This is a genomic window from Bariatricus sp. SGI.161, assembly GCF_050313695.1.
Taxonomy (GTDB): Bacteria; Bacillota; Clostridia; order Lachnospirales; family Lachnospiraceae; genus JAFBIX01.
In genome coordinates, this window is record NZ_JBNPLX010000021.1 from 1 (window position 1) to 57,671 (window position 57,671).

Genomic DNA, 57,671 nt, shown 5'->3' on the forward strand with positions numbered 1-57,671 from the left:
TATTCCTCCACGTCAAATCATTTCACACTCTGATTATATCAACAAAATCATATTTCTACCATAGCGAGGTTTTTTCATTTCCATGTTGTATAAGGGGCTCTCTTTTCCCATATAAGTGAGAGGTTCTTTTTCTAAGAGCAAGATCCACCCGTGTTTAACAGTAATGCCATTTTGGCAACTGTTCCACTTACGGGTTTTCATCTTGATGGGGATTCCGGTCTTCGTTCCACTACGGTCCGCGCTAAACGCAGGTCCACCGGACCTGCAGCGCCCCATGCCCTCGTTTTCGACATCACAGATGTCTTCTGGCTTCCACTGAAAAAGTGGTCGCAGCAACATAGGCACAAATGGAAGGGACAGCCATTTATAACTATGTTGACATCACTATGTGATGAATCATTTCGATGGAAAGGAGGAATATGCAGAGAACAAATAAAAGGAAAGATGTTACACATCCACATTTTGTAGCTGTAAGACTTACTGATGCAGAGATGGCTCTTTTAGATCAAGGGACATCCATGCTTGGCATCTCCAGATCGGAGTATTTGAGAAAATTACTTTTTGAAAAGGAAATTACAAACAGGATCGAAGTTGTAGCTGACATGGATGAACTAAGACATTTGGTCAATGAATATGGAAAAATCGGATCGAACCTCAATCAGATTGCAAGATATTTTAACACTGGCGGGGAAATTTCTGCGGAAATGAAAGATGAAATCCGGCAGTGTATCTCTGATCTGTTTTCCTTAAGAAAAGAAGTATTACGAATGGCAGGTGAATTGCATGGCCATCATCAAACACATTAAAAGCAGAAATGCGAATTATTCCGATGCACTGGAATATCTGCTTTTTCAGCACAATGAAAAAACAGGAAAACCGCTTCTGGATGATTCCGGTAGAAAAGTGTTGAGAGAAGAATTCTATATGGACGGACTGCTTTGCGACCCAATGTCTTTTGACAAAGAGTGTGAGAAGACAAATACATTTTTTCACAAAAATCAAAAAAGAGGGGATATCAAAAGCCACCATTACATCATCAGTTTTGACCCTGCTGACGCAACAGAATGTGGACTCACTGGTGAAAAGGCACAGGCACTATGTCTGGATTTTGCCAGAAAATACTTTCCTGGTTATCAGGCACTGGTCGTCACTCATACGGATGGGCATAATGGCTCCGGTAACATTCATACCCATATTGTCATTAACAGTGTTCGAAAATATGCAGTTGACCGGCAGGATTACATGGGCAAGCCCCATGAGCATGAAGCCGGATTTAAGCACCGGTCCACAACAAGATTTCTGAATCATTTGAAGAAGGAAGTCATGGAGATGTGTGACCGTGAAGGACTTCATCAGGTGGATCTCCTCTCTCCGGCACCTGCAAAAATAACAATCTCTGCAGAATCTCTGGGAGCCAACTATGGAAAAGCATATCTGGAACAGCAATTCCAGAACCATTCAGTCAGCAAAGTTCGTCCACATGAAAGTTCTCACAGGACGGAAAATGTTGCAAATCTCGATTATCATGCAGATCCATTGATTTATATTCAGGATCATTTGATTTAGTCAATATGGCAGTCGGAAATGTAATCCGTCTGCCTGACAAGATATCGATTTTCTATAGAAAATTTTTGGAAATCCATAAAAAAGTAGTGATTTTTGATAATTTTTGATATACTATAATTAGCTATGGACGAAAGGAGGACGAATTATGCCAACAGTAAATGTGAATATACAACCGGCGATTATTAGTTGGGCACTTAGCCAGACCAGCGAAGAAAAGTTGGGCACAAAACTTGTAGAAAATATTAAGCATTGGCTTGATGGCACGAAGAGTCCGACTTTTAATCAGATAGAAGATTTTAGCAAAAAATCTCATATTCCGTTAGGTTATTTCTTTTTACAGACACCACCAGTTGAGCAGATTAGTTTATTGGAATACAGAACACTTGATAGTATAGAATTGACAAATCCGAGCCGAAATTTGATAGATACTATTCATGAAATGGAAGCTGTTCAGGAGTGGATGGTTAATTATCGTAAAGAATGGAATTACGATACTATTAGTGTTATTGGAAGCTTAAAGGGGATTACGGATATAAGTGTAATCGCAGATACAATTCGTAAGGATCTTGGGCTTAATGTTGAATGGTATAAGGATTGTGGAAATCCTTCTGAAGCATTCAATAAGGTAAGAGGACTTCTGGAAGAATGCGGAATTGTTGTAATGATGAATGGCATTGTTGGTAAAAATACCCATCGTGCATTGGATGTAAATGAATTTAGAGCATTTGCAATGGTAAATGAATGGGCTCCACTGATATTTATAAATGGTGCTGATTCTGCAGGTGGAAGATTGTTTTCTTTGTTCCATGAAGTTGTACATCTTTGGATTGGAGAAAACGATTTGTACAATGACAGAAGATATTCTGCAAACGGAATAAAACCTATTGAAGTTACTTGTAATGCAGTTGCGGGAGAATTAATGGTACCAAAAACAGTGTTTCTTGAAAAATGGAATAACAATACAAATGATGATACACATGAAAAGATTAAGGAACTTGCCAGAATGTTCCGTTGCAGCGGTAGTGTCATTGCTCGCAGAGCTTTAGACAATAAGAAGATTGATCAGAATGTATATAATAAGGTGATAGCAGATGCTATTGAAGCGTACATTCAGGCAAAACAGGAAAAGAGTTCTGGTGGAGATTATTATAGAGTTGCTCGCAGTAAATTGGACGGCGTTTTCGTACGTGCGATATGCGAAAGTGTAAATAGTGGTAGAACTTCTTTTACAGAAGCTTACCGATTAACGAATACTACCAGCAAAACATTTTCTGAAGTTGCAAGCGGACTTGGAGGTGTTTTATGGTAAATTCATCAGAAAAATTCTTGATTGATGCGAATACATTGATGACAGCGTCAAGATTCTTCTACGCTTATGATCTGGTTCCTTCATTCTGGGAAACTTTCGAAGATGAGATAAAAGCTGGTAATATTGTTTTACTTGATATGGTAAAAGCTGAGATTGATAAAGGGGAAGATGAATTAAAGCAGTGGTATCTGAAAGAGAAGATGATTTTGAAATCTGTAATCATGTTGATCCGGAAATCATCCCTAAATTTGCGGAAGTAATGCAGTATATTCAGGAATGTGGTTTTTACAATGAAAAAGGATTGAATGATTGGGCCAGAAATGAGGTTGCAGATCCATGGCTTATTGCGGCGGCAGCAGCTAAAGGATATAAGCTGATTACTTTTGAACAGTCCGCAGGCTCATTGAATGTTAAAAATAAAAGTGGACGTGTAAAGATACCAGATGTTGCGAAACATTTTGATGTAGAGGTACATAATTTATACCATATGATGCGTCAACTCAAGATAACAATTTAATAACAGGTAAATGTGACACCCAGGTAGTTAAAAGACTGCTTGGGTGTATTTTTTTGCTCTTTTTTATAATTCTTTCGTTTTAATCTCAAAAACTGTCTTTGGGGAGTATAGGGAAATTCTGCCCTACTACTTTGTGGAGATGGGTGATGACAGTGGATGGAATGAAGAGCGTTGATGTTCGAAGAGCAGTGGGGTCAGGTAATCGAAGATTTTTGATATGGCATTTTCTGCTAATCATTACCGCTTTTTTTCAACACTCCCTGTAGGAATCGAACCTGCAATTAGCCCTTAGGAGAGCTCTGTAGTTCTTCAGACTTTTTGATCTCTGATTTTTTCTTTTCTGCCTGTCTTTTCTCAATGATTTTTCCGTATCGGAGATGGCTTTCTGCACCAGTTTGTTATCATGGTATCCTGGGATAGAGTTGATGATATCTTTTTGTAAGGTTCTGCCCACATACAGATCAAACATCCCTTCATAATCACTGCCATCTTTTCCCCTTTCCATCAAAATAAACATAAGAAAAAGGCCATTTATCGTCTTCACAGTAAATGACCTTCCCTAAGAATCCTATTTTCAATTAAATCATTTTATTTTCACAATCCTGTAATTCATGAAAAATATTATCTACAATAATCGAGGATTATCACATGTCTTCAAACTTCCTGCAACACTTTTTTTAACCATAAGCAAATATCTGATGTATTGATTTAGGTCTTCTTCGGCATCTGCTGTTACTACTACTTTATATTCCATACTTTTCCCTCATATCAGCAATAACCACATCCGCAGATCTATAGTTACCCTTTGATGCAGATACTCTTGATTTCTCCAGTTTCTCCAACATCATTTCTTCAGACATGGTAGCATACGGATTATGCTCCACCCGTTTTATTTCAAATGGAAAACCATTATTTGCAACAGCCTGTGTCAAAAACATCCGGATTGCAGAAGTAGTATCTGTGCCAAGATCTTTAAACAACTGATCTGACTTTCTCTTTAACTCATCATCAACACGTACTTGTATTGTACTAGCCATTCATTATTCCCCCATTTCTTTTTTATTATTATAATGCATAATCATTTCTAGTTCAATTCATTTGTATTGATTTTGCAACCGTTTCTACTCCATCCCCTTGGCCGGTGCGCTGAGCAACGCTGCCATCTCCGGATTCGACAATACCTTTGCCAGCAGTTCTGCCTCCACTGTAGCAGGAAGCGCCGGAAGTCAACAGCTATTTTGTCTTGGTGTATGACCGCCTCATTCAATTGTCATCTCCAACCAAATAAACACACAAAAGCCATGAGGCAAAGTTTTTACAAACTCTGTTTCACGGCTTTTTCTTCTCTATTTATTCAATTAAAACAAATTTTTTCCTAGTAAAGCTTCGCTCCTGCCGGAATCTTGTTATCTACCATAAGCAGATTCAATCCTTCTTTTCCGTTTTCTTCGTGTACTGCTGAAATCAGCATACCGCAAGAATCGATGCCCATCATCTTTCTCGGTGGCAGGTTTACGATAGCGATACATGTCTTTCCTACCAGTTCTTCCGGCTCGTAATACTCATGAATTCCGCTTAAGATTGTGCGATCTTCACCTGTTCCATCATCCAAAGTAAACTGCAGAAGTTTCTTGCTCTTCGGAACTGCCACACAGTCTTTTACTTTTACGGCACGGAAATCTGATTTGCTAAATGTATCAAAGTCAACAGCTTCCTCAAACAGTGGCTCGATGGTTACGTTGGAGAAATCAATGACTTCTGCAGTCTTTGTCTCTTCCTTTTTACTTTCTGCTACAACCACTTTTTTAGTCTCAGCTCCGCCGATGGTCTTCATGGTCGGGAACAACAATACATCTCTGATTGCCTCTGCCCCTGTCAGCAGCATACACATTCTGTCGATTCCGAATCCGATTCCACCTGTCGGCGGCATACCGATTTCCAGTGCATTCAGGAAATCTTCGTCGGTGGTGTTGGCTTCATCGTTACCCTGAGCAAGCTGTTCTTCCTGATCTTTGAAACGTTCTCTCTGATCGATCGGGTCATTTAACTCGGAGTATGCATTTGCCATTTCCCATCCGTTCATGAAGAATTCGAAACGTTCTACATAGTTCGGATCTTCCGGTTTCTTCTTGGTCAGCGGAGAGATCTCGATCGGGTGATCCATAACGAATGTCGGCTGGATCAGGTGTTCTTCTGCGAATTCTTCGAAGAAGAGGCTTAAGATATCGCCCTTTTTATGTCTTTCTTCGTATTCTACATGATGCTCGTCTGCGAGTGCTCTTGCCTGCTCCAATGTCTCTACTTCGTTCCAGTCAACGCCTGCATATTTCTTAACTGCATCAACCATGGTAATTCTTTCGAATGGCTGTCCGAGGTCGATCTCGATGCCTTTATATACGATCTTGGTAGTGCCAAGAACTTCCTGTGCTACATGGCGGTACAGATTCTCGGTCAGATCCATCATTCCGTTGTAATCCGTATATGCCTGATATAATTCCATCAGTGTGAATTCCGGGTTGTGTCTGGTATCCAGACCTTCGTTACGGAATACTCGTCCAATCTCGTAGACTCTCTCAAGTCCGCCGACGATCAGACGCTTCAGGTATAATTCAAGGGAAATACGCAGCTTGAAGTCTTCGCTCAATGCGTTAAAATGTGTCTCGAACGGTCTTGCAGCTGCTCCTCCGGCATTGCTTACCAGCATTGGAGTCTCTACTTCCAGGAATCCCTGTCCGTCCAGATATCTTCGGATGGAGCTTACGATCTTGGAACGTTTGATAAATGTATCGCGGACTTCCGGATTCATGATCAAGTCTACATATCTCTGGCGGTAACGGATATCTGTGTTGGTCAATCCGTGGAACTTCTCCGGAAGAATCTGAAGACTCTTGGATAAAAGTTTTACAGCAGATGCGTGGATAGAGATCTCTCCGGTCTTGGTCTTGAAGACTTCACCTTCCAGACCTACGATATCGCCGATATCCATCTTCTTAAAGTCTTTGTATTCTTCTTCTCCGATACTGTCTCTTGCTACATAAGACTGGATATTACCACTCTGGTCAAGGATATTACAGAAAGAGGCCTTTCCCATAACACGTTTCTGCATGATACGTCCTGCCAGGGATACATGCTTTCCTTCCATTTCCTCGAAATTTTCCTTGATGTCCATTGCATGGCAGGTTACATCGTATTTGGTAATTACAAACGGATCCTTTCCATTTGCCTGAAGATCTGCCAGTTTTTCACGGCGAACCTTTCTTAATTGATTGATATCTGGTTCCTGTACTTTTTTCTGCTGATCAGCCACGTTTTCCTCTCCTTCCTTATTTTAAAATTCAGACTCCCCGGCATGAGGAGTCTGAAACGATCCATCTCAGTGAACTATAATGAACGGCTAATGTGTAATACTTCGTACTCCATTACACCTGCCTGGGTCTCAACTTCTACGGTATCTCCTACTTTACATCCGATCAGTGCCTGGCCTACCGGTGATTCATTGGAGATCTTTCCCTCCAGACTGTTTGCCTCTGTAGAACCTACCAGTTTGAATTCCATTTCCTCATCAAATGTCTTATCGAATACTTTTACAGTACATCCAACGTTAATTTTATCAAAGTCTACTTCATCTTCTACTACGACTTCAGCATTCTTAAGGATTCCTTCCAGTTCTTCGATTCGTGCTTCTATATCACGCTGCTCATCCTTTGCTGCATCGTATTCTGCATTCTCAGACAAGTCGCCCTGTTCTCTGGCCTCTTTGATCTTGCCGGCAACCTCTTTACGCTTTACGACTTTCAGATTCTCCAGTTCATCTTCCAGCGCTTTTAAACCAGCATAAGTAAGTAATCTTTTCTTTGCTTCCATTGTGTTTCATTTCCTTTCTTTCTTAATACTTTTGTCCCGGTAATTTATTGCTAAAAGTTGTTCTTAACTTTATCGTTCGCGTCTGACATCCATGTTGTTCTTTTGTAAAATAAAGAGACTTTCACAATTCCATTATTATACATAAACGCCCCGTCAATGTCAACATATTTTATCGTAGGTTTATAAATGGATTCTGGCATTGATTAAGTATATGTTAAAGGATGTTTTTTTATTAGCAAATATCTATTTTATTCTTTCGTTTAAAAGCGATTCGAGCTCTGCGTAGGATTCTACTTTGTTGATATCATCCCGCAGTTTGGCAGAACCTTCCATCCCTTTGGTATACCAGGCAACGTGCTTTCGCATTTCCCGGATACCCAGGTATTCTCCCTTGAATTCCAACTGAAGTCTTGCATGTCTTAACATGGTCTCTTTGATCTGTTCTTTGGAAGGTCTTGGCGGCAGCTTTCCTGTTCTGTCATATTCCAGAAGTTCGTGAAAGATCCACGGATTGCCCTGGGCGCCTCTTCCGATCATCACGCCGTCACATCCGGTCCTTTCTCGCATCTCCAGCGCCTTTTCCCCAGAGGTCACATCTCCGTTTCCGATGACAGGAATCGAGACCGCTTCCTTGACCTGGCGGATGATCTCCCAGTCCGCCTTGCCGGAATAATATTGCTCTCTGGTTCTTCCGTGGACAGCCACTGCTGCCCCTCCGGCTTCCTCGATGATCTTCGCGATCTCCACCGCATTAATACAAGTGTCGTCAAAGCCCTTGCGAATCTTTACGGTGACCGGCTTCTGAATTGCCCTCGCCGTCTGGTATACAATCTCATATACCAGTTTCGGGTTCTTCATAAGCGCCGATCCCTCCCCATTCTTGACCACCTTCGGAACCGGGCAGCCCATGTTGATATCGAGAATCTGGAACGGAAGCTCCTCAATCCGCTTCGCCTGCTCGCTGATAATCTTCGGGTCAGAGCCGAATAACTGCAGCGACACCGGATACTCCTTGGGATGAATCGCAAGCAAAGCCTTCGTATTCTTATTCTTATACTGCAGTGCCTTGGCACTGATCATCTCCATACACAAAAGTCCCGCTCCCTGCTCCTTACAAAGCAGCCGGAACGGTAAGTCAGTCACCCCCGCCATCGGAGCAAGGATGTACGGATTGTCAATTTTTACGTTTCTAATGTTCATTTGGGTACACCACATTTTACAATTGGGGACGTAGTACTTTTCAATTTTACTACGTCCCCTTTTTACTCTTTTTTACTTTTTATTCTTCTCATATATGATTCTTAAGCCTTTTAATGTGAGCTGTGAATCGTAGATATTGATGATATCTGTCTCGGCTGCGATCATCTTGCCGAGGCCTCCGCTTGCGATGACTTTGGCATCGAGGTAGCCGGATTCTTCTTTGATCTTTCTGACGATGTATTCGGTCTGTCCGATCTGGCCGAAGACGATACCGGCCTGCATGCTGGATATGGTCTCTTTGGCGATGATGGAATCTGGTTTTTTGATTTCGATTGCCGGGAGCATGGCTGCCTGTCCGGTCAGTGCCTGGGCGGAGATGCGGATACCTGGCGCAATCACGGCGCCTTCGAATGTGCCGTTTGGTCCGACGATGTCGTAGGTTGTTGCGGTTCCGAAGTCGATGACGATGACAGGGCCGCCGTGCAGGGTATATGCTGCCACTGCATCGACGATGCGGTCTGCACCGATCTGTTTCGGGTTCTCGGTAACGATTCGGATACCGGTCTTGATGCCGGCGGACACAACCATTGGCTTGATGCCGAAGTATTTGATCATTGCACTTCCGAGGGAGTGCATGATATCCGGCACTACAGATGCCACAATAGCGGCATTGATCTCTGAACTTTTAATTCCCTGCCGTTCAATCAGTTCTTTTAATGTGATTCCGTATTCATCGGAAGTTCTTGGGAGCTTAGTCATCATCCGAAAGGTTCCAAGCAGATTTTCTCCATCGAATACTCCCAATGTAATGTTGGTATTCCCTACATCTATTACTAACAGCATGTTCTTTTTCCTCCTGCATCTATTACTAACAGCATGTTCTTTTTCTTTCTAAACTGCTGCAAACAGCATGTTCTCTTTCCTCCTACACTTCTTCGCCTAAAAAGAATACTTTATAGTACATCTGCAGAGCTTCCAGCAAGTCTTTCTTCTCTCTCTGGCGCTGCTTGATCTTGAGCTGGCTTCCGATATCGTCGAACATTGGATCGCCTTCTTCGGACGTTACTTCGAAGCACAGTTCTCCGTTTTCTTCATAGACCAGTGTCAGAATTCCACCCACATCGTGGACGTAGAGAACGCACATGATCTTTAATTCATCTTTGACTGTATCCGGCAGCTGGTCAAAATCCGGATTCAGATAATATTTTTCTTCATACGAATTGGCGCCGCAGAGCACCACTTTTTCATCATACATATCCATATACTCCTCTGACAGACACTTCTCCTGCATAGATGACTTTTTCCTGCCCGTCGGGTAATCTTACGAGCAGTTCTCCTGTCTCGTTGATGCCCAGCGCGTGGGCCTCGTATTCATTACCAGGCTCCAGTACTTTTACATCCTGATCTTTGTTCACAAGCAGGGAATTGTACTGTTCTTTTACTCCTGACAGATCTTCTGTCTGGAGAAATGTCTCATAGCATTTTTCAAATTGTTCCATTATGGCGGCAATCAGTTCGGAGCGCTTCACATTCTGTCCCATCTCAAGCTTCAATGAAGTCGCTGTATTCTGGATGTCTTGCGGAAATGTCTCCTGATTCACGTTGATTCCGACTCCGATGACCACATGGTTGATGTAATCAATCTCCGTGCTCATCTCCGTCAGGATTCCGCAGATCTTCTTACCATTTCTCACAATATCATTGGGCCACTTAATACCTGTATCCAGACCCGTTACCTGACGGATTCCTTCTGCCACCGCAATGGCCATCAGAAGTGTAAGCTGTGGGGCTTTCATCGGGGATAACCTTGGATACAATAATATCGTCATGTAGATGCTGCTTCCTGCCGGTGATTCCCAGGCTCTTCCCCGGCGGCCTTTCCCTGCAATCTGTCGGTCAGCCACAAATAACGTACCGTGTTCTGCCCCTTTTTCACCGGCATCCTTGGCCCGATTGTTGGTCGAATCCGTCTCATCGTAATAGACGGTATGTCTTCCGGCCCATTCTGTCTTCATCAGACTGTCGATCTCAGCCTGCGACATGACATCCGGGCTGTCAATCAGTCGGTATCCTTTATTACGCACCGCTTCGATCTGATAGCCTTCTTTTTTTAACTGTTCCATCACCTTCCACACAGCTGTACGTGATACGTGGAAATCATCGCATAACTGCTGGCCGGATATATAGTTGTTACTTTCTTTCAGTAAGCGTAAGATCTCCGCTTTCATCTATCTCTCTCCTAATGTTGCTGTCATGACTGCTTTGATGGTATGCATACGGTTCTCTGCTTCATCAAATACCTTGGATTGTTCGGATTCAAATACTTCGTCCGTAACTTCCATGTCATCGATGCCGAAGCGGTCATGGATTTCCTTTCCAATCTTGGTCTTCAGATCATGGAACGCTGGCAGACAGTGCAGGAAGATTGCTTTTTCTCCGGCATTTTTCATAACTTCGGCAGTCACCTTATACGGAGTCAGCTCTCGGATTCGTTCTTCCCATACTTCATCCGGCTCACCCATAGATACCCATACGTCAGTATAGATTACATCCGCATCTTTTGTACCGGCTTCAACGTCTTCAGTAAGGGTGATAGTAGCTCCGCTTTCTTTCGCATAACCTTTACAAGTCTCTACCAGTTCTTCATTTGGGAAATAATTCTTTGTGGTACATGCAACAAAATGCATTCCCATCTTGGCACAGGCAATCATCAGGGAATTACCCATATTATATCTTGCATCGCCCATGTATACCAGCTTGATTCCTTCCAGATGTCCAAAATGCTCTCGGATGGTCAGAAGGTCTGCCAGCATCTGTGTCGGGTGGTATTCATTGGTCAGTCCATTCCATACCGGAACGCCTGCATACTTGGCAAGTTCTTCAACGATTTCCTGCCCATATCCACGATACTCTATTCCGTCATACATTCTTCCCAATACACGTGCAGTATCCTCAATGCTTTCCTTTTTGCCGATCTGTGATCCGCTCGGGTCAAGATAAGTAGTTCCCATTCCCATATCATGAGCCGCCACTTCGAAAGAGCAACGGGTTCTGGTACTGGTCTTCTCAAAGATCAATGCCACATTCATGCCTCTGTATTTATCAACGGGTATTCCATTCTTCTTCTTTTCCTTCAAATCTGCTGCCAGATCAAGCAGATATGTAATCTCTTCCGGAGTGTAGTCCTTTAATGTCAAAAAATTTCTTCCCTTTAAGTTCATCTTCATTTCCTTTCTCAGCTGCATTAGTACATGTACGAACCTTGGAAGGTTCAATTGATCGTTTCGTGTTTCATATTTCTTATATACAATATCATATAATTCGTCTACTGTGTATATCTGATATTTCGGAATCCGCAATAATTTTGCTGCAGCCTCCAACATTCCCATGAATAATTCCTGATCCGAGAATCCAAGCGGCAGTTTGAGCACAAATGCAATCTCCGCCTTTTCAATCTCCCGAATCTCCTTCATGAGTTCTTCATAATACGCCTCGTCATGGGTCTGCTCCAGATAATACATAAATCCCTCCAGGCCATACACCATCCGCTTCGCATCGTAATAGCCAATCATAAGATTCTGTCGGCTCCGTTTTCCCGAGAATTCTATAATACTTCCCAATTTTACACGTGGTGCGATCTCATATTTTACGCCATCATCCGGCATTTTGACCCGCGGTTCACGGCCCGGTCCATAGATACGCACTTCGATGATATCTTTATACCCTCGCTTCACCAGCGAACCCAGCGGCACATTATTGACGACTCCGCCGTCGATATACTTCTTCCCGTGGATTCGTTCGTTCTTAAACCCGATAAGATAAGCGCTTGCTAACAGAAAGTCTTCCAGCATTCCTTCAGGAATCTCTTCCATCTCCAGATCCAGTTCGCGAAATTCTGACAATGAAAATGTCAACAGGCAGAATTCCTTGCCGCTTCTGCGGATGGCTTCTTCATTGATCGTCTCATGAATCAGCTGCCGCAGAGGAGTAATATCAACACCTCCGTCTTTCAGCAACATCTTTAACTCATTTAAGAATTCTCGAAGTGACATCTCCTTTTGAAGCAAGCGTTCCATCCAAGCGTCATCAATATCCATAACGGTGGAAAATGTCATCTGCTTCCAGATATCTTCTGCTTTCTCAACATCTCCCATGCAAACGAGGGCGCCATTTAATGCGCCCACGGATGTTCCTGCCACTGCATTGATCTTAACACCTGCTTCTGTGAGAGCTTTCCATGCGCCAATCTGATACGCACCTCTCGCACCGCCGCCGTCAAATACAAGGCCATATTCTTTTGATGTGTCAATGATGGGTCTCAGAATCCATCACATCCTTTCCTATCTACTCGTCTTTTGCTCCGACTTCTGCCAGAGACTTTACAAGACCTGCAATTCCCTGAATCTCAGATGGAATGATGATCTTGGTTGCTTTTCCATCTGCCGCCTTCTCAAATGCTTCCAGGCTCTTCATCGTAAGGACTGCCTCATCGGCTCCGGCATCTTTCAGGAAACGAATTCCATCTGCATTGGCCTGCTGTACCTTCAGAATAGCCTCAGCCTCGCCTTCTGCCTGGCGGATCATAGCTTCCTTCTGAGCCTCCGCACGCAGGATTGCAGCCTGCTTCTCAGCCTCTGCATCCAGGATCGCGGATTCCTTATGTCCTTCTGCCACCAGAATCGTAGATTTCTTCTCGCCTTCTGCACGCAGGATTGCTTCACGACGTTCACGCTCTGCCTTCATCTGCTTCTCCATCGCATCTTGAATGGCTGCAGGTGGAATGATATTTTTCAGTTCGACACGATTTACCTTAATTCCCCATGGATCCGTTGCCACGTCAAGGGATGCACGCATCTTAGTATTGATTGTCTCCCTGGAAGTCAGCGTCTGATCCAGCTCCAGATCACCGATGATATTTCGGAGCGTGGTTGCTGTCAGATTCTCAATCGCCATGATTGGATTGGCAACTCCATAGCAGAACATCTTTGGATCCGTAATCTGGTAAAATACGACTGTATCGATCCGCATGGTAACATTATCCTTGGTGATCACCGGCTGCGGTGCAAAGTCAACGACCTGCTCTTTCAGATCTACCTTTCGTGCCACCCGGTCAATGATCGGTACTTTAAAATGAAGTCCGGTCCCCCAGGTTGCCTGATAAGCTCCCAGTCTCTCCACAACCAGCGCCTGTGCCTGTCTTACAATCTTGACACAGGATATCAACAGTATTACTACAATAACCAATAAAATAATTCCTAAAATTCTCCCTATCATTTTTTCTCCTCTCTGGCTCTTACAATTAATTTTACGCCTTGAATCCCATCTACAACAACAACTGTATTTTTAGCAATCTTGCCGTCTGGCTCATCGGTCTTGGCAGACCATTCCTGACCTCGGATCTCTACCCGCCCGACAGCCTGCATCGTATCAATGTCTTCCAATACCAATGCCTGCTGTCCAATCAGACTCTCTGCATTTGTCTTCTGCCTTTCCTGATTAAAATACTTTAACGCGATCGGTCTCGTCATCACCAACAGTACAATAGATACTGCGAGAAATACAACAATCTGAACTGTGGTTCCGAATCCCATCAGACCTGCACAGAATGCGATCAACGCACCTCCGGCAAACCAGATCGTAGTCAATCCCATCGTAACGATTTCAATAATCAGCAGAACAACAAATATCGCCAGCCAATAAATTGTCTGCATGAACTTTCGCCTCTTTTCTTAAATGATAGTATTCCTTGCCTTATATATTACTATACTTTTCCCCTAAGCGCAATTCTCTATCCCTCATGTCGGCGTCTCTGACGTCCCGCTTCAAACATCAGGACGGATGCCGCGATTGCAGCATTCAACGATTCTACCTGACCTTCCATAGGTATCTTAATATAAATATCTGCCAATTCTGCAGTCTCCTGTGACAGACCATTTCCTTCATTCCCAATCAAAAATGCACATGGTCTTCCATAATCTTCTTCGTCATAATCATGTCTTCCATCCAGATGTGCCGCGTAGACACCGATGCCTGCTTCTTTCAGACTCCCGATCGCCGCCTTCAGGTCTTCCACATAGCAGAACGGCATACGGTAAATGGAACCCATGGTCGAGCGTATGGTCTTGGGATTATAGATGTCCACGCATTCCCGGTCCATCACAATTCCCGTCACGCCAGCTCCCTCTGCCGTTCGAAGGATGGTGCCAAGATTCCCCGGATCCTGAAGGTGTTCCAATACCATGATCATCGGACATTGGCCGGCGATTACTTTTTCCAATGGATATTCCATTTGCCGGACCACACAGAGAACTCCCTGCGGAGTCTTCGTATCGGATGCATAAGCATATACCGTATCCGACAATTCTTCCGGGCGGATTCCAGTACCTTTCAGCACCGCTTCTACCGTATCTTTTTCCTTCTTATAAAAGGATTCTGACACGTAGACTTCTTCCAGCTGATCTGTCGGCACTTCACGGAACATACGGATTCCTTCTACCAGAAATACCCGTTCTTCATCTCTTGCTTTCTTTTTCTTCTTCAGATTCACCAGACGCTTGACTCTGGCATTTGAAGTACTTGTAATCATATGATTTCCTCCACTCTTTCGTGTCAGATATTTTCCAGATCCTTATTCGCACCCACTAATATCATGACCATTCCATCTTCCAGCGCTTTCTCGGGATTCGGATTCACTTCTACGTCTTCTCCCACCTTAATTCCAACTACATTGATTCCATACTTTCGTCTGACATCCAGATCCTGCAGAGACTTTCCGATCCAGCCACGTGGAATCACCGTCTCTACCAGGCTATAATCTGGTGACAGCGCAATCCAGTCAGCAAAATTTGCAGACATTAGATTCTTCGCAAGGCGGACTCCCATTTCCTTTTCCGGAAATATAATCGCATCTGCACCGATTTTCTTTAAAACAGTCGCATGAAGATCATTTTTCGCTTTGGAAATAACGTATGGCACGCCTATTTCTTTACAGACTAGTGTTGCCATAATACTGGCTTCCATGTTATCCGCAACTGCGACTACTACTCCATCCAGATTCTTCGTGCCCAGCGACCGGACAACATCTGGATCTCCAAAATCCGCTTTCATCGCGTAGGATACAGAATTGGCAATATCTTCTATCCTCTCCATATCGTCATCCACTACGATGACTTCACATCCAAGTCCCTGCAGAGCAATCGCCACGCTCTCACCAAAGCTTCCCAGGCCAAATACTGCGTATTGTTTCTTCATTTTTCTACCCCCATTTATGAGTCTGTTTCCGACATTATCCTACCATAATCCGCTCTGGTGGAAGTTCCCGAATTCTGTCCCGCGGATTCGGTTTTCCAGCAAAGAGCAACGCCAGTGTCATCGGTCCCAACCTTCCTATATACATCATCATCATAATTACAACCTGGCTTGCCCGTGACAGATGCGGTGTCAGATCAGCCGTCAATCCTACCGTTCCGATTGCAGATGCCGTCTCATACATGATATTTAAAAATGGCACTTCATCCGGTTCTATGATCGTAATCACGGTCGTACCTGTAAGAAATACCGTAAATGCAAGCATTACAATCGTAAATCCCATCCGGAAATTCTCTTTTGAAATCTTACGACCAAAGCACTCGGTATCATTTCCCCCACGAATCAATGTAATGCAGGAAAGCACCAACATCGTAATCGTCGTAGTCTTCACACCACCCGCAGTTCCCATCGGCGACCCTCCGATGAACATCAAGATAATACTGATGAATCTCGTCTCCTCGTGTAATTTAGCCTGTGGTATCGTAAAGAATCCAGCAGTCCTCGTCGTTACCGACTGAAACAGCGATGCCATCACCTTCTGCCCCAGCCTCAGATTGCCAAGAGTCTCCGGATTATGATATTCCAATGCAAATGTAAGTACCGCTCCAATTCCCAGCAAGACCAATGTCGTCACAATTGCAAGCTTCGAGTGAAGCTTAAGCCTTGTAAACCACCATTTTCTTGGAACTTCACGACGATAGATTTTCCGTCCGTTATCAATCACATCATACCAGACAATGAATCCAATACCGCCCAGGACAATCAATGACATTGTCGTAATATTCATCAATGGATTCGTCACATATCCTGCAAGACTAGAATCCCCCAGAATGTCAATACCCGCATTACAAAATGCAGAGACAGAATGAAAAATTGCATAGCCGATTCCCTTGATCAGATGATACTCCGGGACAAACTGAAATGCATACAACACTGCGCCGACACCTTCCACAAAAAAAGTACCGATCAATATCTTCTTCACCATTCCAACGATGCCGCCAAGTGATGTCATATTATAAGTTTCCTGCAGCACAACCCGCTCTTTCACGGTAATCCTCCTCTTCAAAATCAGGAAAAAAGCAGTCGCACAGGCAATCACCCCAAGTCCGCCGATCTGAATCAATACCAGAAGAATTACCTTCCCAAACACAGTAAACTGCGTTGCCGGAGTCACCGTCACAAGCCCCGTCACACAGACGGCTGTTGTAGCCGTAAATAATGCATCCATAAAAGATATCGGCTCCTGATTACTGACAGGCAGCCACAAAAGAAATGCACCGATCAATATCACAAGAAGAAATCCCGCAACCAAAATTCCCATGGTATTCCATCGGATGCTTCGCTTTTTCTGCTTCATGAATCTATCCTCTTTTTTCTTTCTAATGTACCTATGATATCACAATTATATTTATTCTGGGGAATACTGTCAAATGAATTAGGGACAGGGTAAATGGAATTGGGGACAGGGAGAATTTAGTTTGGGACGGGGGAAATCTCAATTTCCCCCGTCCCAAACTATACCTTGAAGCGATATCCCACGCCCCAGATGGTCTCAATATACTGCGGATTGGAAGTGTCCATCTCTACTTTTTCGCGAATCTTCTTGATATGCACGGTCACGGTCGCGATGTCTCCGATGGATTCCATATCCCATATCTCACGGAACAATTCTTCTTTTGTGTATACATGATTCGGATGGCTGGCCAGGAATGTCAGAAGATCGAATTCTTTTGTGGTAAATGTCTTCTCTTCTCCGTTGATCCAGACTCTTCTTGCTGTTGTATCAATCTTAAGTCCTCGAATCTCGATCACTTTATTAGCTTCTTTGGCACTTCCTGTCAGTCGGTCATATCTGGCAAGATGGGCTTTGACTCGCGCCACCAGCTCGCTTGGGCTGAATGGCTTTGTCATATAATCATCGGCTCCCAGTCCAAGACCACGGATCTTGTCAATATCGTCTTTTTTGGCAGATACCATTATAATGGGTGTATTTTTTACATCTCTGATCTGTCGGCAGATATCGAAGCCATCTATTCCCGGAAGCATCAGGTCCAAAATAAACATATCATAATCTTCATTCAATGCTTTTTTCAACCCCGTCTCACCATCATTGGCTACTTCTACCTGAAATCCACTCAGTTCCAGATAGTCTCGTTCCAGTTCTGCAATCGCCTCTTCATCTTCTACGATTAATATTTTACTCATATATCGGTACCTCCTGATATTTTCTAAGGACAAAATACATCGTTGTTCCAGTCTCTTCTCTGCTCGTCGCCCATATCTTGCCGCCATGTTCTTCTATAATCTTCTTTACAATAGAAAGCCCTATTCCGCTTCCACCCTTGGAAGAATTGCGTGAAGCATCTGTACGGTAGAACCGGTCAAAGATATTGGGCAGATCTTTTGCCGCAATTCCCTTACCGTTATCTTCGATCTCAACCTGTACAAAATCTCCCACGTCTTTGACTCGAAGATTAATCTTCGCCTTCGGCTTATCCATATATTTTAACGAATTATTTACAATATTATGCACGACCCGCTTGATCTGTTCCGCATCCGCAATGACCTTGACTCCCGGTTCTACATAATTGAAATAACCAAATTCCACATTCCTGGATTCTAATTCCAGTGAAAGGTCTTCCGCACAATCTTCAAAATATGCATCTACCGAAAGAGTATTAAAATTATACGGGATTCGGTTGGTATCAATCTTTGTATAGAATGTCAGCTCATTGATTAACGTATCCATCTCACTGGCTTTATTGTAAATGGTTCGGATATAGCGCTCCATTTTCTCCGGTGTGTCCGCAACGCCGTCCATAATCCCTTCTGCATAGCCCTTGATTGCCGTCACCGGTGTCTTCAGATCATGGGAAATGTTGCTGAGCAATTCCTTATTGTCTTTATCGAATTTTACTTTTTCTTCGGCCGTATCCCGCAGTTTCTTCCGCATCTCTTCCAGATCCTGGCATAGATCACCTAACTCGTCATCTGCCTCCGGTCTCAGTTCAAAGTCGAGATTGCCTTCTTTGATATTCTTCGCTGCCGCCTGCATCTTCCCCAAGGGCTGCATCACTGCACGATATATCCAGATAATCAGAAGTGCTGCCGTTAAAACTAACGTAATAATTACGATCAATATCACTTCCATGAAGAAATGCTCTACCTCCGGAATCATATTTCCCATATCAGTGACGATAAATGCACTGCCTTCCTTCTCATCTGGATACATAAAATCTACTTGTTTTACCAATGCATGGGCATCTCCACCCAAGTATAAGCCATTTTCCGATTCTGTATCTGCCTCTCCATAATCAGGAAGTTCTGAGATCACCGGCTCAGCCTCTTCCATATCTGTTCCTACGTAAATGATTGTATTTTCCTTGCGAACCAGAAGATAAGCTTTTTTCTTCTCCAACTTCTGATTAAATCCTTCCAGACATGTGGCATCCTCCATATTCTCTGGGTTCTTCGATGCCATCTCGTTCAATTCATGCCAGGACTTTTCGGTTAGTCTGGCCAACACTTGTGCTGAGTTCGACAGGCTTGCAACCGTTGTCCCAGATATCTCATACGTCTTTTCTATCGTGCTGATCTGATAACGCCCTAACAGACACACCATAGAAACCGTCAAAAAAATCGGTATTAAAATCACTGTCAAAAAAGCGATGATCAATCTTGTCTTTAGCTTCATACACATGACCTCCAAGGAAAGTATAGCATGAAAAAGGGCGCTTCACATCAAAGCGCCCATAAACTTTTATAAAATTTTTATAAATACTTTTTCAATTCTTCTACCTTGTCAAGTTTCTCCCATGGAAGATCAATATCTGTACGTCCAAAATGTCCATAAGCCGCTGTCTGCTTATAGATTGGTCTTCTCAGATCCAGCATCTTGATAATTCCAGCCGGACGAAGATCGAAGTTCTCGCGGATCATTTCTACCATCTTCTCTTCGCTGATCTTTCCAGTGCCAAATGTATCTACCATAATAGAGGTCGGATGTGCAACACCAATTGCATAAGAGAGCTGAATCTCACATTTCTTTGCAAGACCTGCTGCCACGATGTTCTTCGCAACATAACGTGCTGCATACGCTGCGGAACGGTCTACTTTGGTGCAGTCCTTACCGGAAAATGCCCCGCCGCCATGACGTGCCATACCGCCATAGGTATCTACGATAATCTTACGTCCGGTAAGACCGCTGTCTCCGTGTGGTCCACCGATAACGAAACGGCCAGTCGGGTTAATGAAAAACTTCGTATTCTCATCCGTCATTCCTTCTGGAATTACTGCATCAAAAACATATTTCTTAATATCTTCATGAATCTGCTCCTGTGTCACATCCGGGTCATGCTGAGTAGACAGAACCACCGCATCCAGGCGAGTTGGAATTCCCTCTTCATCATATTCTACCGTCACCTGTGTCTTGCCATCCGGTCTCAGATACGGAAGAGTACCGTTCTTTCTTACTTCTGTAAGTCTTCGTGACAACTTGTGTGCCAGCGCAATTGGATACGGCATAAGTTCTGGCGTCTCATCAGAAGCATAACCAAACATCATTCCCTGATCTCCAGCTCCAATGGCATCCAGTTCCTCTTCTGACATCTTATTTTCCTTCGCTTCCAAAGCCTTATCAACACCCATTGCAATATCGGATGACTGCTCATCAATCGCTGTGATCACGCCACAAGTGTCCGCATCAAATCCAAATTTACCTCTGGTGTACCCAATCTCTCTTACCGTATCTCTGACAATCTTCTGAATGTCTACATATGCTTTCGTTGTAATCTCACCCATGACAAGGACCAGGCCTGTAGTGGTGCTCGTCTCACAAGCCACACGACTCATCGGATCCTGCTCCATCAGCGCGTCCAGAATCGCATCAGATATCTGGTCACACATCTTATCCGGATGACCTTCTGTTACAGATTCGGATGTAAATAAATGTTTCTCCATCTTTTTCTCTCCTTTTCTACCAAAGGGATGACTCCCTTTCGCGCACTTTCTCTTTTTGCCTTTACGAAAAAAGCAGCCCGCATAAGCGGACTGTTTTATATTCTCATAAACCAATCCTCTTATTGTTCGATTACTCGCTCAGGTTGGCACCTTCCATACACTTGGGGTTGCCGCAGCTTCTCAGATCCTTTGTATCTCCACTGCTCTGAATAAGAGAAAGTTTGCATTATTATATTGTTAATGTGTACGAGTAAGACTTTACACGCTTTTCCCACACTTGTCAATATGGGGACGGGGGTTTTTTCATTTTCCTCCGTCCCAAATTAAAATATCCCTGTCCCTTTTTAAAATAACCCTGTCCCCACCAGACCAATCAGGCATGCTACGCCTGCAATAATAAATGACAGGCTTTGTCCTGCTGCATCCAATAGATAGGAGCATAATATAGAAACAATTCCATATCCGAGCATGACCGCCCCAAAATTCATACCTTGGTATTTCATTCCAAATTTCTCAGACACTAGCACCGGGAATACGCTCACCACACCTCCGTATACCATACACACGAGTGATATCAGCAACACAAAAAGGCCGCCTCTTGCTACTGTGATTCCAAGAACAGATATCATCGCTACAGCGTACATAATTCGAATTACGATCTTACAACCAGCTTTATCAGACAACCAAGGAGCCTCAAATCTTCCGACGATATTTGCAAATGAAGCAATCATTACGCCTGTGAGTGCCTGTGCGTTTGTCAGTCCCCGCTCCATCCCCAGTGATTTCATCAGTGGATTCACAAGCACATATGCAGGGATTGCCAAGGCCATCACGATACTGATCACATAATAGGTTCTGGTCCGCATCATCTCTTTTGTTGTATATTGTCTTTGGCTTTCTGGCCTGCCCTGAAGATTATTATGTTCGCTGCCAGAAGACTGTATCATCAATTCCGGAGGCGCTTCTTCTATAAAAAATGCGCCCAGACATAATACCGCATAGATAACAGTTACCATCAGCATAGAAAAATGATATCCGTGTGTTGCTAACGTAAAATCACATAAAGGATTCATCAGTACACCAGATATTCCAACTACTCCTACCGTAATTCCCGTCACCAGCCCCCGCTTGTCCGGGAACCATGCCTGCGGTACTGCCACCAGGAGGCTAAATGCACATCCTGAGCCCAATCCTCCCAGAACACCATAGCCAACAGAGATCATCCACGGCATATCGTAAGGTGCTATTCCTGCAAGGAAAAATCCGACACACATGACAAAACTGCCTACCAGAATTGTCCTTTTTGCGCCCAATCTATGCTGTAGATAGCCTCCGATCATATTTCCCACCGCAAATATTCCAATGATAATCGTGAACGGCTGGCTGGATGCTGCCACCGACAGGTCGTATTCTCTTTGCACATAAGGCTGGAACACCGTCCATATGTACGGATTACCATGCACAAAATTCACAATAGATGCAATTGCAAGAATCGCATATCTGTTTTGAATCTTTTTCATCTATTTTCTCCAATATTTTACAAAATATTAAAAAGGGACAGGGTAATTTGAAAAAGGGACACGGAAAAATGAATTGGGGACGGAGTAAAATGAAAAAACCCCCGTCCCCAAATATTAGCCGACTTTCAATTTGAACTTTTGAATTTCTTTTTCTGAAGCAACTTTTTCAATAATTCCACCGATTCCGCGGATTTTTTCTTCGAATCTTTCATATCCGCGTTGGATATACACGATATCATCTACGATTGTGATGCCATCGGTCGCAAGGCCTGCGATACAAAGTGCCGCTCCTGCGCGAAGGTCTGGTGCGCTGACTCTTGCACCGGAGAACTTCTCTACACCTTCTATTGTAGCGGAATTTCCTTCTACTTTCACATTCGCTCCCATTCTTGCAAGCTCGTCAAGATATTTGAAACGGTTTTCGAAAATGCTTTCTGTAATGATACTTGTCCCTTTGCACAGAGCTAAGGTTACACCGATCTGTGGCTGCATGTCTGTCGGGAATCCTGGATATGGCAGCGTCTTTACATGTGTGCTGGTCAGATCTCCTTTGGATACCACGCGGACTGCATCGTCAAATTCTTCTACTTCGCAGCCGATCTCAATTAACTTTGCAATGGTAGCTTCCAGATGCTTTGGAATTACATTCAATACTGTAACATCTCCCCTGGTTGCTGCTGCTGCGAACATAAATGTTCCTGCCTCAATCTGATCCGGAATTACGGAATATTCAGTACTATGCAGGCGCTGTACGCCACGGATCTTGATAACATCCGTTCCTGCACCTCTGATGTTGGCGCCCATACTGTTCAGGAAATTGGCAACATCAACAACATGAGGCTCTTTGGCAACATTTTCCAAAATAGTGGTTCCCTCTGCCATGGTAGCCGCCATCATTACATTAATGGTGGCACCAACACTTACTACGTCAAAATATATATGCTTGCCTACCAGACGTTCTGCCTCAGCAACAATCTTGCCATGTTCAATCTCTACCTCAGCGCCTAATGCACGGAATCCTTTCAAATGCTGATCGATCGGTCTGCTTCCGATATTACAGCCTCCTGGAAGAGCAACCTCGGCACGTTTATACTTTCCAAGCAATGCCCCCAGCATGTAGTAGGATGCACGAATCTTCTTAATATAATCATATTCTATGTCAACATTCTGGATGCTTTTTCCGTTGATCTTGACCGCATGACGATCTACTCTATGAACGTTCGCTCCAATACCTGCGATCGCATCCAACAGTACATTAATATCATTTACATCTGGCAAATTATCAATATATACCGTCTCATCTGTCATAATTGCTGCAGCAAGAATAGCCAGAGCAGCATTCTTTGCTCCGCCAATCTCAACTTCTCCGACAAGCGGATGCCCGCCCTTAATAATATACTGTTCCATATTACACCTCAAAACTATTATCTATTACTTACTCTCAAGCTTCTCTATCTGAATCATTGTCATTGATTATTTTTGCACTCTTTTTCGCAGTGCCATTCGGTAACCTTCGGTTCCCTCATCACGGGCTCTCGCCCTATAAAAATAATCCCTGACAATTGCTTCTGCTTGCAGAATCATTGTCATTGATTATTTTTGCACTCTTTTTCGCAGTGCCATTCGGTAACCTTCGGTTCCCTCATCACGGGCTTTCGCCCTATAAAAATAATCCCTGACAATTGCTTCTGCTTGCAGAAGCATTATCATTGATTATTTTTGCACTCTTTTTCGCAGTGCCATTCGGTAACCTTCGGTTCCCTCATCACGGGCTCTCGCCCTATAAAAATAATCCCTGACAATTGCTTCTGCTTGCAGAATCATTGTCATTGATTATTTTTGCACTGCTCAATACTCACGTGGACATTATACCATAGAATTGGGATTTGTAAAATAATTTTTACAAATATGTAATTTATCCGTAATATTTTCCAATTTTTTACAGGATTTTCAGCGTTTTTAACACTTCTTCAATTGTCTCTTCCAGATTTAATCCATCTTCTGAAACTGTGACATCCGCATATTTCTCAAATAAGCGAACTCTTTCATCATAGAGATCCTTCAATGTCTGGCCTTCTTTTAATACAACACCCCTGCCTTTTGCATTTTTCAGTCTCTTATTTATTGTCTCAAAGGACACTTGTAAATATACGACCGTTCCGATTTTTTTATAGTGTTCCATTGCATTTTCACAATATACCACACTTCCTCCCGGTGAGATCACGGTATTCTCCACATCAACTCCTGCATTTACCCGGTCTTCTATTTCAAGGAAACCATGAATTCCTTTTTCTTCAATGATTTCGCGTAATAATCTTCCTTCTTCTTCCTGAATTAATATATCTGTATCAACGAATTTGTATCCAAGTCGTTTTGCCACAACAACACCAACCGTACTTTTTCCGACCGCCGGCATTCCAATCAGAATAACATTATTCATTCCTATTGCTCCTTCTTCTGTATTTTCACCTATTTTAGCATAAGTTTTTTCTTTCGTCCACTTTTCAAAAATTCTAAAAAAATCGCCTCCGATAGCTTCTGTGCTCACACCGTCTCCTGCATAATTCTTGATATAACATCACTTCAATCAGATCATCCAGCCATCTCCCGGGATCCTTTTCGCCTTCCCTCGCCCGGTCTCCTACCCTTCTGCACATCATCCTTAACTGAAGCCGATCAGGATATTCATCATACATCATACTTCCATCATACTCCATACGGTCACACTCTTCTTCAATGAACGGAACCAACCGCTTCGCAGTGTTCGGGTACAGGCTTTTCATATAGTCGTAATCCCTTCGGTTCATTCTGTCATCGTCAAAAAGCATCGGCGTCTGATACGCCATATAGAAAGGCATTCTCTGATCCATATACACACCTCGATAGAATAAATATCTACATTATTTTATGCAAATGGTTGCATTGTTGCCACAGATATGTATAATAGTATTTGTTTGATATTTTTTAAAAAAAAGTATAGTATTAGCTAACAGGAGGTGAAGAGTTTGGATATAGGGAAGAAGCTCAAGGAATTGCGTCTGCAAAATGATCTTACTCTGGGTGACTTGGCTTCACGCAGTGAGCTTACAAAGGGATTCTTGTCTCAGGTCGAGCGCAATCTGACCACTCCAAGCATCGCAACACTGGAAGATATTCTGGAAGCGCTCGGAACCAATCTGTCAGAATTCTTTCATGAGGAAGAAGAACAGCAGATTGTATTTTCCACACAAGATTTTTTTGTAGATGAGCAGGAAGATTACCAGATTGAATGGGTAATCCCCAATGCACAGAAAAACAGAATGGAGCCAATCCTTTTGACTCTGAAACCACACAAAAAAAGCCAGATTCTGTCTGCACACCAGGGAGAAGAATTTGGCTACATATTAAAAGGAAGTGTCACTTTGATTCAAGAGAACAAAAGATATCGTCTGAAATCAAAAGAGACCTTCTACCTGGACGGCTCAAAAAGCCATTATTTATACAATCACACGAACATCGAAGCAAAAATACTGTGGATCACAACACCACCGATGTTCTAAGGAAGGAGAAGTGAGATGGAGGAAAAGAAACTGATTGAATTTCGTAATATCGTGAAGAACTTCGACGGACAGATTGTCTTAAAAGGAATTAATCTTGATATCTACGAAAATGAATTCGTAACACTGTTAGGCCCAAGTGGCTGTGGAAAGACTACTTTGCTTCGGATTCTGGGCGGATTTCTGGAAGCAGATGAGGGGAAGGTGATTTTTGACGGCGAAGAGATCAGCCAGAAACCACCTTATGAAAGGGAATTAAATACGGTATTCCAGAAATATGCTCTGTTCCCACATTTAAGCGTCTACGAAAATATTGCATTTGGCCTTAAGATCAAGAAGATGAGTAAGGACGTCATCGAACAGAAGGTCATGAAGATGCTAAAGCTGATTGGTCTGGAAGGTTATGAGAACAAGAATACAACCTTACTGTCAGGTGGTCAGCAGCAGCGTGTTGCCATTGCAAGAGCCCTGGTAAATGAACCAAAGGTCCTTCTACTGGACGAACCTCTGGCGGCTCTCGACCTGAAACTTCGAAAAGAAATGCAGTATGAATTAAAACGAATTCAGCAGGAAGTCGGTATTACCTTCATCTTCGTTACTCACGATCAGGAGGAAGCGCTTACCATGTCAGATAAGATCGTTGTCATGAAAAATGGTGAGATCCAGCAGGTTGGTACACCGCAGGAGATCTACAACGAGCCAGCCAACCGCTATGTTGCTAATTTTATCGGCGAGAGCAATATCCTGACCGGAACCATGTTAGAAGACTATAAAGTACGTTTTGACGATATCACTTTTGACTGTGTGGACTTCGGGTTCCGTGAAAATGAAAAAGTAGATGTTATCATTCGGCCGGAAGATATTGATATCGTAGATGTCAAAGACGGCAAGATGACAGGGGAAGTTCTAAGCGTCTTATTTAAAGGAGTTCACTACGAGATTATCGTAGAAACCGTTCCTGGTACCAGTGTCACCGTCAACATGCGTGTCATCCGCAATCATGATGTAACCAGTGAAGATGGCAGCGAAAAAATCAGCGCGAACAACTTCTATGTAGATGTGGAAGATGTAAAAGACCTGGATGACAAAGAGATCATCGCCCTCTCCAATGCGCAGGCATGGGATCCGGTCAGTGATGACTACATCTCTATCGCCAAGATCGAATACGACATTCAGGAAGAGCCAGGACAGTATCCGGTCACTTTCTCAACTTCCAGCGGAACCAGCATCGAGCGTACGGTCTTCGTCGTAAACCAGCCGTTCGTCAAGAACGAGAAAGCCAACGAAGCGATCATGGCATTTAACTTCTTCAAGACGGTAGACGAGATTACAGAATCTCAGGCTCTGGACACAGATATCAAGACATGGGCCAACGCTCAGGGTTGGAAATTAAGCAATGAAGACCAAAGCGTAGATATCAGTGTTGATTATGATTTCGATCCAGAAAATATAACCGAAGGTGTATACCAGATTACCTTCTCTACACCAGGACGTGAATTCAAGATTCACACAACGGATTATTCCGAAGTAGGTCAGGAGGTCGGCCTGACATTCTTCCCGGAAGATATCCACGTGATGTCAAGGATGGTATATTAGAATGAAACGTTTTTCGCAATTAGCAATCCCTTATATTGTATGGGCTGCGATCATGCTGCTGCTTCCAATGGCACTCATTGCCATGTATTCCTTTACCGAACCAGGGAACAGCATCATATCGTTCTCATTTACGCTGGACCATTATATCAAGTTTTTTACCGACCCCGACTTTTTATTAATTCTCTGGCGTTCCATCATGATTGCTGTAAAGACAACGGTAATCTGCCTGCTTCTTGGCTATCCTGTTGCATATTTTATCGCGCGCAGCAAGGAACGTGTGCAGAATATTCTTGTCCTTTGTATTACCATCCCTATGTGGATCAACATGCTTGTAAGGACTTATGCTTGGATTGGTCTGTTAAGTGAAGGAGGACTGATTCAACGCATTTTCAGCCTGATCGGCTTTGGCAATACAGAGCTGTTATATACAGAGGCCGCTGTACTGCTCGGCATGGTCTACAACTTTCTTCCATTTATGATCTTGCAGATCAACACCTCTCTTTGTAAGATGGACCATTCCTTACTGGAGGCTGGTGCAGACCTGGGAGCAAGCCCTGTGCAGACGTTTCTGCGCATAACCTTGCCACTTTCTCTGCCTGGTGTTATCAATGGAATTACGCTGGTATTCCTGCCTGCTGTCAGCTCCTTCTTTATCCCGAAGCTCCTGGGCGGCGGACAGTATTTCTTAATCGGAAATATGATAGAAAATCAATTCATTACGGTTGGCGAGTGGAACTTCGGAAGTGCCATCTCTATGATCATGGCAATCATTATGATGCTGCTTATGATGGTCGTACGCAAAATTGAGATTCACAACCAGGGCGGAAAGGAGGCATAATCATTATGAAAAAAAGCAAACGCACTTTTGGGAAAATATTAATGATTCTGATGATCGTGTTCTTCTATCTGCCGATCCTGTATATGGTGATCTTTTCATTTAATGACGGAAAGTCCCTGACTGTATTTACCGGATTCTCTCTTCGCTGGTATCAGCATATGCTGGATTCCCACGATATGATGGAATCTTTGTATACAACCTTCAGCATTGCGCTGATCGCAACATTTATCTCAACGATTGCCGGCACGATTGCCGCCATTGGACTTAGCAAATCCAAGAAAATTATCCGGGATATTATGGATCAGGTGAATAATCTTCCCCTGATGAACCCAGAGATTGTTACCGCCATCGGATTCATGCTTCTGTTTATTACATTTAAGATTGAAAAAGGCTATGTTACAATGCTCCTTGCTCACATTGCCTTCTGTATACCTTATGTAATGCTTTCGGTCATGCCGAAGATACGCTCTCTGGACCCCAATCTGGCTGACGCGGCCATGGACCTTGGCGCAACTCCCTGGCAGGCACTTATAAAAGTCATCGTCCCAGAGATTACTCCGGGTATTATCTCCGGCTCATTAATTGCATTTACCATGTCCGTAGATGATTTTATCATCTCCTACTTCGTAACCGGAAGCGGAGTCAAGAACTTAAGTATCATGGTCTACACCATGAGCAAACGTGTAAATCCAAGTATTAATGCGATCTCTACTCTGGTTGTTGTAATCATTACGATTGCACTGATTATCATCAACGTAGGACCACTGTTCATGGCAAAACGGGCAAAACGTACCGATATCAAACGACGCAGAGCACTTGTCCCTGTTCTTGTTGCCTGTTGCGCAATGGTCGGAGTCATCATCTTTGCAAACCTTAACGGGACAAGCAATGCACTCCCTTACGAGGGAGAGACTCTCTATGTATATAACTGGGGAGAATATACCGGGGAACATATCATTCAGGATTTTGAAGCTGCAACCGGTGCCACTGTAGTCATGGAGAACTTCGACTCCAATGAACAGATGTACATCAAGGTGGCCAATGGGGAAGCGTACGATATTCTGGTTCCAAGTGACTATATGATTCAGCGTCTGATTGATGAAGATTACCTTCAAAAACTGGATCATTCCAAACTGGACTGCATGGACAAACTGGCAGATGCCGTAAAAGACCTGCCCTACGACCGGGGCAACCAGTATTCCGTTCCTTATTTCTGGGGAACTGTCGGCATCGTATATGATAAGAACAAAGTAGATATCGAAGATCTGGAAAAGGAAGGCTATAACATCTTCCTGGACGAAAAATATTGTGGGGACATCTATCTGTATGACTCTGAACGAGACTCCTTCATGATGGCGCTAAAAGCCCTTGGATATTCTATGAACACGGACAACGAGCAAGAACTTACAGAGGCTTACAATTGGCTGGTACAATGTGTACAGACCATGAAACCAGAGATTGTTACTGATGAGATCATTGATAATATGGCGCAGGGAAGAAAGGCTCTGGGACTGATCTATTCAGGAGATGCAGCTTACGTCATGGCAGAAAATGAAGATATGGGATTCTATCTTCCAGAAAGCGGAACCAACCTCTGGTCCGATGCTATGGTCATTCCCAAGAACGCCAAGAATCCAGAACTCGCTCACGAATTTATCAACTTCGTCAGCGATTACGATGGCGCCTACGACAATTCCAGTTATGTAGGATACACCTCTCCAAATCAAGAAGTCATGGATGACCTGTACGGTCCTGGCGGTGACTACGAAGGAATCAGCGCCTACATGCCAAGAACGGATAATGATAACGATGAGGTCTTCGTATATAACGAAGAGACCAGAAAAACCATTAGTAATATGTGGAGCAAAGTAAAGATTGCCGCAAGTAATGCGGACAAATAAAGGCGAAAAATTGGGACGCAATTTTAATCTGCGTCCCAATTTCTCTATTGCCTGTTAATTACACAATTCATCACCAATTCAGACGGTGCAGATGGCCTTCCAGATTCATGCCCGCGAATCCATTCTGCCTCAGCGCCTCGTATAAAACGATCGCTACCGAATTGCCCAGATTCAGCGAACGGATATCCCCGACCATTGGAATACGAATACAGTCATCCTTATGCTGCACCAGGATCTCTTCTGGTATTCCGGCACTCTCTTTTCCAAACATAATATAACAGTCCGGCTCATATTGAACTTCTGTGTAGACTTTTGGCGCCTTTGTCGTTGCCATATAGATCTTGGCGCCAGGATTCCTCTCAAGAAAATCATTATAATCGATGTATGTAACTACATCCAGCTGATCCCAATAGTCCATTCCTGCACGCTTCAGATTCTTCTCGTTCAGGCGGAAACCTAACGGTTCGATCAGATGCAGTCTTGTATTTGTTGCCACACAAGTACGGCCGATATTTCCTGTATTTGCCGGAATCTCTGGCTCATGCAACACAATATTCAACATGTCAATCCCTCCTGCTTTTTATCTTTCATTTCTTAATCTTCCCACGAAGGCACCCAGCCTTCCGATAGCCTCCTTCAAGTCTTCCAGAGAATACGCATAAGATACTCTTAAGTATCCTTCTCCACATTCACCAAATGCACTTCCCGGTACGACTGCCACCTTTTCTTCTTCCAGAAAACGAGTGGCAAATTCTTCCGATGTCATGCCAAATTCCTGAATACTCGGGAATATGTAAAATGCACCAAAAGGTTCAAAACAATCCAGCTGCATCCGCTTAAACTCATGAACCAGATACCGTCTCCTCTGGTTGTAAGCATTTCGCATCTGCTGAACTTCTCCCTCACAATTTCTCAAGCCTTCGATTGCCGCATACTGACTGTTCGTCGGCGCACACATAATTGCATATTGATGAATCTTAATCATCTGTTCCATGATTTTCTTCTGCCCACAGATATAACCTAATCTCCATCCAGTCATGGCAAAGCCTTTGGAGAATCCATTGATCACCAAAGTGCGATCCTTCATTCCCGGCAGAGACGCAATGGATACGTGTTCAGATTTGTAAGTCAACTCTGAGTATATTTCATCTGACAATACATACAGATCGTATTTCTTCACAATCTCTGCAATCGGCTCCAGATCTTCCTTTGTCATGATTGCTCCTGTCGGATTATTCGGGTACGGCAGAACCAGAATCTTCGTCTTCGGTGTGATCGCAGCTTCCAATTCTTCCGCTGTCAGTTTAAATTCATTCTTTTGCTGCAATGGGATGACTACCGGCACACCATCCGCAAGAATTGTGCAAGGCAGATATGATACATAACTGGGCTGTGGTATCAGCACTTCATCTCCCGGATCCAACATCGCACGAAAAGCGATGTCAATACCTTCACTTCCGCCCACCGTTACAGCAATCTCACATTCCGGGTCATAAGTTACATGGATTTTTCTCTGCAGATATCGACTGATTTCCTCTTTTAATTCTTTCAAACCGGAGTTCGATGTATAAAACGTTCTTCCGCGCTCCAGTGAATAGATTCCCTCTTCTCGGATTCTCCATGGCGTATCAAAATCCGGCTCGCCGACACCCAGAGAGATTGCATCCGGCATCTCATTAACTACATCGAAGAATTTTCGGATACCGGACGGTTGTATACCAACTACTTTTTTTGATAATGGATCTCTCATTATGGCGTCACCAGCATCCTTTCTTCTTTATTTTTTTTGAACATCAGCGTCCCATGATCTTTGTATTTCTTCAATATAAAATACGTCATGGTGCTTACTACTTCTTCAATCGGAGCCAGCTTGCCAGATACGAATCTGGATACTTCCTGAAGCGTCTTACCCTCTATACTGACCAGAAGGTCATATCCTCCAGAGATCAGGTAGACTGCTGTCACCTCCGGATAATTACAGATTCGTTCTGCTGTCTTGTCAAATCCTTTCTCTCTCATTGGCGTAACACGGACTTCAATCAACGCATTGACAAGCTCCGCACCCGCCTTATCCCAATCAATCAAAGTGTGATATCCACAGATGATCTTTTCTTTCTCCATCTGAGCGATCTCGTTGGCAATTGTTACTTCATCCGTTCCCAAAAGAATAGCCAATTCTTCCAGGTTTACTCTGCTATTTTTTTCCAGATACAGTAATATCTGCTTTCTTGTCTCTTCCATCATGCATTCCTCCGCAAAATATTTTCCAAATCTCATCTGGCGCAGGTCGGTCTATATACCGTATTTCATCTCCATTGTGGAGTATCTTATCATTATTATCCGTCATCTTTCCAATCACTACTGCCTGGATCTGATGACTACGAAGCGCGTCTGTCAGTGCTTCCCCATCGTCTGTTACCATCAAAAGGCTTCCAACGGACGTCAGCTGATATGGATTCAGCCTGTAGTGCTCGCAGACCTCAATCGTCTCCTGCAGCACCGACAAACTCTTCATATCCAATTCCAGCCCTGTCCCTGCTTCTTTCGCCAGATTCCATAAAGCCGCAAGGATTCCCCCTTCAGTAATCTGACGCACGGCAGACACGCCCATGGCTTTTGCAACTTCTATCTCTGTAAGTGCAAACAGATGCTTTCTGTAAGAAAGGATCTGTTTCATAAAAGCCGGCGCAAAACGCTCCCTCAATTCCTGTTCCTTTTCTGCTGCAATCTGCAGCATTCCGTCCATACCTATCCACTTCGTCAGAACAATCTCCTGTCCCGCTCGTCCAGTCTCCAGGCACCACGGTTCTTCCTTAGGCACACGGGCAACTCCATTTACCACGACCATAGGATAAGCAGCCGCACCGCTCTTTCTCCCGGTAACATTAAGTTCCTCTATCTTCTGTTGTGTACAACTTTCCTTGATGATCTTTTCTATTGCGTGAATTTTTGATGAATACGCATATTCTGGAATCGTTATCTGCACTTCCATCCCCAGACACGTTCCTCCTGCTGCTGCCAGCGAGTTGACGACAGATGCAAGAGCATGGATTCCGATATATTTCGACTGCCCATACACAATTGCAGTTTCACTGAACACGTACTCATCTTGTGTCATTATCTTCATGTCGATTTCCAACTGTTCCTTCTAATACAGATATTTTCTTAATATTGCGAAGCCTGACTGATTGCTTCATTGATCTTCGTCTGATCTTGCGTTGCGATTGCTGACCTTACCAGTGCTGAAGCCTGTGAATTCTCTGAAGCCGTTCCGATCTTAATGATCTGATCGGATTTCTCATACTTACTGCTGTTGATCACATCGCGGCTGACTTCCTCACCATCCTGATACACAATCTTCCACAACTGGGCAGTCTTACCAGTATGCGGGCTTCCCGCGTATTGCATGCTGCCAAGAGATGCTTCCGGATCTTCCTCATAAGTGATGCCATAATCCTCTGTCTCCAAAGTCTCACTTTCAAACTCAACACTTCTTCCGGCATCTCGCGTATCCTTGCCATAGATACAGAATCGAAGCTGATTGGCACTGTCGATCTCACCTTCAATATAGATCGGCGTATCATAATTATTGCGGAATACAAAGTCTAGATAATCCCCGGCTATGGCCGCATCTCTGGAAGGCTCCACATAATTGACAAGCATGGAATGCGGATATCGCTCTACGACTTCCAGTTCTGCGTATAAGACAGCATTATACAATGTTGTGGATACCTGACAGATTCCTCCTCCAAATGAATCTACCACCTGGCCATTCTCATAGGAGCCCGCCTCCACGTATCCATGTTCCGCGTCATATGGAGCTGTCTTATCATGAACCGACAGTTCTTCTCCCGGCATCAATACCGTCCCGTTCAAATGCTCCACTCCCGTCTTAAGGTTCTGCCATCTCTCGCCGCCGCCGGCATCTGTGGAAAATGCTCCCAGCTCATCCTGGATCGTCTCCAGATCTGCCGACACCACTTTCGGTTTTTCCTTCTTCTGAACCATCTCGACCGTCAACGCTTCATGCTTCCACGAGGTATTCAGAACCTTTTCGATCTCCTGAACAGAAGCCTCTATATTTACCGTCTTGCCTTCTTTTTCTTCCTTGATCTTAAATCCCGTACTGTTCTTTTCAATGGATGCGTCTACCGCATGATTCGCCAATGGAACGATTCTTTCATTGATGACTGTACCGGCCTTCTCTTCATCCAATACAAAAGACTCATCAAATACAACTTTTTCCTTCTTCAGCTTTTTCAACTGACGATACCGCTTCCACAAGCTTCCCTTTTTGCCATATCTGACCGCTTTTTGCACCGTCTTATCCAGGTCCTGATAGCCCAGCCCCATCTCCTCCAGAGATGCTTCTTGTGACTTCTTATCAACCTGCATCGTAAGCGTTAATGCCTGATCCTCTTTCAGATGCTCCATCAATTCGTTTTTCGCTTCTGCTTCAGACATGCCAGAGACATTTACTGCGCCGATATATATATTGTCACATATCTTCTCTTTCGGGAAACCATTGACATAGTGATACAAAACTCCATAACTCACCCCAAAAACAATAGCAAGACACAAAAAACCAAGACACAGAAGAATTCTTCTTCTCTGCCGTCTCAATTTTGACATTCTCTTTTTCTTACGTCTTCTCTTCCTATGATGCTCTCCTGCCATACTACTCTCGTAATCCCCCTTGCCAGATACATTATACCATAAGATATGGTATGATCATGGTCGCAATCATCGCCAATATAATAACCATAATAATAATTGCAATGATTCTTCTGGTTTTTTTGTTATTAAAATTCATAATTTTTCCTTCTTTTTCCCAACGCTATATTTTATACATTTTAAACTTTTTATAAGTATTTTTCAAGACACATTTCTATCTTATTTCCTGTGAAGATCTTGGAAATCTGCCACGCAAGTTCGGGCTTCTTGATTCAACGGATTTTTCACCATATAATCAAATAGAATATATTTTCCAAAACACGAAAAATATTCCAGGTGTGTCATCTTTCGCATCTGGTTTCTGTCATATGCCTGATAATTCACCAGGTATTTTCGTTTTTCCTCTTCATTTTCGTAAAACGTCCGCAATTCTTCCTTGCTTACTTTATATTCACCTGCAAATTCCGGTCTCGTCTTCGCATTTTCCCGCAAATAATAATCATAAGTCAAAAGTTCCCGGTAATATTGGACTTTCTTGGGATGATGATACAGAATATAACTCAACAGAATATCATACCTCGCACTTCTCTTATGCTGAACACTTCCATATCCTTTCTCTTCATAGTATTCCCACAATCGATCATACATTTCAAAAGAGGAAGTATATTCTTGTTCTAATGCTTCTATCGTATGTGTAAACTGTCTGCTGTTATAGTAGACCTCCACCATCTCTTCGATGCCTTTCAGCCGGATCACATCCTCGTAAGACAACCACTTTGTATAGAGCACCTCATAGGGCGGTCTGCTCTTATGCTCCAGCCCGTAAGCCTTCTGTTGTTCTTCCATATAAGAACCCTTCAGCACCTTCAAAAATCCCAGCTGTAACTGTTCCGGTTTCAATGCATAGACGTCATCAAAGGAATGGGCAAAGCTCCGGATATCTTCATACGGAAGTCCCGCGATCAGATCCAGGTGCTGGTGGATATTCCCCTTCTTCTGAATTCTTGCGACCACTTCGCTTACCTTGCCAAAATCCATCGTTCTGCGGATTGCCCGGATAGTCTCAGGATTGGTTGACTGCACCCCAATCTCAAGCTGCACCAACCCCGGACGCATACCTTCAAGAATCTTCAGCTCCTCTTCATTCAACAAGTCTGCCGCCACTTCAAAGTGAAAGTTCGTAATTCCATTATCATGCTCTGCAATATACTTCCAGATTGCGATCGCGTGATCATGCTTACAGTTAAATGTTCTGTCCACAAACTTGACCTGCGGCACCTTATGGTCAAGAAAGAACTGCAATTCCTGCTTCACCAGTTCCAGATTACGGAAGCGCAGACGCTTGTCCACAGAAGAGAGGCAGTAGCTGCAGGAAAACGGACATCCCCGGCTGGATTCATAATAGACAATCTTATGCTCAAAATCTTCTATGTGCTGATAGACGAACGGCACCTTGCTCAGATCCATCACTTCTCGCCATGGATTCTCAATGATTGTCACGTCCGCTCTGCGAAATGTGATTCCGGCAAGATTCTCCAGCTCTCCATCCGTATGCTTGCAGCATCGATACATCTTACACAGTTCGGCAAATGTCTCCTCGCCTTCTCCTTTCATGACTCCACGGACCATCGGCAGACGGCATAACACATCCTTCGCATCATAAGATACTTCCGGCCCACCAAGCCATATAGCAAGATCCGGCATCAGTTTGCCAAGTTCTCTTACTAATTCTTCAACCACATCCAGATTCCAGATATAGCAGGAAAAGCACAGCACATCCGGCCTGCGTTTATAGATGTCCATCAGAATATCTTCACTTCGCTGATTAATCGTATATTCTGCCAGCTCCACCCCTTCATCCTGAGAATATGCCTTCAGACTGTATACTGCCAGATTGGAGTGAATATATTTGGCATTAATTGCTGTTAATAATATCTTCATACTCATCACCTTAACTGATTATATACTTGCACATCATCCCCGGTCAATAGTAGAAGAACTCTTATGAATCTGGTATAACAAAAAGCGGCAATGCCGATGTATTCAATGACCCGGTAGCAGCAAAGAAGCAGAGAGATTATGCATTCTATGAACCTGCCTATGAATCATACCGCGATAACTTTAAGAAGCTTTATGATACGGGTGTTACCGTCTGCACAGGAAGCGATATGGTAATGTACGGCGCACCGGTACTTCCGGTTCAGCAGGAATTGACCCACATGGTCAAATACGGCATCACACCGGTACAGGCAATCCAGACTGCAACTGCCAATCCGGCAAAAGTATTAGGCCGGGAAGACGAACTTGGTATGATCAAAGAAGGACTCCTTGCAGATATCACAGTCGTAGACGGTGATCTGAGTCAGGATATCCAGTGCATCTTTAATACAAACACTGTATATCTGGGCGGCAAGAAAGTATACGAACAGGGAATCCGTTATGTATAAACCCAAGACAGCGACAAATCCGCTCAGTCCGGTTGACATTTCTGCAAAAATAATGTAAAATAAAGACTCGTGCAGCCGGGGTGTTAGCGGTACCTTGTACCTGCAATCCGCTATAGCAGGGGTATGGTGCGCAGAGGGCACATTTTTGCAGAGCTGCCCTTGATAAGTGGCGTAGATGCCTGGGTCTTACGCGACGGAAATCTGTGAACTGTGTCAGGTCGGGAACGAAGCAGCACTAAGCAGAATCTTCCGGGTGCCGTGAGGGTGCCTGAGCTGAGTTAACTGTCAAGGTAACGTCTGTGAAAATGCGTTCGAAGCGCATCGCACGAAAAAGAGAACAACAAAAGCACTTTGCAAGTCATCACTGCTTACAAAGTGCTTTTTTTAAACTTTTTTCTTCTTTGCTTCCCGCAATTCTTTGAAAAATGATTTCATCATCTGACTGCATTCTTCTCCCAGCACCCCTGTGGTAAGCTCCACTTGATGATTGAACTCTTCCATCTGCAGAAGATTCAATATGGATCCGGCACAGCCCGCCTTTGGATTCATGCATCCTACCACAACACGAGTCATTCTGGACTGCACGATCGCCCCCGAACACATCTGGCACGGTTCCAGAGTCACATACATTGTACACTCTTCCAGCCGCCAGTCATTCATCTTCTTACTCGCCTTCTTAATTGCAATCAATTCCGCATGAGCAAGCGTATTCTTATCGATCGTGCGTCGATTATATCCTCGCCCGATAATCTTATCCTGGTATACAATAACACATCCAATCGGCACTTCTCCTATGGCATATGCTTTTCTGGCCTGCTTGATGGCCTCTTTCATGTACTTTTCATCTACACTTGGCATGATCTTCTCCCCATACATATCTTATACAATAAACCTTTGATAGCTAAAATGCTCTTGGCCCTTTTACATAACGACACCAATAGCCAAATTGTTCCGATTCATCGCCCTCATCCTCCGTAAGCTCCAGATCAATCTCCTGGATCGGGATAAATTCAGCGAACCCAAATGCACTTGCCGCTTTTGCTTCCTGCGGATGGTAGATTCCCGGCACGCCAAGTCTTAATCCCTTTCCATCATCAATGAGAGCAAGATGATGGTAATTATAATATCCATGCAACAAGAAGCTGTTGTTAGCCAGTTTCCACTCACACCGCGGCAGTCTTGCCAGCTCATTGCGTTGAATCTTGGAGCATTGGAATCTGCACGAGGGACACTGTCCTTCTACATCCTGTTCTTCTTCCATCGGAATCTGTTCTGCCGTGATCATCTGCTCCCGCTGTTCATTTTGCTCCTCCACGGGCCGATGCATCTCTGGCTGATTACGCTCCTTTTGAATGACTGCTTCTTCCGGCGCACGCTCTTCCTCCTCGGCATCCTTCTCTCTTGCCATACGCTCCAGCTTTTCCACAATCGTGACTCGCTCCGGTTTCTGCTGCCATACCCGCATGCGGTCGACATCTACCGGCATATCATCCCAGACTGCGGCATACTTATGCCCATTTTCACTTTCCAGAATCATACCGTTGATCTTCATAAAATTCTCCGGTATGCCCACATCTTCTTTCGTATAATACAGCCTGTAATTAATGGCAGGGTTTACATTATCTACTGTTCCCTGCCATACACCTATACATTCGCCATTTTCCTCATAGAACAGATACAACTGAAGCTTTTTCTCACCCTTCATGTGCAGTCCCTTTCCATGAATATGTACCGCACACTCATCTTCACCCTGCTCTACCTTAATAAATCCTACATTTCGCAGTCTTCTTCCTTGTTCATATTCGTACAGATAACGAATAAAACGCTTCAATTTTCCACTTCCCATTCTGGTTCATTTATCACAATCTATTCCCCAGAATCGAAAAAAATTCCTTTCTTATACGATTGCCTTCAATTCCTGATATAATCTTTTGGCATAACTGTCCGTCATTCCACAGACATAGTCTGTCACCAGGAGAATTCGCAGATATAATCTCTCAATCTCCGACTTCCCTCGTGCATGGTAATGATATGCCTTTTTATAATTACTGGAGATAAATGAGACCATACGCTCATCAATGGAATCCAGCTTCTGTGTCTTATCATCATATTTTATAATTGCTGTCATGAACTTGTCCAATAAGAAATCCAGCATGGTCGCTTCGGTGACTTCCATGCGGTAAATAGGCTCCGAAGTAAATACTTCCCGGAAAGCCAGATCTCCCAACAGATCCATCAGTTTCTCTGCAAATGTCTGATAGAACAGATCATGCCCGTAAGTCCCTTGCATGATTGCCTGATAATTCGATGTAAATCCATAAGTAGCGCAGTTGATCACAAATCCCTGCACCCGGACAATCCAATTCTTGATCGCATATTCTTCTGGATTCTCCACATGCATTTCCTTCGCCCGAAGATATAGCTCCGTTAATTTATCCGCCGGCTGGAAGCCGCCGCCTCCTCCTCGAAAATACAATTCCTGAAGCTCTGTAAGTTCTTCTAATAATTTGTGATAACTTAAAAATCCTTTGACAAATGCGTCCTCTATATCTGCCGTCTTATAAGCAATATCATCTGCCGCTTCCAGAATAAACGTCAGCGGATGCCGCTTTCCATTCGTTCCCGTCTCTTTGGAAATGTCTTCAAAGATCTCCTGATCTGCAAAATAATATCCCATCTTCCGATCCTTGATATCTCCCGACTTCGGATTCATCTCCAGTGAAGATACCGGATATTTTATAATCGTACTCAACAAGGCATACGTCAGATTCATTCCATTCTCATCCACCAGGAAATGCAGCTTGCTTACCAGACGCAACGCCTGAGCATTTCCTTCAAAATGATAAAAATCTTCTCTCATCTGCGGCGTAAGGATGGTGTCAATCGGAGTTCCATGATACTCCATCACCGGCAGGTTTTTCTGAAACCATTCCCGGATGGTGTCCTCTCCGAAATGACCGAACGGCGGATTCCCAATATCATGAATCAACCCTGCGCATTGTAGGATACTACAGATATCTTCCTTCATTCTCGGTGTAAAACTAGGATCTTTCTTATATACCAATATATTTTCTCCAATATTCTGTCCCAGAGACTTGGCAAAAGACGATACTTCCAATGAATGGGTCAGCCTTGTCCGGATAAAATCGCTCTTATCCAGAGGGAACACCTGGGTCTTATCCTGCAGTCTGCGAAAAGATGCACTTCCGATGATACGATGATAATCCTTCTCGAACTCACTTCGCAGATCCGTATTCCTCACATATCGGTTCTTTCCCGAACCGCCTCTATTTCTCTTCGTTGACAATAACTGTTCCCAATTCACCCGTTCTCACACTTTCCTTCTATAAATACTGATTAATCCAGATAGATTGGCGGTTCATAATCCTTGCCAAGTAACACCTTCTTACGTTCCTGATAGCCAAGGAATGCCCACTCTGTCATATCTGTCCATTGATGAGTTGACCGGTCATAGACCTGTACATAACCGATACGCGATGGATGCATACGGACACTGTTGGACTCATACTCTCTGCCAGTGTACGGGTTAATCTCTCCCTTCTCCAGATCCTCTTCCTCATCCATATATTCTTCTGTATATTGCTCTTCTGTATATTGTTCTTCCGTATATTGCTCTTCTGTATATTGTTCTTCCGTATATTGTTCTTCTGCAGGCTGCTCTTCTGCAGATTCTTCTTCCGCTTCGTCAGATGGGTCTTCATGTGACTCTTCATGTGACTCTTCATGTGACTCTTCTGCAGAGATTTCTTCTGCGATTGCTTCTGGGATTGCGTCAGAGCTTTCTGCCATATCTTCAACTGGCTCCTCCTGCTCTTTCGTACGCTTTTTCTTACGTCTCATCAGATATGCTTTCCACCCATGCAGCTGCTCTTCCTCTTCTTTTTCTTCTGATTTCTTCTCTTCTTCCTGAGGCTTACGCTCACTTTCAATATCTTCGATTTCCTGTAGCAGTTCTTCCACCGATTCGCTTTGTGGCTCAACATATTCTTCCGCAAATGACTTCACAATCTCTTCAGATTCTCCTGCCATCTGCTCCTCTTGCGGTTCTTCATCATACTCATATGCATCCACTTCACCGATATATTCTTCTGGTTCTCCCACACCTTCTTCTGCAATCATAGCGTCCAGCTCCTCATGGATATCCACAAGCTCGCCGATGGTAATGTCCCTCTCATGAGTCTCTGCCTGCGGTTGAACAGGTACCTCTATCGAACCAGCATTATCAGCCTTGTCCGTCTGTACATTTTCTTCTATATTATTATTCGATTTTTCTGATGAAATATTATCGCCCAGAATACTTAATTGAAATGGGCATCCAAGAATCTCTGCGATCATACGCATATCCTGTTCCTGAAAATTATCTCGTCCCAGTCTCTGCGTCAGATTCTGACGAGACATCTTCTTCCCGGTACGTTTTTCAATCGTCTCAGCGAGTTCCTTGATCGTCATGCCCTTACGGCTTAAGATAATTTTGACTTGCTCCCCAAATGTTAAATCCAGCATTGCATTTCCTCCTTATTATATTAAAAATTATACTCCTGTAAACTTTTTTATTGCTTGATAAATCTAGCTTTTTCCCCCTTCTTATTCTAACAAATCAAAAAAATCCAGTCAACCGATGACACCTACAAAACAAATTTTTATGATTCTTTAAATTCATTTTCAATAAAAGAGGAGCACAAAATCATCCCCCATTTGATGATTTTGCACTCCTATATTATTAATGAAAGAACTTCCTTGATTACTCAGCTCTCTGCTCAACAGGAACTGTACATCCTTCTACTTCAATCGGATCACCTACTGTAAGATCTGGAACCTCTTCATCTGGGCATACATTTGTCCAAGCGAGTTCCAAAACTTTCTCAGGTGTCATATCATCTGCTGTAATAACACCAAGTCTGATATAGTCAGCAGCAATATTCTCAAGTGCCTGCTCTGTAATTGCATCAGAAAGTCCAAAGTACAATGAATTCCAGAACTCAAGCTGATCAGCTTCTTCACCTGTCATTTTGTCTGTATCATACATAATCTTTACAGCTTCTTCTGGATGAAGACGAGCATACTGTCCTGCACGTTTGATTGCCATTGTAACATATTTAGCATGAACCGGATTATCTTTAATGAAATCATTGTTCATAGCTGTTACACAACAAACCTCTCCTTCGAATCCATCAATTGGCGTGATAGAGCATACTTTACGCATCTTATCTTTGTAGTTTGCAATTACAAAATAATCAGAAAAGATTGCTGCATCAACTTCGCCGCTTTCCATAGCTGCTACTGTAGCTGCACTGTCTTCAATATTAGAATATTCTACTTCTGTTGTAGGGTCAATACCATCCCCATCCAGCATACGGTAGATAATGTTCTGGTCAGAATTACCAATACCATCATGAATAGCAATTGTCTTTCCAACGAGATCTTTTGACTCATTGATTTCACTGTCATTAAATACATATACTGATTTACATCCCATGTGTGAACCACATACGAATGTCATATTAACCCCGTTTGTAATCGGAACAAGCATTGTAGCAATGTGGTCTGTTCCCCACATACATTTACCTGTACCAACTGTATTAACTACAGAATCACCCTCTACGTATGTGGCATTGATTCCGTAATCCTGGTAATATCCCAGTTGCTCAGCCAAGTACTTAGCAGATACACATGCTCCACCATTGAAAAGATAGTTAATCTCTGTACCAAATACTGGCTCCTTCTGCATTGCTTCCCAGTCTTCTTCAGACACTAATTCTGGACGCTCCACCGGAGCATCTTCAGATGCTTCCTGCTCTTCTGATGTCTCCTCTTTCTGTGCACCCTGCTCACCACAAGCTGCAAGAGAGAATACCATACTTCCTACCAAAAGAGCAGCAAAAAGACGTTTCAGTTTCATCGATTTCATAACACTTTTCTCCTTTATTTTACTGTCATAGTTAAATCTATCTTAAATATCGGAGGTCGCGACTTTCTCCGATAATAAGACCCTTTTCATTACTTTGAAGCTCGTTCACCGGCATAGTGAAGTCTTCCAAGAATTTCATTACGATATTCTACAAATGCTTTGGAAGATCTATCCCTTGGATATGGTTCTTCGACCTTAATATCTGCAACTACACGCCCTGGATTTGCATCCAGAACAATCACTCTTGTCCCCATATAGATGGCCTCATCCACATCATGAGTAACCATGATCGCAAGCTGCTTATTCTCCGCCCACATACGAAGAATCTCATCCTGCATATTCATGCGTGTAAATGCATCCAACGCTCCTAAAGGCTCATCAAGAAGAAGGATATCTGGCTCATTGATCAACGATCTAACAAGCGCAACTCGTTGTGCCATACCACCGGACAATTGTCCCGGATAATCATCACGAAAATCTTCCAGTCCAATCACCTTAAGCATACGTTCAACTTTTTCATCATGTTTTTTTAATTTCCCCTGCATTTGGAGACTGAATCCAATATTTTTCTCTACTGTCAGCCATGGGAATAATGTTGGCTTCTGGAATACCATTCCCCTCTCTGGAGAAGGCTCTGTTATCTCTTTCCCATCTACTGTAAGTGTTCCGGTTGTCGGCTTGATCAGACCTGCTACCAATCTGAGAATTGTTGACTTTCCGCATCCGGAAGGACCAACCAAACTAATAAATTCTCCCCCTGCCATTGTAAGGCTGACATCTGACAACGCATGTGTCACGTCATCATTTTCCACTTTTGCAAAACTTTTTGATACTTTATCTAATTTTAATGTAATGTTATGCTCTGTCATTATTTCACCATTCCATTCTGCCATCTGAGTACACGGCGTTTAACCAGATCCAAGCCCTTCGTTACAATCGTAAAGATAAAACAGATTACAAACAACGCTGCAAACATCTTATCATAAGCTGCCCAGGATTTTGCCCATGTCATATACCATCCGAGACCGGCCTTAACCCCCATCATCTCAGCGATCATAATTGCTACACATGCTGAACTCATTGCCTGAGTACATCCCTGAAGAATAGAAGGCATTGCATGTGGAATTGCCACACGGAACACCAGTTGTCTTTCTGATGCCCCTAATGTTCTAGCCGCCTCAAAATAATCCTTATCCACATTCTGAATACCGGTCATCGATGCAACGGTTACCGCAAACCACGATCCAAGCCCGATTACAAAGACCGCACCTTTGAAAAGCGAAGTTGCTACTACCATAATAATAGGAATCCATGTAGATGTAGGAATCGGTCCTAAAAATTTAATTACAGGTGTTACCCAATAGCGGACTTTTTCCGAATAACCGCAAGTAATTCCAGTAATAAGGCCAAGAAATACACCAATAAAATACCCCAAAAACAAAAGTCTGAGCGTATGCAGTGTACATACCCCAATGTACGCCCGATCTTCCCATGCAATATTCAAAATAGCATTCATGCAAGGCACAAATGGCTGTGTTAAAATCCCTGTCTTCAATGTCAAATAGTCATACGCTGCAAGGAGTAAAAACAATGCTGAAAATAAAGGAGCTCTATAACGCGCCTTATCCAGCCACATTTTATTCCCTTTGATTTTTTTTATCATACAAATGAGTCCATAAATTGCATAAGCTGCCATAAACGCAACCAACACACCTACGTATGTATATGGATTTTTGTTTGGACTGTTATTAGGAATCTCCCAATACTCCCATATTGCAAATAACCCACAAAAAATCGGAAGAACAAGAATCAATCTATCCAACCATATCTGTAATGTTGATTTCTCTGCTTCTTCCAACTCACGCAATTGCTGTCTTGTCAACTTTTGCTCGCTACTATTCTCACTTTTATCATTTTCCTTCCATGTCATTGTCTTCTCTCCTGTTATTCTCTGTCGTTCCAACTTACGACTTCCTATACTATACTTTATAAGTTTAACAAAATAATAGGCATTTGAGAAATCAAAATTATTAATATAGCACATCATTTTATATGTTTTGTCTATATGCAAAAACAGTAATCTTATCTTTATAAGATTACTGTTTCCAACTCCTTTATGAATTTGTTTTGATTATCCCATGATTCATTGAATATATGGTATCCGCATAACTTAAATATTCCATCTCATGTGTACTGAGCAATACGGTTGTTCCAGACTCTGAGATCTCCCTCAACATTTTCATTACCAAATGTGAGTTTTCTGGATCAAGATTACTGGTAGGTTCATCGGCAAGAATAATATCCGGATTATTTATCATCGCCCTTACAATAGCTACTCTTCGAATTTCCCCACCAGATAGATTACTTGGATATTCCTTTGCCAGATCTGCCAATCCAATCTGATTCAACAAATCCATGGCTTTTTCTCGAAACACTTTCACATCGCACGATAAATAAGCCGGCATACAAATATTATCCAAAATATTAAAATTTCCAAGTAAACTTTGGCCCTGAAGAATATACCCCATATGTGCATTTCTAAATCTTGCAATCTGGTCATCCGAAAGGGATGTAATATCTGTATCGCATATCCGAATCAATCCTGATGTAGGTCTGATAAGTCCTGCGATCATATTAAATAATGTTGTTTTTCCACTTCCCGAATGACCAATCAAAACCGCAAATTCACCTGGTTTTACATGAAGATTCACCTGGTTCACTGCATCGAAATAATCTCGATTTCTTTTAAAATTTTTCGTGAGATTCTCTACGTGTATCATAATTCACTCTCCCTAATCAAACGGTAAGCCTCTCCTTTACTGATTCGATAAGAAGAATAAACCGCCGCAATAATCCCTGTTATGACTGCAATCGCAATACACGTTGCAACAATTGGAAGCATCACTTCCATACTGTTATCAAAATATGGAATTTCCATCTTCAAACTGATAATATCTTTAAAAATGGACACTCCATATGCTGCAAGCAACGATCCAAGTATTCCACCGACAAAACTGATAATCAACGCCTCTGCAGTAATAATTCCTGTAATTTGCCTTTTTCTGGCACCGAGTGTATAAAGAATTCCAAATTCATACTTTCTCTCATTAATCGTTATACTAAAAATACTGATTAACGCAAGCGCAGTAGCAATCACCAAAAGATTCGTCAGCATTCCTCCATATCCAGATAATTTTTTTACCTGTGCCGAGAGCCCACTCATCAAATCATCTGCCTCATATGCATTCATAGTATTTTCGCCCGAAAGGTTCCGAAAACTTCTCTTAATCTGTGTTATTTCTGATTCTTTCAGTGTATCATCTACATCCACAAGAATCATAGATATGCTGTTATCCAGTTCATCAATCGGAAGAACTTTTCTTGCAGCCTCTGATTCTTTGAGACGTGCTGCAGTTTCTCTTGTCATAAAAACCGAATTATCATATCCCATGCCAGTCTTTTCCAATTTCGCAGCAACCGTAAACTCTGTCTCATAAAAGAAAATACTATCTCCAGTTTCTGCCTGAAGCTTTGATCCCACAACTACCTCTCCATCCTCCAGATATAACTTATCCATACTTTCAAGCCATGGAGCAACTACAAAATCCGTCTCTGGATCAATTGCTATCAACTGTACTTCTTCCGAACAACAAGAGGCTGGAAGGGTTGCAATACATAACTGTGAAGTAACACGCTCCACTCCTCTTTCACCGCGCACCTTATCTTCTAATGTCTTATCAAAAAATACGGAACATGGTACTCCTGCAAATAATGCATCTCTGATATCATCTGTTCCTTCTTTTGGAACAACGATAATATCCGCTCCCATTTTATCTGTGGTATTCTTGATGCCCATTTCCAGATTATTCATCAACAATGTACTGACGAAAAATGTTGCTGACATCAGCACAACAAAAAAACACATAAAGAGCGTACGGAACTTTCTTGCCCGTAAGTTCCGCACAGCCATTTCAATAACATTTAGCTTCTTATCTGTACCCATTTTCTTACCCTAGTCTGCTTTCTTTGCATTAACACACATCCACAAACCAAGAAGTATTTCTACCGTTGCAAGCACCTTCGCGACTGGTGCTGTCACATGGCAAGCCATCTCTGGTTTCAGACAAATACCTATTCCAAACGCATCACTTAGCACTAAAAACACACATACTCCTAGCGCAATTGCCATCAAACCACTTGTGATATTCTGTTTGAAGCAGATAGCAATAATAGCATTTACAGCGAGCAAAATTCCAAGAAATACAAGTACAACTGCAGTATAATGACACTTCATAAATACCTGCTTACCACTTGCAAGTTCGAGCATTCCCGCACATACTGGTGTGATATACTTCACACAAACAACCAATGCTATGGCCGCCAAAAGCGACAAAAGTGCCGGAAGTCTTAAAGTTTTCTCTGTTTTTTCCATATCTAGTTTCCTCCTAAAGTGTTATGAATTCTATCTCATACTATAATTGTAATATGTCATTTCCATGTCTTTTTCTCATTTTCTCATGAATAATTTCTATATATAGCAGGGAATTATAAACAATATCTTTGTTCCTTTTCCCACTTCACTCGTTAGCCGAAAATCAATATCATGTCTTTTGGCAATGTTTTTCATAATAACAAGCCCTAACCCTGTTCCAGTTTTTTTCATATCAGATGTTCGATAGAATTTTTCGAAGATCATTTCCTGATCTTCTTTTGAAATGCCACATCCCTCATCTTGGACAGAAACAAAACACTCTCTTTCTTTTTCATAGACCTCAATCTGTATTTTGGTGTCATTCTTCGAATATTTCACTGCGTTCTCCAATACAATGATAAACATCTGCCTGATTCTTCCATAATCCCCATCAATCAGCCATTCCTCACCCTTTCGGCTATATTCAATTTCAATATTATGATCATTGGCTAAAAGCCGCACAGACCGAATGCTGTCTTCCAATGCCTCATATAGATTCATGGTATCTTTTTCAATAGGAAAATCCTCATTTTCAAGCCTTGACAATTCCAGCATATCATTGATTAATCTCTGCAAAGACACCGTTTCCGTCAAGATCTGATTCTGATAATCCAATACTTCCTCCGGGGCAACCATTCCATCTTTAATCGCTTCAAGTGAACTTCGGATTACTGCTACCGGAGTACGCAGCTCATGAGAAAGATTCGTTATATAATCTTTCTGCATTTTATTCATACGTTCACTTTTCCTTTGAGCAACATCAAGTTTTTCTGCCAGTATATCCGTCTCCTTCGCAAGAATACCAATTTCGTTATTATCATAAATCCCAACTTTTGCCTGATAATTACCATTTGCAAGTTCTTTTGTAACAAATCCAATCCGATGAATCGGTTTCATAAAACGTTTCACAAGAAATACAATCAAAAAGATGGATACCGTAATTGCCAAGAGCAAACAAAAAAGAAGCACTAACATCGGAACCACAAAATTATCCCACTCCATTTTAAATGTGTCCACCATAACAAGCGCGGATATCAATTCTCCTTCTTCAAAAACCGGCTCTGCTACATACAAAATACTTTTTCCGTTCTCGTTCTTTACTCTCTCCAAAATCGATTTTTCCGTCGAAAAAACCTGATTCGCATACATTTTCACCTTTGCTGATGCCTGCTTCTCACTATCTGAATTTTTCCCACAAGTAAAAGGTTCTCCGTCCTTTCGAATAACATATACTTCTGCCAGCGTAATATCATCCAGATATTTTAGATAAGCTCCTTTTCCCACTTGTCCATCCGTACAGCAGAATTCTTCCAGCTGCCTTTTGATGATCTCTGCTTTATCTACTAATTCCTCCTCATGATGCCCGATCAACTGATATTTTAATATTCCGTAATATCCTGTAAACACAACAACTGAGAAAAAAATCATTACTAAAAAGAAATAACCAAACAGCTTTTTTCCAATCTTATTCATTCGTATCCACTACCTCCAGTCGATATCCTATACCACGAACTGTCACAATCTTCCAGCCTTTACAATCATACTTTTCAACCTTTGCTCTCAGCCTTTTTATATGAGTATCCACATTTCTTAGATCTCCAAAATAATCATACCCCCAGACCGAGTCCAAAATCTGACTTCTGGAGAAAACCCGTCCAATGTTAGAAGTTAGAAGCCAGAGAATTTCAATTTCTTTTTTCGTCAGCATAATCTCTTCATCCCCGATATAGGCCTGAAATTTGTCCAGATTGACCCAGAGATTCCCCACATTCGCTGTATTGTCCTGTTTCATTTCTAAATTATTCACTCTTCTGAAGATTGCACGAATCCTAGCCATTACTTCCGACGGAGAAAATGGTTTGACAATGTAATCATCTGCACCAATATCCAGCCCCATAATCCGATCATAATCATCTCCCCTTGCCGTAATCATAATAATCGGAACCATAGACTGCTTACGTATCTGCTTACAAATCTCAAATCCATCCTTTCCCGGCATCATTACATCCAATAAAATCAAATCGTATTTTCTCTTTTGATACTCTTCAAGCGTATCTACGCCATCTGTAGCCGTATACACCTCATAACCTTCTTTCGTTGCATAACGATACAAAACCTCAATAATCTGAGTATTATCATCCGCAATTAGTATTCTCGCCATTGAACGTATCTCCTCTTTTCATCCCTTTATAATCTTTGGTAAAATACATCTTTTGAATTCAATACTAACATGCTGTCAAATCACTTACAATCCCATTTGAACAAATCCATCCTACATGATCCTCGGATTACATTCTTTTCATAATAATTATGCACAGCAATATCCATAATTATCTGTTTAACTTAATCAAGGAAATTTGATGGATTTATAACATATTTTCCAACAAAATTTTCTTTAGTTTTTTAATTTTTCTGTACATTTGTCATAAAATCTTAATTTTTCATAAAATTTCTATTTACAAAATTTTCCGGTTGTGTATAATAAGACACATCAAAAACAAAGGCGTTTTCCTTTCGGGGAAGGCGCCATTTTTGTTATGATGTATCCGAATGAATCTGTCATCGCAGGCGTTCAATTTCAGGCATTCATTGTAAGGTGACAGATTCAAAAAGGAATACGGAGTGAGATTAAGGAGGTAGGCTCTATGAAAAAATTGGAAATAATTATTCAGCCTGAAAAGCTGGAAGACCTGAAGACCATACTTGATGAAAGTAATGTAAACGGTCTGATGATCAGCAACGTAATGGGTTACGGTAATCAAAAAGGACACAAAAAAGTATACCGTGGTGCAGAATATAATGTAAACCTTCTGCCAAAAGTAAAAGTAGAGACCGTCATCGAACCAGATATTGCAGAGACATTAATTGAAAAGATTACATCTGAGATTCGTACCGGAACTTATGGTGATGGAAAGATATTTGTATATGAAGTGGAAGATGCAGTTCGTATCCGTACCGGTGAGCGTGGATCTGATGCTTTGTAAACTACATACAACCCAATACAACATGAATATACACTGCTATCGAAGGAGATAATCGCGATATTAAAAAAACGCTATTATCTCCTTTTTCATTCACGCAGAAGCTTAGGAGGTAATTTTATGGATTTAGCAACTTTAATAGAAAACGGCATGGATGTGGCGGAAGCATCTGGCCTGCTCATGAACATTATGTGGACCATGATTGGTGCAATTCTCGTATATTTTATGCAGGCTGGTTTTGCAATGTGTGAGGCCGGTTTTACCAGGGCCAAAAACACAGGTAACATTTTAATGAAAAATATGATGGACTTCGTTCTTGGAAGTTTACTCTTCTTCGTCTTCGGATTTGCTCTGATGCACGGAACTGACTGGAACGGTGTCGTTGGAATCAAGGGATTCTTTAATCCTACCACATTGGCAGATGCAGATGGAATGTTTAACGGACTTCCAATCGGAGTTTTCATCATCTTCCACACTGTATTCTGCGCAACAGCTGCAACCATCGTATCCGGTTCCATGGCTGAACGAACAAAATTCGCAGCTTACCTGGCATACAGTGCAGCCATCAGTATCTTCATCTATCCAGTATCCGGTCACTGGATCTGGGGCGGCGGTTTCTTATCAGAGTTAGGCTTTCATGATTTCGCCGGATCTACGGCAGTTCATATGGTCGGCGGTATCTGTGCTTTCGTTGGTGCCATGATCCTTGGACCTCGTATTGGAAAATACGGCAAAGATGGCAAAGCAAAAGCTATCCCGGGACACAACCTTCCAATTGCAGCACTTGGTGTATTCATCCTGTGGTTCTGCTGGTTCGGATTCAACTGTGGTTCCACAACCGCTGCAACAACAAGCCTTGGACATATCGCTATGACAACCAACCTTGCAGCCGCTGCAGCAACCTTACTCGCTATGATCGTAACCTGGATTCGCTATGGCAAGCCTGATGTATCTATGACATTCAACGGTTCTCTTGCCGGTCTCGTTGCAATCACTGCAGGATGTGACGTAGTAAGTGAATGGGAAGCAATCATCATTGGTATCATCGCTGGTATCGTGGTCGTATTCTCTGTAGAGATTATCGACCAGAAAGTAAAAGTCGATGACCCAGTTGGTGCCATCAGCGTTCACGGTGTCTGCGGCGCTCTTGGAACAATCCTTACCGGAGTATTTGGAGACGGATGTGATCTTGTAACACAGCTGATTGGTGTCGGCGCGACAGCATTGTATGTACTCGTAATGGCATTCATTGTATTCAAGTTAATCGACAAGACAATCGGACTTCGAGTTTCCCGCGAAGAGGAGATTGATGGTCTGGATGTACACGAACATGGCTCTTCTGCTTACGCAGACTTTAATTTTAGAATATAGTACGAAACGGGGACGGGGGTTTTTCAAAAACCCCCGTCCCTCTCGTCAATTTTCACAATTTCTCGATCGTAGGTCAGGATTCCATTTACTTCTTCTTCCACATCAGACAGCTGGGTGTAGATGGTTGCGGACAGCCCCCGTGGGATGTTGGGAAGTATTTCTTTTTTTATCAGTTCTCGATAACCTCTGTTCAATTCTTTCTTTGACGTATACACACGATATCCATAGACACTTTTGTACATACTATGTTCTGGAATCCGCCAGGAGAATCCTCCGAATTCCGTCAATGCTGTCGCTCTGGTCTCTGGATGTACTTTCAACGGGAAGAAATAATCGTGGATACTGTGAATATCACCGCCTCCCTGGTCGAACCATCCGCTGGCCTGGTCGATCAGCCTTGTATGGTCCATCTCTCTTGCAATATTCGTCACTGCATTGGCATGAAACTGCCCCCATCCTTCGTTGAAGATGACCCAGGTTACAATGGATGGATGGCTATACAGATGCTCAATGGTTCTTCGCATCTCTTCCACAAACTGACGCCGTCCGCGTTCATTTCTCCTTCCCAGCAGCCACAGATAGGAATCTTTCATTTTTATATGGAAGAATTCCATTGCGGTCGCCAGGTACGTCACATGCCAGGCCTTGTATGGATTCCCTCCATTGACCATATCCTGCCACACCAACATTCCCAGGCGGTCACAGTGATAGTACCACCGCTGCGGTTCAATCTTCAGATGCTTTCTGAGCATATTGAATCCCAGATCTTTCATTGTCTGAATATCGTAGATCATCGCCTCATCACAAGGCGGTGTATACAGCCCCTCCGGCCAATATCCCTGATCCAGTACCCCTTTTTGAAAATACGGCTGGTTATTCAAAAATATTCTTGGAATTCCTTTCGGATCTCTTGCCACACTAATCTTTCGCATGGCAGCGTAGCTTCGCACATGATCCAATCCCATCTGCACTTCTATATTATATAGAAATGGATCTTCCGGGCTCCAGGGATGTGCCTGCGACAGCGGAATCAGAATGTCTTCTCCCACCCCTTTGGTCACCTGAAGCGGCTGCATTTCCTCAGACGATACGGTAATCGTCACCTCTTCTGCCAATTCCTTTTGAGAAGCCGTCACCTTGACCTGCAAGGCATTCTGATCGTAAAGAGGTGTGACGATAATGTCCGTAATATATTGCTGCGGCACTTCTTCCATCCATACTGTCTGCCAGATTCCACTCTGCGCCGTATAAAACATACCTCCGCGCTTCAGCTTTTGTTTGCCCCTACTATAATAAGAAGCATCACTGTAATCTTGCACCATCACCAGCAACTCATTCGCTGTATCCGACAAAGCCTCCGTCACATCTACCGTAAAAGGCAGATATCCTCCCAGATGTCTTTTCAGAAGCTTTCCATTCACATACACGACCGCATACTGGTCTACCGCACCAAAATGCAACAGCCACCGTTTTCCTTCTGTCAGCTGCACTTGCCCGGGCAGTGCCCGATGATACCAGAGATATTCTGTCGGCTGCAGCTGTCGGTTCACTCCCGAAAGATCTGCTTCTGGAGAAAAAGGCACCAGAATTGTGCCATCATATACCTCTGGTTTGGTTCCTTCTCTGGTAATAGCATAGTCCCAACGCCCGTTCAGATTCACATAACTGTCTCGTTCCATCCGTGGCCTTGGATATTCCTCTAACACATGATTCTCATCTACTCGGTCTGCCCACCTTGTCCGAAGTCTTTTCATCACATCCACTCCTTACAATTCTAATAGATAAAGCTGCTTATCAATCTCTGGATCCGTGGTACAGACTGCAATCCCTGCATCCACATTGGCCCTATGATACTCTTGATAATAATATCTCTCCGGGAATTCTTCCGGCTGATCTTTTAGATAAGGGCTGTCATTCTCATCCCATCCAATCTCGAATGAACGTGTATCCAGCGCCATGCCCCGCCGAGTTGCTTTCAGAAAGCTCTCCTTCAACACCCAATACCGGAAGAATCGTCGTGTCCGTTCCGGCTCCTCAATCTGCATCAGGTGCTCATATTCCGCCTGACAGAAGAACCTCCTTGCCACCGCTTCCCGCAAGTCCTTGACCACTTCCAGGTCACACCCTACTTTGGCTCCTTGCGTATCACTGAACGCACACAGCACATAATTTCCCGAATGAGAGAGATTATAGACAACCTCATCGAGTAAACCATACCGTTCTTTTACCCGCATCCACAGACTCCACGCTCCTACACTTTGTGCCCGGTCAATCAGATGATGATGCCTGTCAGCCTTCTCCTTACGCCATTCGGGAAGTTCTCGATAATATGCCTGATATGTTTCTTCTATTAATAATGGGGTGATATCTGCCATCCAGACTCTTACCATAATTGCCTCCTGCACTTTTGACGATCTTATAGGAATTCTATTTCTACTATTATATATGTAGTGTACCACAGATTATAAAATATTTTCCAAAAAAGTGTTGACATTCAAATATTCATGCGTTAGTATAACATTAGTTTTTCGCACTTTAAACAGCTAAAGTTTTACAGTGTGAATATTTAGACAATCTGACAAGTATTGAAATATATGGAGGAGTACTATGATTATTGTATTAAAACCACGCGCGACGAAGGATGACTTGTCCCGTGTCGAGCAATTGATCAAGAGGAAGGGTCTGGACACTCATGTTGTGGAAGGTGCCGAGATGACTATCATCGGATGTATCGGAGACACAACGCAGGTTGACCCGAAACTCTTTGAAGTAGACAAGGCTGTCGATAAGGTTATGCACGTTCAAGAGCCTTACAAACTGGCGAACCGTGCATTCCATCCAGAAGACTCCATCGTAGATGTATCTGGTGTTAAGGTCGGCGGCGGTCATCTGGCATTGATTGCCGGTCCTTGCTCTGTCGAATCTGTTGACCAGGTTCTGGAGATTGCAAAGGCCGCCAAAGCTTCCGGTGCTAATTTATTAAGAGGCGGTGCTTTCAAACCGAGAACCAGCCCTTATTCTTTCCAGGGCCTTGGACTGGAAGGTCTGGACATCTTATGTGAAGCCAAAGCTGCAACTGGTCTTCCAATCGTAACAGAACTGATGTCCCCACAATATCTGGATGTTTTCAACGAAAAAGTCGATCTGATCCAGATTGGTGCCCGCAACATGCAGAACTTCGATCTCTTAAAGCAGTTAGGACAGCTTGACCGTCCGATTCTCTTAAAGAGAGGTCTCAACGCGACCTATGAAGAATGGATCATGTCCGCAGAATATATCATGGCTGCCGGTAATGAAAATGTCATCCTCTGCGAACGCGGAATCCGTACTTTTGAAACTTACACCAGAAATACTCTGGATCTCCAGAGCATTCCGGTGCTCCGCAGACTGACACATCTCCCTGTTGTCGTAGACCCAAGCCACGCCGGCGGTAAATGGTGGCTTGTAGAACCAATGGCAAAGGCTGCGATCGCTGCAGGCGCAGACGGACTCATGGTAGAAGTCCACAATGACCCAGAATGTGCGCTGTGTGATGGTGCGCAGTCATTAAAACCCGCCAAATACGATACCCTTATCAAAGAAGTTTCCCAGATTGCCAAAGTGATCGGGAAGCAGATGTCATAATCAGGAGTAACCTATGAAGTTAACCGTGAATCTGGGAAAAAACAGCTATCCCATCTATATTGAAAATAACATCCTGTCCCAGGCCGCTTCTTATATCGCTGACGTGTTCTCTGGCAAACGAATCATAATCATCTCAGATGATCATGTATTTCCTCTCTATGGCGAGAAACTCATTGCCGGACTATCAGACAGTTACGAATGCCACCATGTTGTACTTCCTCACGGAGAAGCCACAAAAGATTTCCAGACACTCCCCGGCGTCTACAGTGCTATGCTTAACGCCAAGATCTCCCGGAGTGATCTGGTCATCGCACTTGGCGGCGGCGTCATTGGTGATCTGGCTGGTTTTGCCGCATCCAGTTACCTGCGCGGTGTCAAGTTGGTACAGATTCCAACATCACTTCTCGCACAGGTAGATTCTTCCGTCGGCGGCAAGGTCGCTGTCGACCTTCCACAAGGAAAGAATCTGGTTGGTGCATTCTATCAACCAGCACTGGTACTCATCGATCCGTTGGTACTGAACACATTGGAGGAACGATTTATCAGCGATGGCATGGGAGAAGTCATCAAATACGGCTGTATCAAAGATGCACAATTATTCCACACCTTGGAATCGCACAGTTCTTTTGATGATCTGAAAGAAGAACTGCCTGCCATCATTCAACGATGCGTAGATATCAAACGCGTGGTTGTAGAACACGATCAATTCGACACTGGCGAGCGTATGCTCCTGAACTTCGGACATACGCTCGGACATACCATCGAACAACATTTTAACTATGGAAGAGAAAGCCATGGAGAGGCCGTGTCCATCGGCATGTACCAGCTCACGCTGCTGACCGAAGCCCAGGGCCTGACCGTCTCCGGAACCGCTGATCGCATACGAAAAGTATTGGATATATATGGTCTGCCTCATGCGTGCAATCTGCCGCTTCGAGATCTGACCGCAGCAATTGCTCTTGACAAGAAAAATCTGAACAACAAGTTAAATATTATCCTGTTGCATGATATCGGCTCCAGTTATATACACCCTGCAACCATTGAATTTTTTAACCAATATGACCAAAACATATAATATGGAGGAATCATCATGAAATTAGAAGGAAAAATCGCCATCATAACCGGCGCCGGAAAGGGAATCGGACGTGAAGCCGCACTGGCTGTCGCCGCTGAAGGTGCCACCGTCGTTGCTGTCGCGAGAACACAGGCAGACCTGGATGAGACAGTAAGGCAGATTGAAGACAACGGTGGAAAGGCAATCTCTTTGTCCCACGACCTTACTGTAGAAGCTGAAGTCCAGGCCATGGTAGATACTGTAGTAGAAAAATACGGAAGGATCGACATTCTGGTCAATAATGCCGGCGGATATCCAAAGGAAATCTATAAGAACATTGAGCATCAGGCAATCAAACTCTGGGAGTGGTCCGAAGAACAATGGGATCAGATCATCAAGACCAACATCAAGATTCCATTCTTCTGCTTCAAGCATGTTCTGCCAGTAATGATAAAGCAGGGCAGCGGACGAGTTGTCAGCGTTTCTTCCAGAATGGGAAGAATTGCCTCTCAGATGGGTGCTTATTCTGTCGCCAAAGGTGCCATCGTCACCATGACCAAGACAGCCGCTATCCAGACCAAGGAATACGGCATTCAAGTCAATGCAGTGGCACCGGCAATCGTCGATACTCCGGGACAGCGCGTATATAATCACTCCGTCGGACAGGATGATGCGGTTATGGGAAGCGCCACAGATGTAGCCAACGCCATCGTCTACTTACTGACCGATGCACCTCTGGTCATGACCGGACAATGTATCGATCTATATACAACAGTATAAGAACAGTATAAAATGCAAAAATCGTCGCCTTCGAAAGCGACGATTTTTTATGTCAGATATACATAGTTACATATAAGCAATAAAATAGGACTGCATGTTTGGGAGGAGTGCAGCCCTGAGGAAAAAGTTATGAAAAAGAATTTAAGTGTTGTTCCTTAGAACAATTATAGTATACCCAGAATCTGTGATAAAAATGTGATAAAAATGCAAACTAATTGTTAACATT

At 43.1% G+C, this 57,671-nt stretch carries 56 protein-coding genes, 1 other RNA gene, 1 pseudogene and 1 riboswitch; of the genes and pseudogenes, 16 read left to right on the forward strand and 42 right to left on the reverse strand.

The window, feature by feature from the left end:
- Nucleotides 1-419: 419 nt before the first annotated feature.
- From ACQRBH_RS12230 to ACQRBH_RS12250, 5 genes are all read left to right on the forward strand, one after another.
- Nucleotides 420-806: a plasmid mobilization protein gene (locus ACQRBH_RS12230; protein WP_427761894.1), complete on the forward strand. Its 387-nt coding sequence runs from the start codon at nucleotides 420-422 to the stop codon at nucleotides 804-806.
- A complete protein-coding gene (locus ACQRBH_RS12235; RefSeq protein WP_427761895.1) occupies nucleotides 784-1,566 on the forward strand; it encodes a relaxase/mobilization nuclease domain-containing protein in 783 nt (260 codons plus the stop codon). The genes ACQRBH_RS12230 and ACQRBH_RS12235 overlap by 23 nt, the downstream gene beginning before the upstream one ends.
- Nucleotides 1,567-1,711: 145 nt before the next feature.
- Nucleotides 1,712-2,875 carry an ImmA/IrrE family metallo-endopeptidase gene (locus ACQRBH_RS12240; protein ID WP_427761897.1) on the forward strand — a complete coding sequence of 388 codons (1,164 nt, stop codon included), beginning with the start codon at nucleotides 1,712-1,714 and terminating at the stop codon, nucleotides 2,873-2,875.
- Entirely contained in the window at nucleotides 2,869-3,135 is a 267-nt protein-coding gene (locus ACQRBH_RS12245; protein WP_427743886.1) for a DUF4411 family protein, read from the forward strand. The genes ACQRBH_RS12240 and ACQRBH_RS12245 overlap by 7 nt, the downstream gene beginning before the upstream one ends.
- Nucleotides 3,135-3,392 (forward strand): DUF4411 family protein, encoded by a 258-nt coding sequence (locus ACQRBH_RS12250; protein WP_427743884.1) that lies wholly within the window; start codon nucleotides 3,135-3,137, stop codon nucleotides 3,390-3,392. The genes ACQRBH_RS12245 and ACQRBH_RS12250 overlap by 1 nt, the downstream gene beginning before the upstream one ends.
- Before the next feature lie 250 nt (nucleotides 3,393-3,642).
- Here ACQRBH_RS12250 and ACQRBH_RS12255 read toward each other — a convergent pair whose 3' ends face one another.
- The 22 genes from ACQRBH_RS12255 to ACQRBH_RS12360 all read right to left on the reverse strand — a co-directional run bounded on the left by ACQRBH_RS12255 (nucleotide 3,643) and on the right by ACQRBH_RS12360 (nucleotide 25,113).
- The gene (locus tag ACQRBH_RS12255) at nucleotides 3,643-3,936 is read right to left on the reverse strand and encodes a hypothetical protein (RefSeq protein WP_427743883.1); all 294 of its coding nucleotides are present in this window, start codon (nucleotides 3,934-3,936) and stop codon (nucleotides 3,643-3,645) included.
- 81 nt (nucleotides 3,937-4,017) lie between these two features.
- The gene (locus ACQRBH_RS12260; RefSeq protein WP_427761899.1) at nucleotides 4,018-4,146 is read right to left on the reverse strand and encodes a hypothetical protein; all 129 of its coding nucleotides are present in this window, start codon (nucleotides 4,144-4,146) and stop codon (nucleotides 4,018-4,020) included.
- Complete coding sequence (locus ACQRBH_RS12265) at nucleotides 4,136-4,429, reverse strand: type II toxin-antitoxin system RelB/DinJ family antitoxin (RefSeq protein ID WP_347375663.1); 294 nt, start codon at nucleotides 4,427-4,429, stop codon at nucleotides 4,136-4,138. Before ACQRBH_RS12265 ends, ACQRBH_RS12260 begins: the two co-directional genes overlap by 11 nt.
- Before the next feature lie 338 nt (nucleotides 4,430-4,767).
- Nucleotides 4,768-6,699 (reverse strand): lysine--tRNA ligase, encoded by a 1,932-nt coding sequence (lysS, locus tag ACQRBH_RS12270; RefSeq protein ID WP_427761900.1) that lies wholly within the window; start codon nucleotides 6,697-6,699, stop codon nucleotides 4,768-4,770.
- 74 nt (nucleotides 6,700-6,773) lie between these two features.
- Nucleotides 6,774-7,256, reverse strand: a complete 483-nt coding sequence (gene greA, locus ACQRBH_RS12275; protein WP_235233683.1) for a transcription elongation factor GreA — start codon at nucleotides 7,254-7,256, stop codon at nucleotides 6,774-6,776.
- A 243-nt stretch (nucleotides 7,257-7,499) separates the two neighbouring features.
- On the reverse strand, nucleotides 7,500-8,456 hold the full coding sequence (gene dusB, locus ACQRBH_RS12280; RefSeq protein WP_427761901.1) for a tRNA dihydrouridine synthase DusB: 957 nt from the start codon (nucleotides 8,454-8,456) through the stop codon (nucleotides 7,500-7,502).
- Between the two features lie 72 nt (nucleotides 8,457-8,528).
- The gene (locus ACQRBH_RS12285; RefSeq protein ID WP_427761903.1) at nucleotides 8,529-9,299 is read right to left on the reverse strand and encodes a type III pantothenate kinase; all 771 of its coding nucleotides are present in this window, start codon (nucleotides 9,297-9,299) and stop codon (nucleotides 8,529-8,531) included.
- 82 nt (nucleotides 9,300-9,381) lie between these two features.
- Nucleotides 9,382-9,711: a DUF6145 family protein gene (locus ACQRBH_RS12290; protein ID WP_427761904.1), complete on the reverse strand. Its 330-nt coding sequence runs from the start codon at nucleotides 9,709-9,711 to the stop codon at nucleotides 9,382-9,384.
- The gene (locus ACQRBH_RS12295; protein ID WP_427761906.1) at nucleotides 9,704-10,684 is read right to left on the reverse strand and encodes a biotin--[acetyl-CoA-carboxylase] ligase; all 981 of its coding nucleotides are present in this window, start codon (nucleotides 10,682-10,684) and stop codon (nucleotides 9,704-9,706) included. Before ACQRBH_RS12295 ends, ACQRBH_RS12290 begins: the two co-directional genes overlap by 8 nt.
- Nucleotides 10,685-12,778, reverse strand: a complete 2,094-nt coding sequence (gene argF, locus ACQRBH_RS12300; RefSeq protein ID WP_427761942.1) for an ornithine carbamoyltransferase — start codon at nucleotides 12,776-12,778, stop codon at nucleotides 10,685-10,687.
- A gap of 22 nt (nucleotides 12,779-12,800) precedes the next feature.
- Nucleotides 12,801-13,730 (reverse strand): SPFH domain-containing protein, encoded by a 930-nt coding sequence (locus ACQRBH_RS12305; RefSeq protein WP_427761908.1) that lies wholly within the window; start codon nucleotides 13,728-13,730, stop codon nucleotides 12,801-12,803.
- Nucleotides 13,727-14,167, reverse strand: a complete 441-nt coding sequence (locus ACQRBH_RS12310) for an NfeD family protein (RefSeq protein WP_427761909.1) — start codon at nucleotides 14,165-14,167, stop codon at nucleotides 13,727-13,729. Before ACQRBH_RS12310 ends, ACQRBH_RS12305 begins: the two co-directional genes overlap by 4 nt.
- 77 nt (nucleotides 14,168-14,244) lie before the next feature.
- On the reverse strand, nucleotides 14,245-15,042 hold the full coding sequence (locus ACQRBH_RS12315) for a TrmH family RNA methyltransferase (protein WP_427743035.1): 798 nt from the start codon (nucleotides 15,040-15,042) through the stop codon (nucleotides 14,245-14,247).
- A 23-nt stretch (nucleotides 15,043-15,065) separates the two neighbouring features.
- Nucleotides 15,066-15,707 carry a potassium channel family protein gene (locus ACQRBH_RS12320; protein ID WP_427743036.1) on the reverse strand — a complete coding sequence of 214 codons (642 nt, stop codon included), beginning with the start codon at nucleotides 15,705-15,707 and terminating at the stop codon, nucleotides 15,066-15,068.
- Between the two features lie 34 nt (nucleotides 15,708-15,741).
- On the reverse strand, nucleotides 15,742-17,121 hold the full coding sequence (locus ACQRBH_RS12325) for a TrkH family potassium uptake protein (protein WP_427743037.1): 1,380 nt from the start codon (nucleotides 17,119-17,121) through the stop codon (nucleotides 15,742-15,744).
- A 158-nt stretch (nucleotides 17,122-17,279) separates the two neighbouring features.
- Nucleotides 17,280-17,969, reverse strand: coding sequence for a response regulator transcription factor (locus tag ACQRBH_RS12330; RefSeq protein ID WP_427743039.1), 690 nt, complete (start codon nucleotides 17,967-17,969; stop codon nucleotides 17,280-17,282).
- A complete protein-coding gene (locus ACQRBH_RS12335; protein WP_427761910.1) occupies nucleotides 17,962-19,458 on the reverse strand; it encodes a HAMP domain-containing sensor histidine kinase in 1,497 nt (498 codons plus the stop codon). Before ACQRBH_RS12335 ends, ACQRBH_RS12330 begins: the two co-directional genes overlap by 8 nt.
- Before the next feature lie 77 nt (nucleotides 19,459-19,535).
- Nucleotides 19,536-20,723 (reverse strand): methionine adenosyltransferase, encoded by a 1,188-nt coding sequence (gene metK, locus ACQRBH_RS12340; protein WP_427743042.1) that lies wholly within the window; start codon nucleotides 20,721-20,723, stop codon nucleotides 19,536-19,538.
- 116 nt (nucleotides 20,724-20,839) lie between these two features.
- A riboswitch (SAM riboswitch) is annotated at nucleotides 20,840-20,939 on the reverse strand.
- A 128-nt stretch (nucleotides 20,940-21,067) separates the two neighbouring features.
- Entirely contained in the window at nucleotides 21,068-22,243 is a 1,176-nt protein-coding gene (locus ACQRBH_RS12345) for an MFS transporter (RefSeq protein ID WP_427743043.1), read from the reverse strand.
- Nucleotides 22,244-22,357: 114 nt separating this feature from the next.
- Nucleotides 22,358-23,650: a UDP-N-acetylglucosamine 1-carboxyvinyltransferase gene (locus ACQRBH_RS12350; protein WP_427743045.1), complete on the reverse strand. Its 1,293-nt coding sequence runs from the start codon at nucleotides 23,648-23,650 to the stop codon at nucleotides 22,358-22,360.
- Between the two features lie 532 nt (nucleotides 23,651-24,182).
- Nucleotides 24,183-24,683, reverse strand: a complete 501-nt coding sequence (locus ACQRBH_RS12355) for a shikimate kinase (protein WP_427761944.1) — start codon at nucleotides 24,681-24,683, stop codon at nucleotides 24,183-24,185.
- A 73-nt stretch (nucleotides 24,684-24,756) separates the two neighbouring features.
- The gene (locus ACQRBH_RS12360) at nucleotides 24,757-25,113 is read right to left on the reverse strand and encodes a hypothetical protein (RefSeq protein ID WP_427743046.1); all 357 of its coding nucleotides are present in this window, start codon (nucleotides 25,111-25,113) and stop codon (nucleotides 24,757-24,759) included.
- 126 nt (nucleotides 25,114-25,239) lie between these two features.
- Between ACQRBH_RS12360 and ACQRBH_RS12365 the strand changes: the two genes are divergently transcribed.
- The 4 genes and pseudogenes from ACQRBH_RS12365 to ACQRBH_RS12380 all read left to right on the forward strand — a co-directional run bounded on the left by ACQRBH_RS12365 (nucleotide 25,240) and on the right by ACQRBH_RS12380 (nucleotide 30,114).
- Nucleotides 25,240-25,782: an XRE family transcriptional regulator gene (locus ACQRBH_RS12365; RefSeq protein WP_328282595.1), complete on the forward strand. Its 543-nt coding sequence runs from the start codon at nucleotides 25,240-25,242 to the stop codon at nucleotides 25,780-25,782.
- Nucleotides 25,783-25,797: 15 nt separating this feature from the next.
- Nucleotides 25,798-26,877: pseudogene (locus tag ACQRBH_RS12370) on the forward strand (ABC transporter ATP-binding protein); the annotation flags it as partial.
- A 499-nt stretch (nucleotides 26,878-27,376) separates the two neighbouring features.
- Complete coding sequence (locus tag ACQRBH_RS12375; RefSeq protein ID WP_427761911.1) at nucleotides 27,377-28,213, forward strand: ABC transporter permease; 837 nt, start codon at nucleotides 27,377-27,379, stop codon at nucleotides 28,211-28,213.
- 5 nt (nucleotides 28,214-28,218) lie between these two features.
- Entirely contained in the window at nucleotides 28,219-30,114 is a 1,896-nt protein-coding gene (locus ACQRBH_RS12380; protein WP_427743047.1) for an extracellular solute-binding protein, read from the forward strand.
- Nucleotides 30,115-30,184: 70 nt separating this feature from the next.
- On the opposite strand, the gene ACQRBH_RS12385 is transcribed toward ACQRBH_RS12380, so the two are convergent.
- The 6 genes from ACQRBH_RS12385 to ACQRBH_RS12410 all read right to left on the reverse strand — a co-directional run bounded on the left by ACQRBH_RS12385 (nucleotide 30,185) and on the right by ACQRBH_RS12410 (nucleotide 36,729).
- A complete protein-coding gene (locus ACQRBH_RS12385; RefSeq protein WP_427743048.1) occupies nucleotides 30,185-30,676 on the reverse strand; it encodes a tRNA (cytidine(34)-2'-O)-methyltransferase in 492 nt (163 codons plus the stop codon).
- 18 nt (nucleotides 30,677-30,694) lie between these two features.
- A complete protein-coding gene (locus tag ACQRBH_RS12390) occupies nucleotides 30,695-31,864 on the reverse strand; it encodes an aminotransferase class I/II-fold pyridoxal phosphate-dependent enzyme (RefSeq protein WP_347375654.1) in 1,170 nt (389 codons plus the stop codon).
- Complete coding sequence (locus tag ACQRBH_RS12395) at nucleotides 31,864-32,355, reverse strand: Lrp/AsnC family transcriptional regulator (protein ID WP_427761946.1); 492 nt, start codon at nucleotides 32,353-32,355, stop codon at nucleotides 31,864-31,866. Before ACQRBH_RS12395 ends, ACQRBH_RS12390 begins: the two co-directional genes overlap by 1 nt.
- Nucleotides 32,309-33,253 carry an AIR synthase-related protein gene (locus ACQRBH_RS12400; protein ID WP_427761913.1) on the reverse strand — a complete coding sequence of 315 codons (945 nt, stop codon included), beginning with the start codon at nucleotides 33,251-33,253 and terminating at the stop codon, nucleotides 32,309-32,311. Before ACQRBH_RS12400 ends, ACQRBH_RS12395 begins: the two co-directional genes overlap by 47 nt.
- 26 nt (nucleotides 33,254-33,279) lie before the next feature.
- Nucleotides 33,280-34,791 (reverse strand): VanW family protein, encoded by a 1,512-nt coding sequence (locus ACQRBH_RS12405; RefSeq protein ID WP_427761914.1) that lies wholly within the window; start codon nucleotides 34,789-34,791, stop codon nucleotides 33,280-33,282.
- 216 nt (nucleotides 34,792-35,007) lie between these two features.
- Nucleotides 35,008-36,729, reverse strand: a complete 1,722-nt coding sequence (locus tag ACQRBH_RS12410) for a B12-binding domain-containing radical SAM protein (RefSeq protein WP_427761916.1) — start codon at nucleotides 36,727-36,729, stop codon at nucleotides 35,008-35,010.
- A gap of 74 nt (nucleotides 36,730-36,803) precedes the next feature.
- On the opposite strand from ACQRBH_RS12410, the gene ACQRBH_RS12415 reads away from it, so the two are divergent.
- Both ACQRBH_RS12415 and ffs read left to right on the forward strand, forming a co-directional pair.
- A complete protein-coding gene (locus ACQRBH_RS12415) occupies nucleotides 36,804-37,235 on the forward strand; it encodes an amidohydrolase family protein (protein ID WP_427761947.1) in 432 nt (143 codons plus the stop codon).
- Nucleotides 37,236-37,302: 67 nt separating this feature from the next.
- An RNA gene (gene ffs / locus ACQRBH_RS12420) (signal recognition particle sRNA large type) lies at nucleotides 37,303-37,564 on the forward strand.
- A 55-nt stretch (nucleotides 37,565-37,619) separates the two neighbouring features.
- Here the strand turns inward: ffs and tadA are convergent.
- The 12 genes from tadA to ACQRBH_RS12480 form a co-directional block, all read right to left on the reverse strand.
- The gene (tadA, locus tag ACQRBH_RS12425) at nucleotides 37,620-38,093 is read right to left on the reverse strand and encodes a tRNA adenosine(34) deaminase TadA (protein ID WP_347375650.1); all 474 of its coding nucleotides are present in this window, start codon (nucleotides 38,091-38,093) and stop codon (nucleotides 37,620-37,622) included.
- A gap of 43 nt (nucleotides 38,094-38,136) precedes the next feature.
- The gene (locus ACQRBH_RS12430; protein WP_427761917.1) at nucleotides 38,137-39,066 is read right to left on the reverse strand and encodes a DUF6128 domain-containing protein; all 930 of its coding nucleotides are present in this window, start codon (nucleotides 39,064-39,066) and stop codon (nucleotides 38,137-38,139) included.
- Nucleotides 39,067-39,132: 66 nt separating this feature from the next.
- Nucleotides 39,133-40,560: a deoxyguanosinetriphosphate triphosphohydrolase gene (locus ACQRBH_RS12435; protein WP_347375648.1), complete on the reverse strand. Its 1,428-nt coding sequence runs from the start codon at nucleotides 40,558-40,560 to the stop codon at nucleotides 39,133-39,135.
- 32 nt (nucleotides 40,561-40,592) lie between these two features.
- Nucleotides 40,593-41,759, reverse strand: coding sequence for a hypothetical protein (locus ACQRBH_RS12440; protein WP_427761919.1), 1,167 nt, complete (start codon nucleotides 41,757-41,759; stop codon nucleotides 40,593-40,595).
- Between the two features lie 238 nt (nucleotides 41,760-41,997).
- Nucleotides 41,998-43,164: an ABC transporter substrate-binding protein gene (locus ACQRBH_RS12445; protein ID WP_427761921.1), complete on the reverse strand. Its 1,167-nt coding sequence runs from the start codon at nucleotides 43,162-43,164 to the stop codon at nucleotides 41,998-42,000.
- An 89-nt stretch (nucleotides 43,165-43,253) separates the two neighbouring features.
- Nucleotides 43,254-44,033: an ABC transporter ATP-binding protein gene (locus ACQRBH_RS12450; RefSeq protein ID WP_427761922.1), complete on the reverse strand. Its 780-nt coding sequence runs from the start codon at nucleotides 44,031-44,033 to the stop codon at nucleotides 43,254-43,256.
- Nucleotides 44,033-45,094, reverse strand: a complete 1,062-nt coding sequence (locus tag ACQRBH_RS12455; protein ID WP_427761948.1) for an ABC transporter permease — start codon at nucleotides 45,092-45,094, stop codon at nucleotides 44,033-44,035. Before ACQRBH_RS12455 ends, ACQRBH_RS12450 begins: the two co-directional genes overlap by 1 nt.
- A gap of 184 nt (nucleotides 45,095-45,278) precedes the next feature.
- Nucleotides 45,279-45,944 carry an ABC transporter ATP-binding protein gene (locus ACQRBH_RS12460; RefSeq protein WP_427743058.1) on the reverse strand — a complete coding sequence of 222 codons (666 nt, stop codon included), beginning with the start codon at nucleotides 45,942-45,944 and terminating at the stop codon, nucleotides 45,279-45,281.
- The gene (locus tag ACQRBH_RS12465) at nucleotides 45,941-47,167 is read right to left on the reverse strand and encodes an ABC transporter permease (protein ID WP_427743059.1); all 1,227 of its coding nucleotides are present in this window, start codon (nucleotides 47,165-47,167) and stop codon (nucleotides 45,941-45,943) included. Before ACQRBH_RS12465 ends, ACQRBH_RS12460 begins: the two co-directional genes overlap by 4 nt.
- Before the next feature lie 9 nt (nucleotides 47,168-47,176).
- Entirely contained in the window at nucleotides 47,177-47,596 is a 420-nt protein-coding gene (locus ACQRBH_RS12470; protein ID WP_427761923.1) for a DUF4418 family protein, read from the reverse strand.
- Between the two features lie 96 nt (nucleotides 47,597-47,692).
- Complete coding sequence (locus tag ACQRBH_RS12475) at nucleotides 47,693-49,108, reverse strand: sensor histidine kinase (RefSeq protein WP_427761924.1); 1,416 nt, start codon at nucleotides 49,106-49,108, stop codon at nucleotides 47,693-47,695.
- On the reverse strand, nucleotides 49,101-49,796 hold the full coding sequence (locus ACQRBH_RS12480; RefSeq protein WP_427761926.1) for a response regulator transcription factor: 696 nt from the start codon (nucleotides 49,794-49,796) through the stop codon (nucleotides 49,101-49,103). Before ACQRBH_RS12480 ends, ACQRBH_RS12475 begins: the two co-directional genes overlap by 8 nt.
- A gap of 484 nt (nucleotides 49,797-50,280) precedes the next feature.
- Here ACQRBH_RS12480 and ACQRBH_RS12485 point away from each other — a divergent pair, with 484 nt between their 5' ends.
- Both ACQRBH_RS12485 and ACQRBH_RS12490 read left to right on the forward strand, forming a co-directional pair.
- Complete coding sequence (locus ACQRBH_RS12485; RefSeq protein WP_235232455.1) at nucleotides 50,281-50,619, forward strand: P-II family nitrogen regulator; 339 nt, start codon at nucleotides 50,281-50,283, stop codon at nucleotides 50,617-50,619.
- 117 nt (nucleotides 50,620-50,736) lie between these two features.
- The gene (locus ACQRBH_RS12490; RefSeq protein WP_427761927.1) at nucleotides 50,737-51,987 is read left to right on the forward strand and encodes an ammonium transporter; all 1,251 of its coding nucleotides are present in this window, start codon (nucleotides 50,737-50,739) and stop codon (nucleotides 51,985-51,987) included.
- A 23-nt stretch (nucleotides 51,988-52,010) separates the two neighbouring features.
- On the opposite strand, the gene ACQRBH_RS12495 is transcribed toward ACQRBH_RS12490, so the two are convergent.
- Both ACQRBH_RS12495 and ACQRBH_RS12500 read right to left on the reverse strand, forming a co-directional pair.
- Nucleotides 52,011-53,741: a glycoside hydrolase family 2 protein gene (locus ACQRBH_RS12495; RefSeq protein ID WP_427761929.1), complete on the reverse strand. Its 1,731-nt coding sequence runs from the start codon at nucleotides 53,739-53,741 to the stop codon at nucleotides 52,011-52,013.
- A gap of 12 nt (nucleotides 53,742-53,753) precedes the next feature.
- Entirely contained in the window at nucleotides 53,754-54,377 is a 624-nt protein-coding gene (locus tag ACQRBH_RS12500; RefSeq protein ID WP_427761930.1) for a 4'-phosphopantetheinyl transferase family protein, read from the reverse strand.
- Nucleotides 54,378-54,594: 217 nt separating this feature from the next.
- Here ACQRBH_RS12500 and aroF point away from each other — a divergent pair, with 217 nt between their 5' ends.
- The 3 genes from aroF to ACQRBH_RS12515 are packed head-to-tail and all read left to right on the forward strand — an operon-like array spanning nucleotide 54,595 to nucleotide 57,445.
- Nucleotides 54,595-55,611, forward strand: a complete 1,017-nt coding sequence (gene aroF, locus ACQRBH_RS12505) for a 3-deoxy-7-phosphoheptulonate synthase (RefSeq protein ID WP_235232459.1) — start codon at nucleotides 54,595-54,597, stop codon at nucleotides 55,609-55,611.
- A gap of 13 nt (nucleotides 55,612-55,624) precedes the next feature.
- Nucleotides 55,625-56,686 (forward strand): 3-dehydroquinate synthase, encoded by a 1,062-nt coding sequence (aroB, locus tag ACQRBH_RS12510; protein WP_427761933.1) that lies wholly within the window; start codon nucleotides 55,625-55,627, stop codon nucleotides 56,684-56,686.
- 15 nt (nucleotides 56,687-56,701) lie between these two features.
- Complete coding sequence (locus tag ACQRBH_RS12515) at nucleotides 56,702-57,445, forward strand: SDR family NAD(P)-dependent oxidoreductase (RefSeq protein WP_427761935.1); 744 nt, start codon at nucleotides 56,702-56,704, stop codon at nucleotides 57,443-57,445.
- The last annotated feature ends 226 nt before the right edge of the window (nucleotides 57,446-57,671 follow it).

Bases quoted from the DNA above. Each gene is read 5' to 3' on its own strand.
- ACQRBH_RS12230 (WP_427761894.1), top strand. From the start codon at position 420: ATGCAGAGAACAAATAAAAGGAAAGATGTTACACATCCACATTTTGTA.
- ACQRBH_RS12235 (WP_427761895.1), top strand. From the start codon at position 784: ATGGCCATCATCAAACACATTAAAAGCAGAAATGCGAATTATTCCGAT.
- ACQRBH_RS12240 (WP_427761897.1), top strand. From the start codon at position 1,712: ATGCCAACAGTAAATGTGAATATACAACCGGCGATTATTAGTTGGGCA.
- ACQRBH_RS12245 (WP_427743886.1), top strand. From the start codon at position 2,869: ATGGTAAATTCATCAGAAAAATTCTTGATTGATGCGAATACATTGATG.
- ACQRBH_RS12250 (WP_427743884.1), top strand. From the start codon at position 3,135: ATGCAGTATATTCAGGAATGTGGTTTTTACAATGAAAAAGGATTGAAT.
- ACQRBH_RS12260 (WP_427761899.1), bottom strand. From the start codon at position 4,146: ATGGAATATAAAGTAGTAGTAACAGCAGATGCCGAAGAAGACCTAAAT.
- ACQRBH_RS12265 (WP_347375663.1), bottom strand. From the start codon at position 4,429: ATGGCTAGTACAATACAAGTACGTGTTGATGATGAGTTAAAGAGAAAG.
- greA (WP_235233683.1), bottom strand. From the start codon at position 7,256: ATGGAAGCAAAGAAAAGATTACTTACTTATGCTGGTTTAAAAGCGCTG.
- dusB (WP_427761901.1), bottom strand. From the start codon at position 8,456: ATGAACATTAGAAACGTAAAAATTGACAATCCGTACATCCTTGCTCCG.
- ACQRBH_RS12285 (WP_427761903.1), bottom strand. From the start codon at position 9,299: ATGCTGTTAGTAATAGATGTAGGGAATACCAACATTACATTGGGAGTA.
- ACQRBH_RS12290 (WP_427761904.1), bottom strand. From the start codon at position 9,711: ATGTATGATGAAAAAGTGGTGCTCTGCGGCGCCAATTCGTATGAAGAA.
- ACQRBH_RS12295 (WP_427761906.1), bottom strand. From the start codon at position 10,684: ATGAAAGCGGAGATCTTACGCTTACTGAAAGAAAGTAACAACTATATA.
- ACQRBH_RS12305 (WP_427761908.1), bottom strand. From the start codon at position 13,730: ATGATAGGGAGAATTTTAGGAATTATTTTATTGGTTATTGTAGTAATA.
- ACQRBH_RS12310 (WP_427761909.1), bottom strand. From the start codon at position 14,167: ATGCAGACAATTTATTGGCTGGCGATATTTGTTGTTCTGCTGATTATT.
- ACQRBH_RS12315 (WP_427743035.1), bottom strand. From the start codon at position 15,042: ATGATTACAAGTACTTCAAATGCCAGAGTCAAGCGTCTGGTGAATCTG.
- ACQRBH_RS12320 (WP_427743036.1), bottom strand. From the start codon at position 15,707: ATGAAGAAACAATACGCAGTATTTGGCCTGGGAAGCTTTGGTGAGAGC.
- ACQRBH_RS12325 (WP_427743037.1), bottom strand. From the start codon at position 17,121: ATGAAGCAGAAAAAGCGAAGCATCCGATGGAATACCATGGGAATTTTG.
- ACQRBH_RS12330 (WP_427743039.1), bottom strand. From the start codon at position 17,969: ATGAGTAAAATATTAATCGTAGAAGATGAAGAGGCGATTGCAGAACTG.
- ACQRBH_RS12335 (WP_427761910.1), bottom strand. From the start codon at position 19,458: ATGAAGCTAAAGACAAGATTGATCATCGCTTTTTTGACAGTGATTTTA.
- metK (WP_427743042.1), bottom strand. From the start codon at position 20,723: ATGGAGAAACATTTATTTACATCCGAATCTGTAACAGAAGGTCATCCG.
- ACQRBH_RS12345 (WP_427743043.1), bottom strand. From the start codon at position 22,243: ATGAAAAAGATTCAAAACAGATATGCGATTCTTGCAATTGCATCTATT.
- ACQRBH_RS12350 (WP_427743045.1), bottom strand. From the start codon at position 23,650: ATGGAACAGTATATTATTAAGGGCGGGCATCCGCTTGTCGGAGAAGTT.
- ACQRBH_RS12355 (WP_427761944.1), bottom strand. From the start codon at position 24,683: ATGAATAATGTTATTCTGATTGGAATGCCGGCGGTCGGAAAAAGTACG.
- ACQRBH_RS12360 (WP_427743046.1), bottom strand. From the start codon at position 25,113: ATGGATCAGAGAATGCCTTTCTATATGGCGTATCAGACGCCGATGCTT.
- ACQRBH_RS12375 (WP_427761911.1), top strand. From the start codon at position 27,377: ATGAAACGTTTTTCGCAATTAGCAATCCCTTATATTGTATGGGCTGCG.
- ACQRBH_RS12380 (WP_427743047.1), top strand. From the start codon at position 28,219: ATGAAAAAAAGCAAACGCACTTTTGGGAAAATATTAATGATTCTGATG.
- ACQRBH_RS12385 (WP_427743048.1), bottom strand. From the start codon at position 30,676: ATGTTGAATATTGTGTTGCATGAGCCAGAGATTCCGGCAAATACAGGA.
- ACQRBH_RS12390 (WP_347375654.1), bottom strand. From the start codon at position 31,864: ATGAGAGATCCATTATCAAAAAAAGTAGTTGGTATACAACCGTCCGGT.
- ACQRBH_RS12395 (WP_427761946.1), bottom strand. From the start codon at position 32,355: ATGGAAGAGACAAGAAAGCAGATATTACTGTATCTGGAAAAAAATAGC.
- ACQRBH_RS12405 (WP_427761914.1), bottom strand. From the start codon at position 34,791: ATGGCAGGAGAGCATCATAGGAAGAGAAGACGTAAGAAAAAGAGAATG.
- ACQRBH_RS12410 (WP_427761916.1), bottom strand. From the start codon at position 36,729: ATGAAGATATTATTAACAGCAATTAATGCCAAATATATTCACTCCAAT.
- tadA (WP_347375650.1), bottom strand. From the start codon at position 38,093: ATGCCAAGTGTAGATGAAAAGTACATGAAAGAGGCCATCAAGCAGGCC.
- ACQRBH_RS12440 (WP_427761919.1), bottom strand. From the start codon at position 41,759: ATGCTGGATTTAACATTTGGGGAGCAAGTCAAAATTATCTTAAGCCGT.
- ACQRBH_RS12445 (WP_427761921.1), bottom strand. From the start codon at position 43,164: ATGAAATCGATGAAACTGAAACGTCTTTTTGCTGCTCTTTTGGTAGGA.
- ACQRBH_RS12450 (WP_427761922.1), bottom strand. From the start codon at position 44,033: ATGACAGAGCATAACATTACATTAAAATTAGATAAAGTATCAAAAAGT.
- ACQRBH_RS12455 (WP_427761948.1), bottom strand. From the start codon at position 45,094: ATGACATGGAAGGAAAATGATAAAAGTGAGAATAGTAGCGAGCAAAAG.
- ACQRBH_RS12460 (WP_427743058.1), bottom strand. From the start codon at position 45,944: ATGATACACGTAGAGAATCTCACGAAAAATTTTAAAAGAAATCGAGAT.
- ACQRBH_RS12465 (WP_427743059.1), bottom strand. From the start codon at position 47,167: ATGGGTACAGATAAGAAGCTAAATGTTATTGAAATGGCTGTGCGGAAC.
- ACQRBH_RS12470 (WP_427761923.1), bottom strand. From the start codon at position 47,596: ATGGAAAAAACAGAGAAAACTTTAAGACTTCCGGCACTTTTGTCGCTT.
- ACQRBH_RS12475 (WP_427761924.1), bottom strand. From the start codon at position 49,108: ATGAATAAGATTGGAAAAAAGCTGTTTGGTTATTTCTTTTTAGTAATG.
- ACQRBH_RS12480 (WP_427761926.1), bottom strand. From the start codon at position 49,796: ATGGCGAGAATACTAATTGCGGATGATAATACTCAGATTATTGAGGTT.
- ACQRBH_RS12485 (WP_235232455.1), top strand. From the start codon at position 50,281: ATGAAAAAATTGGAAATAATTATTCAGCCTGAAAAGCTGGAAGACCTG.
- ACQRBH_RS12490 (WP_427761927.1), top strand. From the start codon at position 50,737: ATGGATTTAGCAACTTTAATAGAAAACGGCATGGATGTGGCGGAAGCA.
- ACQRBH_RS12495 (WP_427761929.1), bottom strand. From the start codon at position 53,741: ATGAAAAGACTTCGGACAAGGTGGGCAGACCGAGTAGATGAGAATCAT.
- ACQRBH_RS12500 (WP_427761930.1), bottom strand. From the start codon at position 54,377: ATGGTAAGAGTCTGGATGGCAGATATCACCCCATTATTAATAGAAGAA.
- aroF (WP_235232459.1), top strand. From the start codon at position 54,595: ATGATTATTGTATTAAAACCACGCGCGACGAAGGATGACTTGTCCCGT.
- aroB (WP_427761933.1), top strand. From the start codon at position 55,625: ATGAAGTTAACCGTGAATCTGGGAAAAAACAGCTATCCCATCTATATT.
- ACQRBH_RS12515 (WP_427761935.1), top strand. From the start codon at position 56,702: ATGAAATTAGAAGGAAAAATCGCCATCATAACCGGCGCCGGAAAGGGA.